The 57,671-nt window shown below is 24.8% G+C and carries 60 protein-coding genes and 1 tRNA gene (1 of these 61 running past the window's edge); 6 read left to right on the top strand and 55 right to left on the bottom strand.

Features of this window, described 5'->3' with window-relative positions:
• Positions 1-26: 26 nt before the first annotated feature.
• From trxA to AYC59_RS02250, 11 genes are all read right to left on the bottom strand, one after another.
• Positions 27-341 (bottom strand): thioredoxin, encoded by a 315-nt coding sequence (gene trxA, locus AYC59_RS02200; RefSeq protein WP_066894754.1) that lies wholly within the window; start codon positions 339-341, stop codon positions 27-29.
• A gap of 11 nt (positions 342-352) precedes the next feature.
• Positions 353-1,690: a H2O-forming NADH oxidase gene (gene nox, locus AYC59_RS02205; protein WP_211260002.1), complete on the bottom strand. Its 1,338-nt coding sequence runs from the start codon at positions 1,688-1,690 to the stop codon at positions 353-355.
• A gap of 68 nt (positions 1,691-1,758) precedes the next feature.
• On the bottom strand, positions 1,759-2,718 hold the full coding sequence (gene dusA / locus AYC59_RS02210; RefSeq protein ID WP_066894758.1) for a tRNA dihydrouridine(20/20a) synthase DusA: 960 nt from the start codon (positions 2,716-2,718) through the stop codon (positions 1,759-1,761).
• Positions 2,719-2,722: 4 nt separating this feature from the next.
• A complete protein-coding gene (locus AYC59_RS02215; RefSeq protein WP_066894760.1) occupies positions 2,723-3,181 on the bottom strand; it encodes a DMT family transporter in 459 nt (152 codons plus the stop codon).
• A 3-nt stretch (positions 3,182-3,184) separates the two neighbouring features.
• A complete protein-coding gene (locus tag AYC59_RS02220; RefSeq protein ID WP_066894762.1) occupies positions 3,185-4,369 on the bottom strand; it encodes a replication-associated recombination protein A in 1,185 nt (394 codons plus the stop codon).
• 2 nt (positions 4,370-4,371) lie between these two features.
• Entirely contained in the window at positions 4,372-5,838 is a 1,467-nt protein-coding gene (gene malQ / locus AYC59_RS02225) for a 4-alpha-glucanotransferase (RefSeq protein ID WP_066894765.1), read from the bottom strand.
• Positions 5,795-6,808 (bottom strand): DNA recombination protein RmuC, encoded by a 1,014-nt coding sequence (locus tag AYC59_RS02230; RefSeq protein WP_066894767.1) that lies wholly within the window; start codon positions 6,806-6,808, stop codon positions 5,795-5,797. Before AYC59_RS02230 ends, malQ begins: the two co-directional genes overlap by 44 nt.
• Positions 6,809-6,816: 8 nt before the next feature.
• Positions 6,817-8,037, bottom strand: a complete 1,221-nt coding sequence (locus tag AYC59_RS02235) for a YihY/virulence factor BrkB family protein (RefSeq protein ID WP_066894769.1) — start codon at positions 8,035-8,037, stop codon at positions 6,817-6,819.
• Between the two features lie 8 nt (positions 8,038-8,045).
• Positions 8,046-9,227, bottom strand: a complete 1,182-nt coding sequence (gene thiI / locus AYC59_RS02240) for a tRNA uracil 4-sulfurtransferase ThiI (protein ID WP_156445460.1) — start codon at positions 9,225-9,227, stop codon at positions 8,046-8,048.
• Position 9,228: 1 nt separating this feature from the next.
• Positions 9,229-10,386: a tRNA guanosine(34) transglycosylase Tgt gene (tgt, locus tag AYC59_RS02245; protein WP_066894773.1), complete on the bottom strand. Its 1,158-nt coding sequence runs from the start codon at positions 10,384-10,386 to the stop codon at positions 9,229-9,231.
• A gap of 10 nt (positions 10,387-10,396) precedes the next feature.
• On the bottom strand, positions 10,397-12,577 hold the full coding sequence (locus AYC59_RS02250) for a RelA/SpoT family protein (RefSeq protein WP_066894775.1): 2,181 nt from the start codon (positions 12,575-12,577) through the stop codon (positions 10,397-10,399).
• A gap of 169 nt (positions 12,578-12,746) precedes the next feature.
• Here AYC59_RS02250 and AYC59_RS02255 point away from each other — a divergent pair, with 169 nt between their 5' ends.
• On the top strand, positions 12,747-13,499 hold the full coding sequence (locus AYC59_RS02255; RefSeq protein WP_066894777.1) for an IclR family transcriptional regulator: 753 nt from the start codon (positions 12,747-12,749) through the stop codon (positions 13,497-13,499).
• A 49-nt stretch (positions 13,500-13,548) separates the two neighbouring features.
• On the opposite strand, the gene AYC59_RS02260 is transcribed toward AYC59_RS02255, so the two are convergent.
• The 24 genes from AYC59_RS02260 to AYC59_RS02370 all read right to left on the bottom strand — a co-directional run bounded on the left by AYC59_RS02260 (position 13,549) and on the right by AYC59_RS02370 (position 33,305).
• Positions 13,549-14,469 (bottom strand): nucleoside hydrolase, encoded by a 921-nt coding sequence (locus AYC59_RS02260; RefSeq protein WP_066894779.1) that lies wholly within the window; start codon positions 14,467-14,469, stop codon positions 13,549-13,551.
• Positions 14,469-15,779 carry a branched-chain amino acid transport system II carrier protein gene (brnQ, locus tag AYC59_RS02265; RefSeq protein ID WP_066894781.1) on the bottom strand — a complete coding sequence of 437 codons (1,311 nt, stop codon included), beginning with the start codon at positions 15,777-15,779 and terminating at the stop codon, positions 14,469-14,471. Before brnQ ends, AYC59_RS02260 begins: the two co-directional genes overlap by 1 nt.
• A 12-nt stretch (positions 15,780-15,791) precedes the next feature.
• Positions 15,792-16,568, bottom strand: a complete 777-nt coding sequence (gene pflA, locus AYC59_RS02270; protein ID WP_066894783.1) for a pyruvate formate-lyase-activating protein — start codon at positions 16,566-16,568, stop codon at positions 15,792-15,794.
• A 143-nt stretch (positions 16,569-16,711) separates the two neighbouring features.
• Entirely contained in the window at positions 16,712-18,730 is a 2,019-nt protein-coding gene (locus AYC59_RS02275) for an SIMPL domain-containing protein (protein WP_066894785.1), read from the bottom strand.
• A 92-nt stretch (positions 18,731-18,822) separates the two neighbouring features.
• Positions 18,823-19,818 (bottom strand): type II secretion system F family protein, encoded by a 996-nt coding sequence (locus tag AYC59_RS02280; RefSeq protein WP_066894787.1) that lies wholly within the window; start codon positions 19,816-19,818, stop codon positions 18,823-18,825.
• A gap of 1 nt (position 19,819) precedes the next feature.
• Complete coding sequence (locus AYC59_RS02285) at positions 19,820-20,803, bottom strand: type II secretion system protein GspD (protein WP_066894789.1); 984 nt, start codon at positions 20,801-20,803, stop codon at positions 19,820-19,822.
• Positions 20,800-21,297 (bottom strand): hypothetical protein, encoded by a 498-nt coding sequence (locus AYC59_RS02290; RefSeq protein WP_066894791.1) that lies wholly within the window; start codon positions 21,295-21,297, stop codon positions 20,800-20,802. Before AYC59_RS02290 ends, AYC59_RS02285 begins: the two co-directional genes overlap by 4 nt.
• Positions 21,269-22,249, bottom strand: coding sequence for a hypothetical protein (locus AYC59_RS02295; protein WP_066894793.1), 981 nt, complete (start codon positions 22,247-22,249; stop codon positions 21,269-21,271). The genes AYC59_RS02290 and AYC59_RS02295 overlap by 29 nt, the downstream gene beginning before the upstream one ends.
• Positions 22,242-22,778 (bottom strand): hypothetical protein, encoded by a 537-nt coding sequence (locus AYC59_RS02300; protein WP_066894794.1) that lies wholly within the window; start codon positions 22,776-22,778, stop codon positions 22,242-22,244. The genes AYC59_RS02295 and AYC59_RS02300 overlap by 8 nt, the downstream gene beginning before the upstream one ends.
• Positions 22,775-23,221, bottom strand: a complete 447-nt coding sequence (locus tag AYC59_RS02305) for a hypothetical protein (protein WP_066894796.1) — start codon at positions 23,219-23,221, stop codon at positions 22,775-22,777. The genes AYC59_RS02300 and AYC59_RS02305 overlap by 4 nt, the downstream gene beginning before the upstream one ends.
• The gene (locus tag AYC59_RS02310) at positions 23,205-23,555 is read right to left on the bottom strand and encodes a hypothetical protein (RefSeq protein WP_066894798.1); all 351 of its coding nucleotides are present in this window, start codon (positions 23,553-23,555) and stop codon (positions 23,205-23,207) included. The genes AYC59_RS02305 and AYC59_RS02310 overlap by 17 nt, the downstream gene beginning before the upstream one ends.
• Before the next feature lie 44 nt (positions 23,556-23,599).
• On the bottom strand, positions 23,600-24,019 hold the full coding sequence (locus AYC59_RS02315; RefSeq protein ID WP_066894801.1) for a prepilin peptidase: 420 nt from the start codon (positions 24,017-24,019) through the stop codon (positions 23,600-23,602).
• Entirely contained in the window at positions 24,006-24,398 is a 393-nt protein-coding gene (locus tag AYC59_RS02320; protein ID WP_082752641.1) for a prepilin-type N-terminal cleavage/methylation domain-containing protein, read from the bottom strand. The genes AYC59_RS02315 and AYC59_RS02320 overlap by 14 nt, the downstream gene beginning before the upstream one ends.
• 154 nt (positions 24,399-24,552) lie before the next feature.
• Entirely contained in the window at positions 24,553-24,726 is a 174-nt protein-coding gene (locus AYC59_RS07730) for a hypothetical protein (RefSeq protein WP_156445461.1), read from the bottom strand.
• 150 nt (positions 24,727-24,876) lie between these two features.
• The gene (locus tag AYC59_RS02325) at positions 24,877-25,659 is read right to left on the bottom strand and encodes an ABC transporter permease (RefSeq protein ID WP_066894805.1); all 783 of its coding nucleotides are present in this window, start codon (positions 25,657-25,659) and stop codon (positions 24,877-24,879) included.
• Complete coding sequence (locus AYC59_RS02330) at positions 25,659-26,522, bottom strand: ABC transporter permease (protein ID WP_066894807.1); 864 nt, start codon at positions 26,520-26,522, stop codon at positions 25,659-25,661. The genes AYC59_RS02325 and AYC59_RS02330 overlap by 1 nt, the downstream gene beginning before the upstream one ends.
• Entirely contained in the window at positions 26,522-27,622 is a 1,101-nt protein-coding gene (locus tag AYC59_RS02335; protein WP_066894809.1) for an ABC transporter ATP-binding protein, read from the bottom strand. Before AYC59_RS02335 ends, AYC59_RS02330 begins: the two co-directional genes overlap by 1 nt.
• 20 nt (positions 27,623-27,642) lie before the next feature.
• Entirely contained in the window at positions 27,643-28,962 is a 1,320-nt protein-coding gene (locus tag AYC59_RS08030) for a M18 family aminopeptidase (RefSeq protein ID WP_066894811.1), read from the bottom strand.
• Positions 28,963-30,474, bottom strand: coding sequence for a carboxypeptidase M32 (locus AYC59_RS08035; RefSeq protein WP_066894812.1), 1,512 nt, complete (start codon positions 30,472-30,474; stop codon positions 28,963-28,965).
• 59 nt (positions 30,475-30,533) lie between these two features.
• The gene (locus AYC59_RS02350; protein ID WP_066894814.1) at positions 30,534-30,770 is read right to left on the bottom strand and encodes a hypothetical protein; all 237 of its coding nucleotides are present in this window, start codon (positions 30,768-30,770) and stop codon (positions 30,534-30,536) included.
• Complete coding sequence (gene rnhB / locus AYC59_RS02355; protein WP_066894816.1) at positions 30,767-31,366, bottom strand: ribonuclease HII; 600 nt, start codon at positions 31,364-31,366, stop codon at positions 30,767-30,769. Before rnhB ends, AYC59_RS02350 begins: the two co-directional genes overlap by 4 nt.
• The gene (locus tag AYC59_RS02360; protein ID WP_066894818.1) at positions 31,356-32,255 is read right to left on the bottom strand and encodes an RluA family pseudouridine synthase; all 900 of its coding nucleotides are present in this window, start codon (positions 32,253-32,255) and stop codon (positions 31,356-31,358) included. The genes rnhB and AYC59_RS02360 overlap by 11 nt, the downstream gene beginning before the upstream one ends.
• The gene (locus AYC59_RS02365; protein WP_066894820.1) at positions 32,245-32,649 is read right to left on the bottom strand and encodes an HD domain-containing protein; all 405 of its coding nucleotides are present in this window, start codon (positions 32,647-32,649) and stop codon (positions 32,245-32,247) included. The genes AYC59_RS02360 and AYC59_RS02365 overlap by 11 nt, the downstream gene beginning before the upstream one ends.
• Entirely contained in the window at positions 32,646-33,305 is a 660-nt protein-coding gene (locus AYC59_RS02370; protein WP_066894821.1) for an HAD family hydrolase, read from the bottom strand. The genes AYC59_RS02365 and AYC59_RS02370 overlap by 4 nt, the downstream gene beginning before the upstream one ends.
• A 110-nt stretch (positions 33,306-33,415) precedes the next feature.
• Between AYC59_RS02370 and AYC59_RS02375 the strand changes: the two genes are divergently transcribed.
• Both AYC59_RS02375 and AYC59_RS02380 read left to right on the top strand, forming a co-directional pair.
• Entirely contained in the window at positions 33,416-33,730 is a 315-nt protein-coding gene (locus AYC59_RS02375; RefSeq protein WP_066894822.1) for a hypothetical protein, read from the top strand.
• 86 nt (positions 33,731-33,816) lie between these two features.
• Positions 33,817-33,892: transfer RNA gene (locus AYC59_RS02380), tRNA-Thr, on the top strand.
• Between the two features lie 25 nt (positions 33,893-33,917).
• Here the strand turns inward: AYC59_RS02380 and AYC59_RS02385 are convergent.
• The 20 genes from AYC59_RS02385 to rimP form a co-directional block, all read right to left on the bottom strand.
• Positions 33,918-34,988 (bottom strand): hypothetical protein, encoded by a 1,071-nt coding sequence (locus AYC59_RS02385; RefSeq protein ID WP_066894824.1) that lies wholly within the window; start codon positions 34,986-34,988, stop codon positions 33,918-33,920.
• A 2-nt stretch (positions 34,989-34,990) separates the two neighbouring features.
• Positions 34,991-36,391, bottom strand: coding sequence for a hypothetical protein (locus AYC59_RS02390; protein WP_066894826.1), 1,401 nt, complete (start codon positions 36,389-36,391; stop codon positions 34,991-34,993).
• Between the two features lie 9 nt (positions 36,392-36,400).
• A complete protein-coding gene (locus AYC59_RS02395) occupies positions 36,401-37,324 on the bottom strand; it encodes a phosphatidate cytidylyltransferase (RefSeq protein ID WP_066894828.1) in 924 nt (307 codons plus the stop codon).
• A gap of 11 nt (positions 37,325-37,335) precedes the next feature.
• Positions 37,336-38,043 carry a polyprenyl diphosphate synthase gene (gene uppS / locus AYC59_RS02400; protein WP_066894830.1) on the bottom strand — a complete coding sequence of 236 codons (708 nt, stop codon included), beginning with the start codon at positions 38,041-38,043 and terminating at the stop codon, positions 37,336-37,338.
• On the bottom strand, positions 38,012-38,731 hold the full coding sequence (locus tag AYC59_RS02405; protein WP_066894832.1) for a tRNA1(Val) (adenine(37)-N6)-methyltransferase: 720 nt from the start codon (positions 38,729-38,731) through the stop codon (positions 38,012-38,014). The genes uppS and AYC59_RS02405 overlap by 32 nt, the downstream gene beginning before the upstream one ends.
• Position 38,732: 1 nt before the next feature.
• The gene (locus tag AYC59_RS02410; RefSeq protein WP_066894834.1) at positions 38,733-39,488 is read right to left on the bottom strand and encodes a formate/nitrite transporter family protein; all 756 of its coding nucleotides are present in this window, start codon (positions 39,486-39,488) and stop codon (positions 38,733-38,735) included.
• Between the two features lie 24 nt (positions 39,489-39,512).
• Complete coding sequence (gene murJ, locus AYC59_RS02415) at positions 39,513-40,997, bottom strand: murein biosynthesis integral membrane protein MurJ (RefSeq protein WP_066894836.1); 1,485 nt, start codon at positions 40,995-40,997, stop codon at positions 39,513-39,515.
• Entirely contained in the window at positions 40,990-41,697 is a 708-nt protein-coding gene (locus tag AYC59_RS02420) for a segregation and condensation protein A (protein ID WP_066894839.1), read from the bottom strand. Before AYC59_RS02420 ends, murJ begins: the two co-directional genes overlap by 8 nt.
• The gene (ribF, locus tag AYC59_RS02425; protein WP_066894841.1) at positions 41,684-42,706 is read right to left on the bottom strand and encodes a riboflavin biosynthesis protein RibF; all 1,023 of its coding nucleotides are present in this window, start codon (positions 42,704-42,706) and stop codon (positions 41,684-41,686) included. The genes AYC59_RS02420 and ribF overlap by 14 nt, the downstream gene beginning before the upstream one ends.
• A gap of 102 nt (positions 42,707-42,808) precedes the next feature.
• Positions 42,809-43,219 carry a pyridoxamine 5'-phosphate oxidase family protein gene (locus AYC59_RS02430; protein ID WP_066894843.1) on the bottom strand — a complete coding sequence of 137 codons (411 nt, stop codon included), beginning with the start codon at positions 43,217-43,219 and terminating at the stop codon, positions 42,809-42,811.
• 83 nt (positions 43,220-43,302) lie between these two features.
• Entirely contained in the window at positions 43,303-45,624 is a 2,322-nt protein-coding gene (gene lon / locus AYC59_RS02435) for an endopeptidase La (RefSeq protein ID WP_066894845.1), read from the bottom strand.
• Positions 45,624-46,859, bottom strand: coding sequence for an ATP-dependent Clp protease ATP-binding subunit ClpX (gene clpX / locus AYC59_RS02440; protein WP_066894847.1), 1,236 nt, complete (start codon positions 46,857-46,859; stop codon positions 45,624-45,626). Before clpX ends, lon begins: the two co-directional genes overlap by 1 nt.
• Positions 46,859-47,440, bottom strand: a complete 582-nt coding sequence (clpP, locus tag AYC59_RS02445; RefSeq protein WP_066894849.1) for an ATP-dependent Clp endopeptidase proteolytic subunit ClpP — start codon at positions 47,438-47,440, stop codon at positions 46,859-46,861. Before clpP ends, clpX begins: the two co-directional genes overlap by 1 nt.
• Positions 47,441-47,496: 56 nt before the next feature.
• Positions 47,497-48,771 carry a trigger factor gene (gene tig, locus AYC59_RS02450; RefSeq protein WP_066894851.1) on the bottom strand — a complete coding sequence of 425 codons (1,275 nt, stop codon included), beginning with the start codon at positions 48,769-48,771 and terminating at the stop codon, positions 47,497-47,499.
• A gap of 9 nt (positions 48,772-48,780) precedes the next feature.
• Positions 48,781-50,448, bottom strand: coding sequence for a single-stranded-DNA-specific exonuclease RecJ (recJ, locus tag AYC59_RS02455; RefSeq protein ID WP_066894853.1), 1,668 nt, complete (start codon positions 50,446-50,448; stop codon positions 48,781-48,783).
• A gap of 4 nt (positions 50,449-50,452) precedes the next feature.
• Positions 50,453-50,821 carry a 30S ribosome-binding factor RbfA gene (gene rbfA, locus AYC59_RS02460; protein WP_066894856.1) on the bottom strand — a complete coding sequence of 123 codons (369 nt, stop codon included), beginning with the start codon at positions 50,819-50,821 and terminating at the stop codon, positions 50,453-50,455.
• A gap of 9 nt (positions 50,822-50,830) precedes the next feature.
• Positions 50,831-53,470, bottom strand: a complete 2,640-nt coding sequence (infB, locus tag AYC59_RS02465; RefSeq protein WP_066894858.1) for a translation initiation factor IF-2 — start codon at positions 53,468-53,470, stop codon at positions 50,831-50,833.
• A complete protein-coding gene (locus AYC59_RS02470) occupies positions 53,467-54,051 on the bottom strand; it encodes a YlxR family protein (protein ID WP_066894860.1) in 585 nt (194 codons plus the stop codon). The genes infB and AYC59_RS02470 overlap by 4 nt, the downstream gene beginning before the upstream one ends.
• Positions 54,014-55,111: a transcription termination factor NusA gene (gene nusA, locus AYC59_RS02475; protein ID WP_066894863.1), complete on the bottom strand. Its 1,098-nt coding sequence runs from the start codon at positions 55,109-55,111 to the stop codon at positions 54,014-54,016. Before nusA ends, AYC59_RS02470 begins: the two co-directional genes overlap by 38 nt.
• A 1-nt stretch (position 55,112) precedes the next feature.
• A complete protein-coding gene (rimP, locus tag AYC59_RS02480; protein WP_066894865.1) occupies positions 55,113-55,601 on the bottom strand; it encodes a ribosome maturation factor RimP in 489 nt (162 codons plus the stop codon).
• Between the two features lie 699 nt (positions 55,602-56,300).
• On the opposite strand from rimP, the gene AYC59_RS02485 reads away from it, so the two are divergent.
• From AYC59_RS02485 to AYC59_RS02495, 3 genes are all read left to right on the top strand, one after another.
• The gene (locus tag AYC59_RS02485; protein WP_066894867.1) at positions 56,301-56,483 is read left to right on the top strand and encodes a hypothetical protein; all 183 of its coding nucleotides are present in this window, start codon (positions 56,301-56,303) and stop codon (positions 56,481-56,483) included.
• A 144-nt stretch (positions 56,484-56,627) separates the two neighbouring features.
• Positions 56,628-57,263, top strand: a complete 636-nt coding sequence (locus AYC59_RS02490) for a hypothetical protein (protein ID WP_066894868.1) — start codon at positions 56,628-56,630, stop codon at positions 57,261-57,263.
• A gap of 260 nt (positions 57,264-57,523) precedes the next feature.
• Positions 57,524-57,671: the 5' portion of a hypothetical protein gene (locus AYC59_RS02495; protein ID WP_066894870.1), read on the top strand. Its footprint extends 425 nt past the window's final position; only the first 148 of its 573 coding nucleotides appear in the window; the start codon lies at positions 57,524-57,526; its stop codon lies beyond the right edge, outside the window.

The raw sequence follows: 57,671 nt of genomic DNA on the forward strand, positions 1-57,671 counted from the left end.
GTGAATTGCAACAGCCTCTAATATATTTATTTATTTGTATTAACTAAAGCTATTAACTCAGCTTTTGATTTGTATCCCATTTCAGTCATTTTTAATTCTCCATTATTGAATAATAATAAAGTTGGTATACTTCTAACTGAATATGTTGCTGCAATATCAGGGAATTGATCTACATCAACTTTAACTATTTTGTAATTTACTTCCTCACTTAATTCATCAAGTACTGGACCTAACATTTGACAAGGTCTGCACCATGTAGCAAAGAAATCAACTAAAACTAGCCCTTCATTTTTTAATCCATCAAAATCAACATTATTTTCTAAATGTAATACTTTACTCATTTTTTCCTCCTTTATTTTGCACTTAAGGCAGCCATTGTGTAGTAGTTATATGGTTTGTTAAAGTGCGGTAAGAAGAATATATCTAATAATTTAAATTTATCTATAGTAACTTTTTCTTGGATTGCAAGTGAGAACACATGTAATCCTAAAGATATATCTAATTTAGAAGCCATTTGTGCTCCTAATATTCTTCTTGTTTTTGCATCATAAACTATTTTTACTGTAACTTCTTCGTTTTCAGTTTTCATAAATTCAGGTTTTTGAACATCTGTAAATGAAGTTGATAATACTTCATATCCATATCTTTTAGCATTTTCTTCTGAAAGTCCAGTAGATACCATGTTTAATCCATAAATAGATATACCATTTGATCCTTGAACTCCTACTGTTTCTAAGTGAGTTCCACAAACATTATGTGCAGCTATAACTCCTGATCTAACAGCATTTGTTGCAAGTGCAATATAGTTAGTATTTTCTATAGCATTATCATATACTGTAGCACAATCACCTATAGCGTATACATCATCTCTACTTGTTTTTTGAGTTTTATCTACTAGGTATGCTCCATTTCTAAATGTTTCTAATTGACCTTTTAATAAGTCTGTATTAGGTCTAAATCCAACACATAATATTACCATATCAGTTTGATATTCAGATTTATCCGTAACAATTCCTGATACTTTACCATCTGTTCCTTTAATTTCTTTTAATAATTCACCAAATGATAATTCAATTCCATGTTCTTTTAAAGTTTCATTCATTTTTTCTCTAAATTCTTTATCATAATATGTTGATAAGCAATCAGTACTTGAATCTACTAGTCTTACTTCTCTTCCATTTCTCTTAAATGCTTCTGCAAGTTCTACTCCTATATAACCTGCACCAACAACTGTTACATGTTTAATTGTTGGATCTTTCATTTTTTCTATTACTTCTGCAGCATTTTGATAAAGTTTAACGAATTGAACATTATTTAATTCTCTTCCAGGTAAATTTAAATCTATAGGTAAAGAACCTGTTGATAAAATTACTTTATCATAACTTTCAGCATATTCAGTTCCATCGACTATATTTTTAGCATATACAACTTTTTTATCAAGATCTACTCCTGTAACTTCTGTTTGCATATAAACCTTAGCACCTGCTGATTCTAATTTTTCTTTATTAGAATAAAATAAACCTTCTGCACCATCAATTTGATTTCCAATCCATAATGCCATCCCACACCCTAAAAAACTAATGTTACTATTTTTATCAAAAACTGTAACTTCTGTTCCAGGATAATTTGATAAAATTGTGTTAATCGTTGCAGTTCCTGCGTGATTTGCTCCAACTACTACTACCTTCATACCTACCTCCATATGTATCTTTTAATTATATTTTTATTTTACCCTATAAGTTTTTAATTTTCAAGGGGTCATAGTGGTGACCCCTTATATAAATTTAAAAATTCTAATACATTTTCTTTTTTTACATGACTATTCCCTATATACTTCTTCCATATTTTACTATACCTAGTGTTATAAAATAATCCTAATGTATGTCTTAGAAAGTAATGTTCTTTTTCATTCATCGATTCCAAATAATGGAACATCTCTTCTAAAATTTCTTCATATTTTTTAATTTTAGTACCGTTAAGTTTATTTATTTCATTAGCTAACATAGGATTATCATATAAAGCTCTACCTATCATTACAGAATCTACATAACTATGATGTTTAATAATATCATCTATAGTTTTTATCCCTCCATTAATTTCGATATCTAAATTAGGTCTATCTTTTTTTAAATTATATACCATATTATAATCTAAAGGTGGTATTTCTCTATTTTCTTTAGGACTTAGTCCCTTTAATATAGCTATTCTTGAATGTACTATATATTTATCAGCTTTAATTATATCTACAAAGTCTAACAATTCTTCATATGAATCTATGATTCTATCATTTTCTAATACACCCTTACCATCTATACCTATTCTATGTTTAACACTAACTTTTTTGCCCGTATTTTCTTTTATAACATTTATCATATCTTTTACTAAATATGGCTCACTCATAAGATAAGCACCCATTTTATAATTTGAGACTCTATCCGAAGGACAACCTGCATTTATATTTATTTCATCATAATCAAAATCTTTAATATATTCACAAGCTCTTTTCAATTCTTCAAGACTAGAAGTTGCAATTTGTAAAACTATAGGATTTTCATTTTTATTTTTTTTCAATAATCTATTTACATCTCCATTAAGTATTGCAGGAGTTGTTATCATCTCTGTATAAAGAGTAATGTCTTTATTAATCATTCTTAAAAAATTTCTAAAATGAATATCAGTTCTATCAACCATAGGTGCAAGTGTTACATTGTATTTCATAATTCTACTTCTTATTTATCAAATATATTCCTACAGCCATTAAAGCAATTCCAATTAATCTATAAATATCAAAAGGTCTTACTTCATAACCAAATAATCCATAATGGTCAAATATCATAGCTGTACCAAGTTGTGAAAACATTAATAATACTGTTGCAGTACCTACACCTAATTGTGGTATACAAATTATTACAGATAAAACATAAATAGCTCCTAATATTCCTCCTAATAATTTCCACCAATTAACTGGATGTCCTAATTCTGATAAATTAGGTAATGTTTGTTTAGTAACTAAAGAATAAATAATTAAAAATATTCCTCCAACAACGAATGTTCCAACTGTAGCCCAGTATTGATTACCAAAAGACTTCCCTAATTCTACATTTACCGGTCCTTGAATAGTTACTATTATACCTGCAATTATTGTAAGTATAACAAAAAATAAATAATTTGTGTTTTGCATATTTTATTCCTTTCTTATTTTATCCCAAATATCACTCATCCTATTTTCAAACTTGTTATCTCCTGGAATATATAATTTTACTTTTTTATTAATATATTTTTGTTTAATATAGTTATTTTCATAATCATGTGGATAAATATATTTATCTGATCCTGCTTTTGTTAAATGATACGGTACCTCTTGTGCTCCGTTATTCGTAATTTCTTCAAAAGCTAAATTTACCGCCTTGTAAGCACTATTACTTTTAGGAGATAAAGCTAAGTATATAGCACACTCAGAAAGTATTATCCTTGATTCTGGCATACCTATTTCGCTTACTGCTTTTAAACAACTAGTCGCAATAACTATTGCATCAGGATTTGCAAGTCCTATATCTTCACTAGCAAGAATAACTAAACGCCTTGCAACATACATAGGATCTTCACCACCAAGTAATAATTTAGACATCCAATAAAGGGCAGCATCAGGATCTGAACCTCTTACTGATTTTATCATAGCTGAAATTGCATCATATCTATCAGCAAATACTTTTACATTAAGTAACTCAGATAATTCCTCAATACTTTTATCAAGAAAATCTGCTGTAATAATGGTTTCTAAATAATTTATTCCAACCCTTGCATCACCATCTGAAATAGTACTTAAAAATCTTAAAACTTCATCTTTTACAGTTATATTTTCTTCCTGTCTTATTTTTAACAGTAGTTCAAATATATTATCTTCAGATAATTTTTCAAAATTAAATACTATCATTCTTGAAAGTAATGCCTTATTTAAAGAATAGTAAGGATTTTCTGTAGTAGCTCCTATTAATATAACATTACCATTTTCTAAATCTTCTAAAAAAGTATCTTGTTGAAGTTTATTAAATCTATGTATTTCATCAAAAAATATCAGAGTTTTCTCTACATTATTTTCAACCTTTTCAAGTATTTCTTTAACTTCTGTTTTTGAAGACTTTATTGCATTTAAATATATATAGTTATATCCTAAACTTTCAGCAATAATTTTAGCAAGTGTCGTTTTACCCGTACCACTTGGTCCATAAAATATAGAACTTATCATTTTACCTTTTTCAAGAAATGGTTTTATTATTTTTTTTACCTTTTCTTGCCCAAGAAAATCATTTATACTACTTGGTCTATACTTATGTGACAAAGGAATTTTATCATAATTAAATATATTCATTTCTATCTACCATAAATTTTAGTAATATGTGCTATATTTTGAGATAATTCATCAGTTAACATTCCCTCTCCTAATCTCCATTGCCAATTTCCTGAAGCAAGTCCTGGTGTATTCATTCTTGAAAATTCTCCTAAATTTAAATAATCTTGCATAGGAATTATAGCTATTTCAGCAACTGATCTTAAAGCTAATCTTATTAAAGAATACACTATGTATGAATCATCATTTATATTTAAATAATCTCTAACTTCTCCCTTTTCTTCATCATTTAATTTAAAATACCAAGAGTTAGTTGTATCATTATCATGAGTTCCTGTATAAACAACAGTATTTTTATCATAATTATGAGGAAGGTAATCATTTTCTGGATCTTTATCAAATGCAAATTGTAATATTCTCATTCCTGGGAAACCTGATTCATTTCTTAAATCTATTACTTCGTCTGTTAAAGTTCCTAAATCCTCAGCAATTATATTTATATCACCTAATTTTTCTTTTATTTTATTAAACAATTCCATACCAGGTCCTTTTTCCCAAACACCATTAATTGCTGTTTCCTCACCATAATTTATAGCCCAATAAGATTCAAACCCTCTAAAATGATCTATTCTTATTATGTCGTATAAAGAAAGGTTAGCACGAACTCTGTCTATCCACCATGAATATTCAGTTTTTCTTAATGCTTCCCAATTAAATAATGGATTTCCCCATAATTGACCTGTTGCTGAGAAATAATCAGGTGGAACCCCTGCTACTTTCACAGGATTTCTATCTTTATCAAATAGGAATATTTCTGGATTTGACCAAGCATCAGCAGAATCCATAGATACAAATATAGGTATATCTCCTATTATTTCTATTCCATTTGCATTAGCATAATTCTTTAATTTACTCCATTGTTCATAAAACTTAAATTGTAAAAACTTTTGATAATTAATCTCATCTACTAGTTCTTTTTTGATATTATTGATAGCTTCTTCATCTCTATTTTTAAATTCAGTTGGCCATTCTTGCCATGAAATTCCACCAAAATGTGATTTCAAAGATGAAAATAAAGCATAATTATCAAGCCAGTATGAATTTTCACTAACAAATTTATTAAAATCTACATTATCAATATTAAATTTTGAAAATGCTCTTCTTAATAAAGGTAACTTATTTTCATATATTAATCCATATTCTATAGTTTCTTTATTTTCTCCAAAATATGTATTTAAAACTTCTTCATCTAAAAGTCCTTCATTTACTAAAGTTTCTAAATCAATAAGATATGGGTTTCCAGCAAAAGCTGAAAAACATTGATATGGTGAATCTCCATAACCAGTTGGTCCTAAAGGAAATATTTGCCATAATTTTTGATTTGATTTATTTAAAAATTCAACAAATCTATAGGCTTGACTCCCAAGAGTTCCTATACCTTCTCTACTAGTCAGAGAAGTTGGATGTAATAAAATCCCTGCTTTTCTCATATTCAATCTCCTTAATATTTAAATTTTTTATTTTCTCAAATTCTTTATTTATTTTATCACTTGTAATTGATAAATTTTCAAAATCTTTGCTTAACTTATTAAAATCTCTACTTAAATCATTCCATCTTTTTTCATATCTTACAAATTCATCTGAAAATTTAACTAACTCTTTTAAAATATACTCTGAATTTTCTCTTTTTATATTCTCTGTATTAACAAATTGTATGGTTGATATATATATCATTAGATTAGTTTGTGAACATATCCAAACTCTTTTTGAATAAGCATAATTCAATAATTCCTCATAATTTGTATATATATCATAAAATATTGTTTCACTAGGTATAAACATTATAGCTTGATTTATTGTTTCACCTTCTATTATGTATTTAGTCGCTATATCATCTATATGTTTTTTTACATTTTTTATAAATTCCCTTTTATATTCTGATTGTTTACTTTCTAAATATTTATTATAGTTTTCAAGAGGAAATTTAGAATCTATAGCAATCTTTTTTAAATTTTTATTTAGAAATACAACAGCATCTGCTATAGTTCCAGTACTAAATTTATACTGCCTTACATAAAGATTAGTATCTTGATATATATAATCAAGCACTTGCTCTAATCTTTGTTCACCAAATACACCTCTACTCTTTTTGTCCGATAATATTTTTTGTAAACTTAAAGTTTCATCAGTTAACTTCTCAATATTTTTTTGAGCTTCATCAATTTTAGCCATTTTTGACACAAAAGACTGTAATGTAACATTAATATGATTATTATATTTAAAATTATCATTTTTAATATCACTTTTAAATTCATTTATATCTTTAGTTAACTTTTCCTTATTATCAAAAAGAATATTTAAAATATCATTTTTATCATATTTAGCTGTTTTTAATAAAATAATTAAATACATTAGAATAAATATGATTAAAATCATTAAGATAATTAATAAATAAATCATATTATCACCTAAATGTCCTTAACCAGTTTTTTATTTTCAAATATAATCTCATTAATTATTCTATCATATTCTCCTTTTTTATCATCATTCATCAATGAATAAATCTCATTGTCATCAATTGAATAACCCTCTATCATATTATTTAAAGTTTCAACATTTAATACATCAGGATTCTTATTAATTTGATAATATGTAACATTTAATTTACTATCAAATACTTCATTTATTAAAACTAAACTCTGAAGAATCCTTATCCCTTCTCTTATTACAGATTTAGGAAGACTTGTCCTTATTTTTAAATCAGTTATTGTATAAGGATCTTCATCATTTTCAAATCTCTCTATTAATATATACATAAGATATAGTCCTAATCTTTTTTGAGATGATAGAGAAAGAGTATGTCTTTCTTCAACGAATTCTCTTGAAGTTTGTATACTATATGTAATTTGAGAACCTATTAAAATAACTGTCCAAACATACTTAATCCAAATCAAAAATATCGGAACAAAAGCTAATGATCCATAAATTAAATTATAATTACTAATGCTTATTTGTAATAACATATATAGGTTATATGTTATTATTAATCCTACATATGTTAATATACTTCCTATAAGCGCTGGTATAAATTGAACTCTTTTATTAGGTATTAACACAAACACTCCTAAAATAAATATTATACTTAATAGACCATTTAATATTTTAACTGTTATTTGCGCTATAAATGGTATATTCCCAAAATACTTCATTAATATATTAAGTATAAATGAACTTGATGCAATAATTAAAAATATAAATAAAGGCGCTATAAATACTATAGCTATATAGCTAATTAATTTATCCTTATAACTTCTCCTATCTTTAACATTCCATATATTATTAAAAGTATCTTCAAGTAAATTTAGCATACTAATTACTGAATAAACTAAAATTATTACTCCAAGTCCTGTAAGTATTCCACCCTTTGCTGTATTAATTATATTATTGGTAACATCTATAACATAGTTTAACATTGTTTCATTTTGATTTACTAAAGATGTGAGTTGTTTTAATATTATTTCATCTAATCCAAATCCCTTACTTATTCCTAAAACTATTGCAAAAAAAGGAAATATTGTAAGTAGCATCATATATGTTAAATTTGAAGCAAGTAGTGATAAATCAGATGAAAAATAGTTTTTTATGAAAATTTTTGATATCTTAACAATCTTATTAAAATATTTTTCCATATCCCCCCCTATTTAACTATTATTGTTTTCTTTTCTTTATATATTTCATCTAATATTTCATCATAGTTTTCTATTTTAGCCTCTTCTTCTAATACTTTTTCTATTGTAGGTTTAGTATTAGGATGACGAGGTGCAAACATACTACATGAATCTTCATGTGGTTCTATAGACTTTTCATAAGTCCCTATTTCACGAGCAAGTTCTATTATTTCTATTTTATCCATACCTATTAAAGGTCTAAATACAACCATATCTTTTACACATTCATTAGTACAATTCAATCCTTCTAATGTTTGAGATGCAACTTGACCTAAACTTTCCCCAGTTACAAGGGCAGATAGATTATTTTCTTTTGCAATTTTTTGTGCAAGTCTCATCATAGCACGTCTTGTAAGTATAGTAGCGTACGCTTTATTAGTTTCTTGATTAATTGCTTGCTGTATTTTTAAAATATTTAAAGTATAAAATTTAGATTTTAAATTATATTCCTTTAATATAGTAACTAATTCTTCAATTTTAATTAAAGCCTGTTCTGATGTAAAAGGAAAAGAATGGAAAGTTACAAAATCAAGTTTAAGTCCACGCTTTGCCATTAAAAATGATGCAACTGGAGAATCTATCCCTCCAGATATTAAAGAAAGTCCATTACCTGCAGATCCTAAAGGTAATCCTCCATAACTACTAATTTTTTCAGTATATATATATGTATTTTCTCTAATATCTAAACTTATTAAAACATCATAATCTTTCATAGATACTTTTGTAAATTCTGAATTAATTAATATATGTGCTCCTAATTCTTTTGCAAAATCCATAGAGTTCTTTTCAAATTTTTTATTACCTCTATTAACTTCAACTTTAAAAGTTCTACACCCTTTTAAGTATAAATCATTTGCTATTTCAAGAATTTTTTCTTTAATTTCTTTTTCATTAGTATTTACTCTAACAGAAAAATTCATATTATTAATACCAAAAACTTTTTTTAAATCACTTATTAATCCTTCAATGTTAGTATCATTAGTATAAACATAAAGTTTAGACATATCATTTATAAGATCTGCATCATAGTTTTTAATTTTATTCATTATTCTTTGCTTAATATTAGATTCAAAAACTCCTCTATTTTTACCCTTTAAAGCAAGTTCACCATAACCTAATCCTATCGCATTTATCTTATTTAACTCTATCATATTATTCACCTATCTTTTTAGCTTTAATCCAGTCTGAATTTTTACCTTGAGTATAATTAGCTATAAATTCTTCTTTAAATTCTTTAAATCTTCCTTGTATTATAGCTTCACGTGCCTCACGCATAAGATTTAATAAAAACCATAAATTATGATAAGTTGCAAGTCTTTGACCTAAAACTTCATCTGCTTTAAATAAATGTCTTATATATGCTCTTGTATAGTTTCTACAAACGTAATTATCCGCAACATCTAAAGGTCTATCATCATATTCATATTCCTTATTTTTTATTACAAGTCTTCCATATTTTGTAAATACCGTACCATGTCTCCCAATTCTTGAAGGATGAACACAATCCATCATATCAACACCATGTTCTATTGCTTCAAGCATATCAAGTGGTTCTCCTACTCCCATTAGATATCTCGGCTTATTTTCAGGTAATTTAGGTGTAGTATATGCTAATATTCTATACATATCTTCACGAGGCTCACCAACTGCAAGTCCTCCTATAGCATATCCTGAAAAATTATCATCCATTTCAAATAATTCAGTATATGATTTATCTCTTAAATCTTCATAAATTCCACCTTGAACTATAGCAAATAACCCTTGTTTTTCTGGATTTTTATTCGCCTCTATACATCTTTTAGCCCAACGTGTTGTTCTTTCTATAGAAGGTATTAGATATTCTCTACTTGAAAGTCCTGGTGGGCATTCATCTAATACCATCATAATATCTGAACCTAAATTATTTTGTATTTCTATTGATTTTTCAGGAGATATAAAGTGTTTAGACCCATCTAAGTGTGATCTAAAATATGCACCTTCTTCTTTTATCTTTCTTAAAGCTCCTAAAGAAAATATTTGAAATCCTCCACTGTCTGTAAGCATAGGCTTATTCCAATTCATAAATTTTTGTAAATGACCAAATTTAGCTATTAATTCATCTCCTGGTCTTAAGTATAAATGATATGTATTACCAAGTATAATTTCAGCTCCCATTTCATTTAATTCTTCAGGTGTCATAGTTTTAACTGTAGCCTGTGTTCCCACTGGCATAAATATAGGTGTATGTATTATACCGTGAGGTGTTTCTATAACACCTGCTCTTGCATTACCATCACTATATTGTTTTGTATATTTAATAGGTTTTTCCATTTTTTCCTCTCTACTTTCTAATGATACTTATTATTTCACGCATAGATGTTAAATGTTTTACTAATTTTTCAAAGTCTTCTTTTTTTCTTACTAAAATACTTAAAGTTAGCATCCCTACTTCTTTTCCGTCTTCTTTAGTATTTGTTGTGTTAACTCCTGTTAAGTCCATTTTATATTCCCCTAATATCCTCATTATATCCATTAAAAGACCCTGTCTACCATAAGTTTTAATAGTGAAATTAACTTGATATTTAACATTTGTTTCACTTATGACCTTTTCATCCCATAAAACTTCAATTCTACGTTCTGGTTCATTTTCTATTAATTTAATCATATTCTTACAATCTTTTCTATGTATAACTATACCTCTTCCACGAGTAACAAATCCGTCTATATCATCTCCTGGTAAGGGTGAACAACATTTAGCAAAGTTAAATAAAGTATTTTCACTTCCTGTAACTTTTATTCCTAAATTTTTCTTATTACTTAATTTTGCATTCCCTTTATCTGTTTCCTCTTGTATAGTTTCTTCTATACTCTGAACATCTTTTTGTTCAAACTTAGATATGAATGTATCAAGTGATAATTCAAAAGTTGCAAATTTATAATATAGTTGTGAAAGATTATTTAAATTATATTTTTTCATATATAATAAAACTCTTTCATCTTCTTCATATTCTTTAAATTTAAGTCCTATTTTAAGAAAAGCATCAGTTACAAGAACTTGACCTTCTTGAGACTTAGTTTCAAATTCTCTATCTTTAAACCATTTTTTTATTTTAGATTTAGAACTTGGATTAGTTACTATATTTATCCAATCACTTCCAGGTCCTTTAGCTGTTTTAGATGTTAAAATTTCTATTTTATCTCCATTTTCAACTACATAATCTAAAGTTACTATCCTATCATTTACTTTAGCTCCTATAGTTCTATAACCTATTTGAGTATGAACTTGGAAAGCAAAATCAAGAACTGTAGAACCTGCTTGTAATTCTACAACATCTCCTTTAGGAGTAAATACAAATATAGTTTTTTTAAGTATATTTACAGTTACTTCTTTAGCAAAATTATCATCTATTTCTGTCTGATTTGATTCTATAATTTTCTTTACTGCAGCATAATACTTCTCATTTTTATCTTTATTTTTCTTTTCCTTATATTTCCAATGAGCTGCTACCCCTTCTTCAGCTATCAGATGCATCTGCTCTGTTCTAATTTGTATTTCTATTATTTGACCTTCAGGACCCTTTACTGTTGTATGTATAGATTGATAACCATTAGATTTAGGAGCTGCAATATAGTCTTTAAATCTTCCTGAGACAGGTTCAAACATTGAATGTGCTATTCCAAGAACAGAATAACAATCTACTTCTCTTTCAGTTATAACTCTAATTGCAGTAAGATCCATAAGATCTGCAAATTTTTTATCTTTTTCCTTCATTTTTCTATAAATACTATATAAATGTTTAGGTCTTCCATTTACAACAACTTTAATATTATTATTCTTTAATTCTGTTTCTATCATAGAAATTATATCTGCTATATATCTTTGTCTTTCTTCTTGTTTAGTACTTACTAAATTTTTTATTTCTGAATATGCTTGATTATTTAAATAATAAAAGGCTAAATCTTCAAGTTCAGATTTAATCTTTCCCATACCTATCCTATGTGCTATAGGTGCAAAAACATCTTGTGTTTCTTTTGATTTTTCTATTTGCTTTTCAGGTGTTTGAAATTTTAAAGTTCTCATATTATGTAATCTATCAGCAAGTTTAATTATTACAACCCTAACATCTTCTGACATTGCAACAACCATTTTTCTAATATTTTCTATTTTTTTACCACTACTTTTGGGTAAATTTCTTAGTTTAGTAACTCCATAAATTAAATTTGACACATCACTTCCAAAACTATATTCTATATCTGATAAAGTAATCATAGTATCTTCTACAACATCATGAAGTATACCTGCAACTATAGTATCCGTATCCATTCTAAGATTAAGTAAAATATTGGCAACTTCTAGTGGATGAACTATATATTCTTCTCCACTTTTTCTAAGTTGTCCCATATGTGATTCTTTAGCCAAAGTATAGGCTTCCTCTATTTTTTTTATATCTAACTCTTTATGATTTAATAATATTTCTTCTTTCATCTTTTCAAAAATTTCATTACCTGTCATAAGTTCCATAATTCAAACCTCGCATTTCAGAATAAGTGATTAAATTTTAACATATTTACACTAAAATTTCCAGCTACTTCAATATATATTTCAATTTTTTATTTTACTTGTAATTGTATAGAATTTAAGATATAATTAAAGTATAATAGTATATAATTATATAAAAGGAGGTCATCTAATGCTAGTACAATCAATAGATAGAGCTATGAATATTCTTGAAATATTATCTCAAGGAAATAATTTATCCTTAGCAGAAGTATGCAAAAAAAGCAAATTACATAAAACAACTACTTTTCGTATACTTCATTCATTAAAGGAAAATGGTTATGTTAAACAAAATAAAAAAGGACAATATTCATTAACATATAAAATGTTTAGAGTTGGAAATAGAGTTGTTCAAAGTATAGATTTTGCTCAACCAGCTAAAAGTCATATAACTAAACTTGCAGTTGAAACGAATCAAACTATACATCTTGTTATACGTGACGGTAATCAAATACTTTATATAGATAAATTTTCACCAGAAAATACTTCAAACACTATGGAATGGTCAAAAATTGGTAGACGTGCACCTATGCACTGTACTGCTGCTGGTAAGGCTATACTTGCATATTGTAGTGAAGAAGATATACTTAATATATGGGATCAAACTGATATAATAAAATATACAGCTAGAACCATAATAAATGTAGATAGCTTATTTGATAATTTAAAATTAACAAGAAAAAATGGTTATTCTGTAGAATATGAAGAATATGAATTAGGTCTTTATTGTATAGGTACCCCTATATTTAATTCTAAAAAAGAAGTAGTTGGTGCTATTAGTATATCTATACCTCTTAATGATGATACACCTAGAAGTTTCTATATAGATAAAATAAAAGATGCTTCTAAAAAAATATCAAAAAAATTAGGATATGAAATAGATTAAATATTATATAAAAAGGAATTAGTCTTAATAAAACTAATTCCTTTTTGCTTTATTTACATATATTTTCTACTAACCATCTTTCAAATTCTTCTTCATTAACATCTACAGCATAATTAACATTTGGATTTTTATCTCCATTTCTAACAGTATAATAATCTGCAACAAAAGAACCTATTGCTGCTCCTTCAGTTGCAACATCTATATATTTTTTTTCAAATCTAAACATTTCAGGATTTAACAAGTATGCAATTGTAGTAGAATCATGCATAATTAATCCTTGTTCAAATCCTTCTCCTCTATAATATTTAAATATAGAGTAACACATATTAGACACCTTATTAAAAGTTTTTAACTTATCTAAACTTTTAGATCTAATTCTACATTTTCTAGTTACATCTAATCCAAATACTGTTATTTTTAATCCAGAATCAAAAACTATTTTAGTCGCGTGAGGATCTTTATATACATTAAATTCAGCTGCTGTATTAGTATTTCCTAAAGAAAGTGATCCTCCCATTATTACAACTTCCTCAATTTTTTCTTTTAAATATGGATATTGTATTAAAAGTAATGCTAAATTAGTTGATACTCCAAGAATTACTACAGTAACTTTATCTATAGATTTTTCTAAAACTTCTTTCATTGCTTCAACAGCATTTTTTTCCATAACTTTTCTTGTAGGTTCTGGTAATTCATACCCTCCTAAACCAGATTCACCATGAACATCTGAAGCATTCATTTTAGGATCAAAAAATATTGATCTAGGAGCTCCTTTTGCAACTGGTACATCACTATTCATAAACTCTAATATTTTAAGAGTATTTTTAGTTGTCTTTTCTAAATCAACATTCCCAAATACTGAAGTAAATAATTTTATGTCTAACTTATCGTTATTATTTAATGCAGCAATAATTGCAGCTGCATCATCAATTCCAGGATCTGTATCAATTATTATAGGTCTTCTATTCATTATATCCTCCTAATTTTAACATATATATTTGTAACAACAAATACCACAAAAGTTGGAATAACCCAAGCCATATCAACACTTGAAAACGGCATATACTTAATTATATTATTTATAACATAAATATTAATATTTAATATAGGCAATACAGATAATAAACTTATAAATATAACTGTATGAATTGTAGCATTATATATTAATCTATTACCATCAAAAAATTTATCTAATATACCTAAAATTATAAGTACAATAGCAATGGGATTAATCATATATAATATAGGTTTAGTAAATACTAATATAGAATCTAATCCATAATTTGCAAGTATTAATGACATAGTTATCCATATAAGTAACCATTGTTTATAACTTAAAAATTTATACTCTTCACTAAAATACTCACTAGTACATATCAAACTTGATATACATATAGATAAACATGCTATTAAGAATGTAAGAGAAAGTATTATTCTTCCAAATGGTCCAAAAATATAAAATACTGCTTCATTTAATATTTCTGCTCCATTAGTTGTATTAGCAAACATACCAGCAGTTGAAGCTCCTATAAATGCAAGCATCATATATAAAGAACTTATTAATAAAACTAAAATAAATCCTGCTTTTACAGTAGTTCTAAGCATATCTGATTTTTCTTCAAGACCTTTATATATTAAATTCATGGTTAAAACTATACCAAAATTTATAGAACTAACTGCATCAAGAGTGCTATAACCTTCTAAAAATCCCATTACAAAAGGAAATTTAGCATAGTTATTTTGAGCTTCTAATAAATTCCCAGCACCTTTAAAAAATAGTCCTAAAAACATGAATACTATTAATATAAATAATAGTGGTGATAGTATTTTCCCTAATTTATTAACCAACTTACTTGGATTAAGACAAAGAAAATAAACTATAACAAAAAATATAACTGTATATATAGTTCTAACTAAATATATATTAATATTAGGATCTAAATATGGCTCTAATATTATAGAAAAAGGTGTAGTTGCTGCACGCGGTATAACAACAGAAGGCCCTGTACTTATATATGTTATAGCTATAAACCAACTCGTAAATTTAGTAGATACTTTATCTGTAATATTAGAAAGCTTGTCATGCATCATAACAACTATAATTCCAAGTATAGGAAGCACAACACCCGATATACAAAATCCAATTATACTTAACGTTAGATTATTTCCACTAAATTTACCAAGCATAGGTGGAAAAAGTAAATTTCCTGCTCCAAATATCATACCAAAAAGCATAAAACATATTTGTATAAAATCTTTTTTATTTAAATTTTCCCTCATTATTCCCCACTTCTATTTATATCTATTTTTTAAATCCGTATTATCTCTATTAGTTAAATATACAGGTAATCCATAACTTTTAAATATATCCTCCGCTCTTATAATTTCTTCTTTTTCTGGAGTTCTTGTATCTCTTAACTTATATTCCTTTTTCATAGTATCCCATTTAGGCGTACCCATTTGATGGAAAGGTAATATATCTACCCTTTCTACATTCTTAAATTTAGAACAATATTGTGCCCATTTATGTAGATCTTCTACATCATCAGAATATCCAGGAACTAATACATATCTTAACCATACTGGTTTATTTATTTCTTCTAAATAATCTGCCATTTTTAATGTAGGCGCTAAATTAACTGATGTTAATACCTTATACTTATCTGGATCTATATGTTTAATATCTAACATTATTAAATCAGCAAGTTCAATAGCTTTTTTAGATTTCTCAGTAAATATATATCCAGATGTATCTATACATGTATGTATACCTTCTTTTTTACATAACTCGAATAATTCTACTATAAAATCTGATTGAACTAATGGTTCACCACCTGAAACGGTAACACCTCCTGATTTTATAAATCCTCTTACTTTTAGTATTTCTTTAAATACATCTTCTGCATTCATAAGTTTTTTATAATCTTTTCTATTCCAAGTATCAACATTATGACAATATAGACATCTTAAAGGACATCCTTGTAAAAATAGTACAAATCTTATACCTGGTCCATCTTTTGTTCCGAATGATTCAAAAGAATATATATATCCTTGTTTCTTCTCTTCCATGATAACCTCACTTATATATTTTCTAATATTTTAATTATATCCTTTTATTTAAAATAATGCAAGAATATAGAAATAAAATAAAAATATATACCTCATCATTAAGAAATATTGGTATATATTTGTATTTTACATTCTTCTTTAATCTATCTAATTTCTAAGTTAGCTTCAATTTTTAAATTTAGAGTATATGGTGGTATATATATATTTTCTATACTATCTTGTGCATCTTTAATTATATCACTATTACTCTTAGACATATTCAATTTATTATCATTATATCTATAATATAAATTAGTATATAACTTATGTTCTAATTTATTTTCTAGTTCAGATATATTTTTAATTTCACCTATTTTAATATCTTCTATTTGATCTAATCCTTTTTTCTTATCCATAATATCTTTATATACTTCTTCATATATAGCTTTTTCATACTTACTTATATCATCTAAACTATAAGTTAAAGAATTTAATTCAACTCCTAATTCTCTTAGTATAGATACAAGTAATGAAAGATTTTTTAAATCTTTAGTTTTTATTACCATATCATGGTTAACTTCAAATTCAGTTATATTTTTTTGAACTTCTTTTTTATTTTCTAATTTATTATTTTGATATTCAGAAAGCTTAATACTTATTCCAAGTTTATTAAGTTCTTTACTTATATTATTAAACACAACGTTAGCTTCATTATATGCTTCTTTTACACCTTTATTAGTTTTTCTAATATTTATGTATAAGTTTCCATCAGAATTTGTAAGCCCTAAATTATTTTTTTCAAGTATAGATATAAATTCTTTATAGTTAGTTGTATTTATATCGCCAATCTCAGCAACAATTAAAGCTTCATTTAATACTTCACCTTCTTGTTCTAATCTATATTCCTTTTTATCTTTCTTATTACTTTCATAGTTTAATGTTTCAAACTTAGTATATGATATATTTGCCTGTTTTAAAATTTCTCCTATCTTATTTACAAGTTTAGAATTTTCATTACTTGCATCTTTTAATGACTTATCAGAAACATTATTAATACTAAATGAAATTTGAGCTTCATCTGGAGTTACATTTCTTTTAACTACAGAATATACTTTAGTTTTTTTATCATTTTCTTTATTTTCTTTATTTTCTTTATTATCACTTGCTAAAAATTCTATTTCTAAATTATTTTCAAGTTCTATAGTAGGAACTTTTAAATTAGGCCCTTCTTCATCTTTACTAATATTTGCTGATTTAAAGCTTTTTACCTGTGGCATAGCTACTGCATACATAACCATTTCACTTGAAACATCTAATTCATCACTTTTAGCTGCAACATTTATTTTATTTGCTAAATTTTCTACTACATATCTATCTTCACTAATATTTTTTACATTCTTAATAACATATTCATTTGGTAATAAATACTTAGCACGTACTTTAGCTTTTTCATAAGAACTCTTATACATATCAAGATAAATCTTATTTAAATTAGAAACTGAATAAGAAATATTTCCATCTAAATCAATATTATTCTTTTGAGCTATAGCAACTAATAAATTTATTTTTTCAAGATTTCTTAATTTAATAGAAAAGTTAGTAGACACTTCATATTTATCTTCTCTATTTTCTTCTACAATTTCTATAGTTTCTATAAATTTAAAATTAAAATCTCTATTTAAGAGTTTTTTCAATTCATTTACTTTAGCATATATATCTTTAAGATTTGTGTCTTTACTATTACTTTCTTTACTAATAGTAAATTCTATCACATTTTTATTTATCTTATATGATATTTCACCTATTTTTTCTAAAGCTTCTATTACAATTGAAGCCTCATTTGGATTAACATTTAATGTAAAATTCATATTAGTTGTATACTTTAATTTTTTATTTTTAATTTCTATAGTCTCAGAAATTTTACTATATCTATAATTATCTGTACTTACACTATCAAAAACAATTCCATTTTCTTTTAATTCCTTAAAAAATGAGTCCATTGAATTACTATTTTGTTTTTGAGCATATTTCATGTCCTTATCTTTATTTTTAACTAAAAAATTTATTTTAGCAGTATCTGCTTTTATTTCTACAGTAGATTCTGCATTAGTTTTAATACTCATCTCATTTGCTAATAAGTTAATACCTCCTATTAAAGATAGCATTAAAAATATTTTTTTCATATATCTTCTCCAATTCTTTATTTAAATATACATTAATTATATTCTATATTTCTTTTTTTTTAATTTGAATTTTTTATAAACAATTCTTTGTGTCAAATTATATTATCTCCCATCTTAAATATGGGCAACATAATAGAAAAAATAATGATAGAAATAAAGAAGGCAATTAAAATAATAGATAAAGGTTCTATGATTTTAATAAACATTTTTGATTCTACTGTAATTTTTTCCATGTATATTTTTTTTAAATATTCGAAGTTTTTTTTAAGATTTCCTGTTCTTTCTCCTATCTCTATAAAAGAAACATATTCTTCATTAAATATAGGGCATGAATAGAAAGTTTTATGTATATTAACACCCTTACTTAGTTTTACACTTATTTTTTTATATTCTCTCCTTAAGTATGTATTATCAATATCAACATTATAATTTAGTGCTTCAACTAAATCTAAGCCCGATAAAAGTAATATGTATATATTTTGTGAAAATTCCAATAAATACTTATTTTTAAAATATGGTATGTATAAAACATATTTATCTATCTCTTCTTTAAATTTTTTCTTAATAAGTAATAATAAAAAAATAATAGAAATCAAGAAAAATATAATATAGATATATTCATTAAAAATTAGTTCACTTAAATATATTACTATTTTTGTTATTTTAGGTAATTCTGCATTCATTTCCTTATATATCTCAACAAATTGAGGTACTATAAATATTAGCATTACTAAAAGAATAATAACTGATAATAATAAAATCATAATAGGGTATATCAGTATATTTAAAGTTTCTTTTTTTAAATTATCCTCAAATTCATATTTTTCTTTTAATATTTTAAGAACTTCTTTTAAATTTCCACTTTTTTCTGCTATTTTCATAAACATTTTAAGTTCTTTATCTGTACTCAATTCAGAAAATGATCTAACCAAACTATTACCTGATTCTAATAATTTTTTTATTTTAATTATTTTCTGTTTTTCACTATCTTTAAATATATTTATGAGTATATTTAAGGCTTCTATTAATTCTACATCTGCACTTACTAAACTTTCTAATTTTATTATAAAATACTGTTTAAATTTCATATTATTCTATTATCCTTGATTCTATTTCTATATATAAACTTCTTTTTTCTTTACTATTATTTCTTTTCTTAAAAAAAGTCCCAAATATAGGAATCTCTGATAACCCTGTAACACCATTTTGATATATTTTGTATCCCTGGCTTTCAATTCCACCTATAAATATACTTTCATTATTCTTTACTATCATTTCTGTTTCCAGTATGTTTTGTGACTTGCCATTACTTGATTTAGTTCCTAACTTAAAATTACTTATTTCAGTATATATCTCCATTTGTATATACTCATTATATGACTTATATACTATTTTAGGTTTAACTTTAATAATAATACCTGCTTCATAACTTTTAATACCTTTATTTTCTTTATTACCAAAATTAATTATCATCTCATCAGTAATTTTAAGTTCTCCACTTGAGCCTTCTACAACTAAAATTGATGGTGTAGATTTCACACTTAATTCCCCTTTTTCTTTTAAAGCATCTATATTTATATCTAAAATATTACCTCCTATATTTAATAGACTACCTAAGGATAATTTATTATCTAAAAATTCTGCTATATATCCATTTTCCCCCTTAGCAGATCCCAATTTCCAGTTAAAACCTAATCTATCAAATAAGTTATAACTAGTATCTATAATATTTAACTTAATAAGTACTTGTCTTTTTTTTCTGTCTATCTTATGTAATATTTCTTTCAATTTCAATATATTTTCTTTATTACCAACCATAATTATAGAATTATCAAGTTCCCTTAACTCCAAATCAAATAAACCATTTAAATTTTTTATAGTATCTTTTGTATTTAAATTCTGTAATCTGTATTCTGAAATTATTTTATTATCTTTAGGTTTAGATTTATTTACATGTTTTTCTACCTTTTCTATACTTATACTTTTAGCTTTCTTCATATCCTCATCTTTAATATATTTATTTTTAGGAAATACAATACTTATAACCAATAAAAGTATAATTAACTTTTTCAAGTTTTTTCCTCCTTTAAATATCCTATACTAATTTCAAAATTATCTTCATATATATGTATGTCTGTATAAGTAGTATCAATATACAAACTTGTATTATATACATAGTACATAAACTCATAAAAAGATTTAAAATCTCCAACAAATCTAAAAGTTATATATTGAAGCGTAGTCTTATTGTCTTTTAATTTTTCTACAGGACTTGAACTATCAATTAATTTTAGTTTTGATTCATTTGAAAGTACATATATCATTTTAATAAATTCTTCCCCTACTATATATTTATCGTTAAAATCAATTTCATAATTTTCTTTTACATTAATTCTATTTTCTAATTTTTCATAATTATTATTAAGTTCTGATATTTCTAATAAAATACTATCATTTCTTTGTTTAAGTTCATTATAGCTTGAATATGTTCTATATGCATAATAAAATAAAATTAAGAGATTTATAATAATATATTTACTATACTTTTTTATTATTTCCAATTTCATAGGTAAACTCTATCTTATCATTATTATCTTTTATTTCTTTTATTAAGACTATATCGTATTCTTCTTTTAATTTATTTTCAAAAGAATATAGCATATCAATATTTTCTATATTACCTTTAACAGTCCATCTATCTTTGTTATACGCTATATCAGTATATTCTACTCCATATACTATACTTTTTAAAAATAGCTCTATATCTAAATATATAGGTTTCTTAAATATATTTTTTAAATCATTATTATAACTTTCTTTTTCTTCAACCATATTATTTAAACTTTCAATTTTATCTTTCATATCTGAACTTATTTGTGTATTTTTAATTATATATGTATTTAATAAATTCATATCATATTTACTATTTATAAATAAATAAAAAATAACATTAATTATAGCTAATATAAAAATAAATATATATATCCCTTTTATATCTAATCTATATTTCAAATAATTACTATGCACATACTTGACATCATAAGTTCTTAATTTATTCCACACCTCTTCTTCTGATATTATAAGGACATGGTCAGGAAAATCCTGACCCTGTTCTAAATCACTTTTAGCAAAATTTGTGGTTTCTATTTTTTCAAGTTTATGACTATATTTAATCATATATGAAATATCATCATATACTATAAAAATATTAGTATTATTATATTCAGATAAAAATAATTCTAAATAATGGCTTAAATATATTTTATTAAATTTTGATCTTTTTCTAAATTTACATAACTCATCTAAAATTTCTTTTTTTATACGTACTTTATTATTTTCTATATTAAAAAAACAAATATCAGCTATCAAGTATATGTTAATATCATTTGACAAATTTAATTCATTAAAAATATCTTCTAACTCAAAGTTAATATCCGAATAAGAATTAACATAATTATTACCATCAAATTCTAAATATATACTTTCCTTAGATATGTATACCAATAAATTCTTATCCAATAACATCACCATCAAAACCTAAATCCTTAACAACTATTTTATTATTATTTAGTAATTTTATTTTTTCCTTTTTTAATACTTCAAAATCACCTATTTTTTTATAAAGACCTATATCTAATATATTTTTGCTAGTTTGATCTATATACTTTATTCTATATCCTCCCAAACTTACTCCATTATTAAATATTAAATGTTCTAAAATATATCCTTTTTCTATTTTAGTAAGTCCTGTATCAAAATAACTATTATCATCTAAAATTTCTATATTTTTAATATCTGAAATACTTAGAAATAAGGTTGATAATTTTTTAGATAACTTATCAAAATCAAAAACAGATTTTGCAAGTATCTTTTCATTTCTATTTAAATCTTTTATAACCTCATTTTTAAAATCATAATTTCTAGATATATTATTAAATATTTTTATTTTAGACTGATTATATATAACTATAGAAGTAGAAATAGTCGTGAATATAAAGCTAATTATCAATATATATATTAAACTTAACCCACTATTTTTTTGTTTCATAGTTTTATCACCTTCTCAAATTTAACCCCCTTGTATTCTAAATCAACAATTAAAAGATCATTAACATTAGAAAATTTTACTTCATCACATTCAAGTATCTTAATATTTTTCCCATACTTACCATCTATTTTCTTAGAATTAGATATATATATACCATTATTTTTAAATTCATATTTTATATAACTTCCATGCTTTCTTACAATTATACTATTATCACTTATACTAATATCATTACTAGCTATATCACGTAACTTTATAGTTTTATATAGTTCTTCAAAAAAATCTATTTCTATTTTCAATTGATTATAGTCTTCATTAATATTAAATTTATTTTTAAATATATATACTGTATATCGATTTATAAAAAATATTATCAAAAGAAAAATAAATAGACTAACTATACCTTCAAGCAATAAATACCCCTTATTATTCTTTTGGAACATACATTCCTTCCTCATTATTAACCTCTATAGCATAACCTTTAAATTCATTTAGCATCCCACTATTCATATTATTAGGAGTTATACTTAAGTTGTATTTAGTATTAGTATTTTCAAATTTTATGGAAATGTCTAAATAAATCAAAAGATCTGATATATTTTTAAACTCTTTATTTTTGCACGAAAGCTTATTAATCTTTTCATTAGAAAACATCTTTATATGTTCTATAATATTTTTTTCTAATCTTCTATTTTCTATTTTTTTATTTATATTAATATTTAGTTTATATATACTAATAAATGTATTTGATAATGGTATCAAAAGTATGAGTAGCATAGAAATTGATATAACTAACTCAATTAAACTTTCCCCTTTATTTTTTATAACCCCATAAAAATCATTCCTAGTATAAGCATAGGTGCAAATGGTATATACTTATCTTTTTTACCTATAAGTTTTATTATTAGTATATATATAAGTGAAATAATACAAACTAAAGTAAAATATGTATATAGGTAGGAAACTGTAACCATTCCCTTATATAACCCTAATAATATAATTAATTTAATATCACCTAAACCTATAAGTTCTTTATCTAAATGTACTTCTAATAACCATATTAAAAATAATGGAAAACTATATATAGCCATTCCTACATACATGCTTTCTATACTTTTAAAATTAAAAATACATATTATTAAAAGTAACAAAAGTAATCTATCTGGTATTATCTTATATCTAAAATCATAATATGAAATAAGTATAAAAATTATGAAAAGAACTATTTTATAACTTACCATTTAAAGTATACTTAGTAGCTTGTGGTTCAGTTACATTAGCCACTACCTTTTCATTTTCTAAATTAAAAGTTCCTACAAATTTTCCAACTTTAAAACTAGAACTTCCAACTTGCATATTAACTCCAAGATTTTCAGATCCAACTTCTTTTATTATCTCACCAATTTCAAGTTTAGACTTATTTTCAGCTTGCATTAATATAGCTGTATTATTAAGTTCCGTAACAGCAGATATTATCTTGGTTTCATTAGCCTTGTCTATATACTTAGTAATTTGTGGAACTGCAAGTGTTGTTAAAATCCCTATTATTGAAATAACACATATCATTTCAAGCAGAGTAAAACCTCCAAATACAATTTTCTTTCGTCGTAGTCTTTTCATTTTTCCCCCTTCCTTAATTTATTTTATAATTTTTCTTCTAAAAAGTCAATTATTTTTTAAATTATTTTTAATTTATTTCAAATTAAGTATTATCATTCTTTATTATTTAAATTTCCATAAAATATAGAAAAAACAACAGTTCCTATAGTAGCTATTAAAGTTGCAACCCCCATTTAGAAATATCTATATTTATTTTACTAATATTTCCTTTAATCATTTCCTTATCATTCTTAATAAAATTCATTGGATATTTACTATATTTCTCTTTACCATTACCAAATATAATGATATCTTTAACACTACTTAATAATTTTTTTAAATATTTCATAACTTTACTCCCTTTCATTGTTTGAATTAGACTATCATAAAATATTAATTAAGTCAATTTATATCAACTTAAATGAACTTTGCCAAAAATAATAAAATTTTGTAATAAAAAAGGTTAGATTTAATAAATTTCTAAATCTAACCCATGTATCTAACTTAACATATATTTTTGTAATTTTCTTGAAGATAGAGCAAGTACTAATGTTCCTATAATTAATATAGTTGATAATGCATTAATAGTTGGACTAACTCCAAATTTTAACATTGAATATATTTGTATAGGTAAAGTATCTGAATTTGTACCTGTAACAAAACTTGTTATTACAAAGTCATCTAATGATAAAGTCATAGACATTAAGAATGCAGATACTATTCCTGGTGTCATAGTCGGTAATATAACCTTATTTAAAGTTTGAAATTCCGTTGCACCTAAATCACGACTAGCTTCAACTATAGAAAAATCAAACTCTGATAATCTAGACATTATAATAAACAATGAAAATGGAATATTAAATGTCGTATGTGCTATAAATATTGTTAACATCCCTAAAGGAACTTTTGCAAAATTCATATTAAAGAATAAAAGTAAAGAAACTCCTATTATTAAATCTGGTATTATAAGAGGGATATAGTTTAATACTTTTACATATCCTTTTAATTTAAAATTATACCATTTTATACCTATAGCCCCAAATAAGGCAATAATAACAGATATAATAGAAGATGTAATAGCTATTATTAAACTTCTACCAAATGCTTGCCAAAGTCTTGGAGATCTAAAAAATAATTCTATATACCATCTAAGTGAAAATGACTTAAACTCATATGCCTTAGTTGAATTAAATGATAAAACCATTAACATTATTATTGGTAAATAAAAGAATAACATAACTAGTATAAAAAATAACAGTGAAATTCTTCTTTTTTCATTCATTATTCATCACCATCCTTATCTGCTTTCATACCTATCCATACAAATATAGATGTTACTAATATAAATAATGTAGATATAGCTGATGCAGAAGGCCAGTCTCTTAAACTAAACATCTTAGATGCTATAACATTACCAAGCATTAATCCATCAGTTCCTCCTACTAAATCAGGAACAGCATATGAACCTATTGCAGGAACAAATGTTAAAACTAATGCAGTCATAATTCCATTTTTTATACCCGGTATAAATATTTTCAAATGAGCTTTAAAGTTACTAGCTCCTAAATCTCTTGCTGCCTCTATTAATGAAAAATCAAATTTTTCTATAGCTGTATATAAAGGTAATATTGCATAAGGTAAGAATATATATACACTTATAATTATTACTGCTGCTTTATTATACAATAGTTCAAGAGGTCTATCTAAAAAGAATATTTTCATTAAAAGCTTATTTATTATCCCGTTATTACCTATAAGAGCGATTATAGAAAATACTCTTACTAAAAAGTTAGTCCAAAAAGGTATGATAACTAATAATAAATATAAATTTTTCCTTTTAGATCTTGATATAAAATAAGATGTTGGTAGTGCCAGTATTATTGTAATTAAAGTAATAATAACTGATAAATTTAAAGTCTTAATTACTATATTAAATATATCTGGTGATGAAAATATATTAATATAAGATTTTAAAGTAAAACTTGTATAATTATTTATTCCACCATAAGCACTTTTTTTCAAAAAACTAAAATATACTATAATTGCAGTTGGTATTGCAAAGAAAACACTCATCCATATAGTTATAGGAAGAAAATATAAATATCTTAGCTTAGAATTTTCTTGTAAAACATTCTTCTTAGCCATTATAGTACCTCCACTAGATAAGCATCTTCATAATTCCAGTAAAAATACACCTTTTCTTTCCAAACGAATAGTTCTTCTTCTTCTAAAAATTCTCTATGTTGATCAAATGCTCTAATAATTCTATTTGAACCATCAACTTTAATAAATAATTTAGATTGGAATCCTGAATATATAACTTCATCTACTATTCCAGTTAAAACCTTATACTTAGGATTTTCACGTGGTGGTTTAATATCAACCTTAATTTTTTCAGGTCTTAAAGTTAATTTAACCTTATCTCCTACTTTTACAGGCTTATCAAGTTCAACCTTAAATTCACCTATTTCATCTGAAATTGCTACTGCATGTTTTTCATGTACCTCAGTTATTTCTCCAGTTAAGAAATTAGTTTCACCTATGAAATCTGCTATAAATTCATCATTAGGTTTTTCATAAATTTCATTAGGAGTTCCTACTTGTAGTATATCTCCTTTATTCATTACTGCAATTCTATCTGATACAGATAATGCCTCTTCTTGATCATGAGTTACAAACACAAATGTTATTCCAACTTCATCATGTATAGTATCTAATTCTATTAATAATTTTTGTCTAAGTTTAGCATCAAGCGCAGATAAAGGTTCATCTAATAATAAAACATCTGGTTTACCTATTAATGCACGTGCTATAGAAACTCTTTGTTTTTGTCCTCCTGATAAATTTTCAGGGAATTTATTTCTATGTTCTGTTAAACCTACTAAATCTAAATATTTTAAGACTTGTGTTTCAATTTCTGATTTAGCTACTCCTTTTAATTTTAAAGGGAATGCAACATTATCAAATACACTCATTGTTGGAAATAAAGCATAATTTTGAAATACTGTATTTACATTTCTTTTTTCTGGAGGTAATTTATCTATTCTTACCCCATTTACTGATATTTCACCAGTATCTGGATATATAAATCCAGCAATCATTCTTAAAAGTGTTGTTTTACCACAACCACTTGGTCCTAATATTGAGAAAAATTCACCTTTTTTGATAGTTAAACTAACATCTTTTAAAATTTTATCTCCACCAAAACTCTTTGATACATTCTTAATAATTAAATCTTTTTCCAATTATCATTCTCCTTTCAAAATTAGTTTTTAGCAAAAAATTCTTTTGCTAATTCTTTTAAATAATATACATCTTTTATTCCACAAAGTTCTCTAACTGAATGCATAGCAAGCATAGGTATACCTAAATCAATTGCTTCAACATCTAAGTGAGTTGAAGATATAGGTCCTATTGTAGATCCTCCTATTTCATTTGATTGATTTACAAAATATTGTATTTTAATATCTGTATTATCTATAACTTGTTTTATAACTCCTATAGAGTATGCATCTGAAGTGTATCTTTGATTAGCACTCATTTTAATTGATACTCCTTCATTCATTTTACCACAATTTGTAGGATCAGTTTTCACCATATGAGCTGGATGTGCAGCATGCGCACCATCTGCTGATAACATAAATGAAGATGAAAGCATAGTTAAGAAATCATTTCTAGTATATCCTAAACCATAAATTATTCTTTCAAGTATATTTATTAAATAATTTGAATCAGCACCCTGTTTAGTAGCTGAACCTATTTCTTCATTATCAAATCCTACAAAAACATTAATTTTATTATCAATATTTTCATTTTCTATCATACCTATAAGTCCGGCATAAACTGAAACTAAGTTATCTAATTTAGGAGCACTGATTAATTCCTTATTAATACCTACTAAGTCACCTTTTTCAGTGGCATATAGATATAAGTCGAAATCAAGTATATCTTCATAATTAATTTCAGATTTACTTGCTATAAATTTAAGTAGGTAGTTTTCTTTTTCAAAACTTTCATTTATTAAAGATATAATAGGTAATGTATCATTTTGTCTATCTATTTTAACTCCATTATTAACTTCTCTATTTTGATGTATAGCTAGATTAGGAATAGTAAGTATTTTATCTTCTATAGAAATAATTTTAACTTCTGGTCTAAATGTCTTTTTAGACTTGATTATTAATCTACCTGCTATAGATAAAGGTCTATCAAACCAAGTATTTAATATTGGTCCCCCATATACCTCAGTATTTAATCTAACTACTCCGTTAGTTATCATTTCTGGATTCGGTTTTATTCTAAATCCAGGTGAATCTGTATGTGATCCAAATATTCTAAAACCATTTGATAAATCAAGTTTTTTACCTATGGTAAAAGAAAGTATAGTAGAATCTGATTTTTTAACAAAATATTTTCCACCTTCTTTTAATTCCCATTTTTCATTAATATTTAATTCTTCAAATTTGTTCTCTAATAAAAGATCAACACTGTTATTTATAACATGATATGCACTTGGACTTTCATCAATAAATTCAATTAAATCTTTAGCATATGTTTTTACTGATAGTTCTTTAATTTTTTTCAATTATTTCACCTCTATTTCATAAATTTTAGCATATTTATTTTTTAAATAATTTATATAATGTGTAGGATCAAAGTCTTTACCTGTTGCATTAATTAAAATATCTTTTGGATCAAGATAAGAACCATATTGATGTATTTTATCTTTAAGCCAATCATTTATCTTAGTAAAATCTGGGTTAATTAATTCATCATCAATATTAATATCCTTAGACATAGCATCATATATTTGTGCACTATATGCTGAACCTAATGCATAAGATGGGAAATATCCAAAAAGCCCTTGTGACCAATGTACATCTTGTAATACTCCATTTGAATAATTATCAGATTTAATACCTAAATATTGTTCATATTTATCATTCCATTTTTTAGAAATTTCAAAGGCATCAACTTCCTTATCTAAATTTTCAAAAATTTCTTTTTCTAATTCATATCTAATCAATATGTGTAATGGATAAGTTAATTCATCTGATTCAGTTCTTATTAAATTTAAACTAACTTCATTTACTAATAACTCAAACTCTTCTAAAGTTATATCCATACCAAAATATTTATCCATAAGTTCATATAATTTTTTTAAAAATCCTTTATTTTTACTAAACATATTTTCATATATTCTTGATTGAGATTCATGTATACCCATAGAAACTCCACCACCTAAGAAATTATCTTGGTAAACATCTGAAATATGTTGTTCATAAAGGGCATGTCCTGTTTCATGTATTGTAGAGTAAATAGCTGAAAGAGGATCATTTTCATAATAGTGTGTTGTAATTCTAACATCTCTATTACTTGTATTAGTTGTAAATGGATGTTCACTTTCTTTAATTACTCCTCTATTATAGTCAAATTTTAATATTTCACTAATTTCTTTAGATAATTTTTTTTGTTTTTCTATATCATAACTTTTTGATTTAAACTTCTTCTTTATATTTTCTAATTTTTCATTTCTTTTACTAGTTAATTTTTTTATAAAAGGAACTAGTTCTACTTTTAATTTTTCAAAAAACGTATCTACATCTTCAACTGTTAATCCATTTTCATAATCACTTAAAAGTAAAGAATATGGATGACCTTCATACCCTCTTAATTTAATAAATTCTTTGTTATATCTAATAATATCTTCAAGATATTTAGCATATATACTTAAATCATCTTTTTGTTTTGCTTCTTGCCATTTTTGAGTTGATAATGTTCTTAACTCTGAATATTTTGAATACATATCAACTGGTATTTTACTCATTATTTCAAATACATCTTTTTTAGTTTTTTCTATTAATTTTTTATCTATATCATTTAAATTTAAATTATTATCTGAATAAATTAAATTTTTAAATTCATCGTTGACTAAATTCAAATAACTTAATTCAGATAAATATCCTAAAGTTTTAGATATACTTTCAATAGCTTCAACAGGAGCTTCTGTTTCTAAATCCCAAGAAAGTATAACTGCTGCTTGATTAAGCGCTCTATTCTTAGTTAAAACTTCTTTTATTTTAGTCATTCTTTCCATATATACCACCTCTTTTTATAACTTATATTATACATTTTTTTTGTATTTTTTTCAATTAATCATTCATTTTTTACTGCTTTAATCTTATCCTCTTCATCTTTACAGACTACTGCTGCACTATATATTTCAACTTTACCACATTCAAGACATATTTTTAAATAAAACAGTTCATTTTTTATTGGTAATAAATCTAATAATCTTAATGAAAGATTTTGTGATTCAATATCTTTTACAGCTAAATATATATTTTTTAAAGCAAATTTTTCACTTCCACAATTATTACATTTTTTTATCATTTTAACACCTTCTTTAGAAATGTTCTTCTATGATTTACAGATATACCAAGTTCATCAATTTTTTGATAATGTAATTTAGTTCCATATCCTTTATGTTTATCAAAGTTATAACCTGGTGTATCTTCTTCAAGTCTTTCCATAATAATATCCCTTGTAACCTTGGCTATAACTGATGCTGCAGCTATAGACATAGATTTAGAATCACCTTTTATAACTGGAATTTGTTCATAGTTATATTCTCTAATTTTGTGATTTCCATCAACTAATAATAAATAATCATCCAAATTCAAATTAATATTTTCTAAGGCTTTACGCATAGCTAAAAATGTTGCATTCAATATATTAATATCATCTATTACATTAGCTTCCACTATACCTACGCCATAAACTATATCATTTGAATTTATTAACTCATTATATAACTTTCTTCTTTTTTTATCTGTTAGTTTTTTAGAATCATTTAATTCTAAAAATGATTCAGAAATCTTTTTAATATATACAGCTGCTGCTACAACAGGTCCAGCAAGAGGTCCACGTCCAGCCTCATCAACTCCAATTATATCCCTTCCAAATTCCTTATCAAAATTAATATCCATCTATATCTATCCTTAGTTTTGTTTTATTTAATGATTCTATAAAGTCATTATGTAATCTAGATGTTATATACATATCTTTTTTAGTAATAGGGTGCCTAAATTTCAAACTATATGCATGTAACATTTGTCTATTAAATTCATCTTTTCTCCCATAAACACTATCACCTATAATAGGTGCAAAAAAATGCGACATATGTACTCTAATTTGATGTGTTCTTCCTGTCTCAAGATTAATCTTTAAAAGAGAATATTTTGCATTATGGTCAATTCTTTCAAAATTAGTTATTGCAAACTTCCCCTCAGAATTTACACTCATTTTTTTTCTATCCTTTTTATCTCTTCCTATATATGTTTCAATTCTTCCACTTTCTTTTTTTAAATCCATTTTAATTATTGCATAATAAATCTTTTCTATTTCTTTATTCTTAAACATATCAGTTAAAAGTTGATGTGTTTTATCATCTTTTGCAACTATGATTAATCCTGATGTATCCTTATCTAATCTATGTACTATTCCTGGTCTTAATGTACCATTTATACCAGATAAATCTTTTATGTTGTATAAAAGTGCATTAACCAAGGTTCCATCAACATGTCCTTTAGCTGGATGAACTATCATTCCAGCTGGTTTATTTACTACTAATAAATATTTATCCTCATAAACTATATCCAGTTTAATATTCTGTGGTTTAATATCTAGTTCTTTTAATTCAGGTATATTAACTGTAAGTTCATCCCCCTTTACTAACTTATATGATCCTTTTGTTTTTAACCCGTTAACTAAAATATTACCACTTTTAATTAAATCTTGTATTCTAGTTCTTGATTCATCAAGTATACTTGATAGATAAACATCTAATCTACTTTCTATATTTTCTTCAATTAACATCATCTACTCCTTGAAAAATCTTCATATTATCGTCAACATCTTTATTGTGATGTATTAATATTAAATTTGCCACTTCTAAATCAATATCTTTAACAAGATTATATCCATTTAAAGCATGATTTCTAAGTCTTGTTTTAAAACCTATTTTATGTAAAACACGAATTATGAAGCCTGCTTTTTCTTTACCTATATCATGTAATAAGGCAAGTTTTAGATATTTTTTATCTAAATTTGTTTTACTTATTCCCTTATAAACATTTATACTATGTAACTTATCATACTTATTCATCAAATTAAATAACTTTAACTCTTCTTCATTTAAAATTTTAGTATAATCATTAACTTCTTCATAATTTAATCTTGCTATAAAATATTCATAAACTTTCTTTATCATAAATATCTTTTTATTATTTCTTCTATAGTATTAAATTTTAAATTATCAGGTATACCTTCTTCATTTTTAAGAGATCCAAACCCCCAATTACAATATGCAAAATCCACTCCTGCATTCATAGCTGTGTTATAGTCAACTATCATATCTCCAACAAATAAAGTTTTTTCTTTAGTTGTATTATACTTTTCTATTAATCTTAAAACATTTATTGGATTTGGTTTTTTTTCATCTAACTTATTATTATCCACACCTATAACATCTGAAAAATTAAATCTTTCAAGATCTTTTACAAGTACTGATTTTTTAGCTAAATCATCTACTTTATTTGTAACTACTGCATATTTTATATTATTTCCATCTAAATAACTTAAAAGTTTATCTATACCTTTATATGCAAAAAGTTCATAATCGTACTCTTTTTCATAAAATTCTATAAGTTTATCCAATATTTCATCTATCGAATTACTATATCCTTCTTTTTCAATTATTTTTTCCACTAAAGTTCTTAAACCCTTACCTATAAAATAAATATATTCTTTATAATCATATGTTTTTAATCCATAAAAACTAAGTGCTTTATTAGTTGAATTTGCAATAGCTTTTAATGAATCAAGTAATGTTCCATCTAAATCAAAAATCAATAATTCTTTTTTCATTTTATCCCTCTTTCTTATTTATATATATTATATCATAAATAATTAAATTTGTGGTATTTATTTACTTTTATTTTACCTATTTTTATGTTAAAATTTATGTAGGTGATGTTATGAAAAATAAAAATTATATAGTCGAATGTATATTAGCTTATTATTTAATAGATAATAAAGTTAAAGAAGAATTAGTTTCTTGGGAAAAAATTGAAAATAATGCAAACATTAAAGATTACACTCCTGCAGTATGTAATTTTATAGAAATTGAAGATAATGAAATTGGATATGCAGTATGTTATTATGAAATTTATGATGAAAATGATGAAATTATTTCTTCAAATCTTGATCAAATTGATATTGAAGAAATAAAGAAAAATGTAAAAAAAATGAATACTCAATCAAAAGTATTTGAATATATTTACTGTAAATAAACTAAAAGGATTGACTTTTAAATCAATCCTTTTACACATATCATATTGACAACAGTATTTTATTTCTGATATAATAAATTCGTTGTGCCGCTTTAGCTCACTAGGTAGAGCAGCTGACTTGTAATCAGCAGGTAACTGGTTCGAATCCGGTAAGCGGCACCACTTTTAGAGCCTAGCTCTTTTTTTATTATTTTATTTTTCTAAATATACCATTTTCTATATTATAGTTCACCTTTAAATATTCTAAAAATTGTCTTCCATAAAAATCTACATTTTTATCATACACAACATCAACTATTTTTTTATCAGTTATATTAAATGCAATTATATCCTTTATTTTATCAACATTTTCTTTATTAATACCATTTATAGTAAAAACTCTAGTTTCTCTATTATTAATATTTTTAGAAAGTATAGAATGTATTTTACTATTATTAATATTAAATAGTTTTTCTGTTATCTCTAATTGATTTTTAGCATATACATATATATCTAATATATTTCTATATTCTATTATATCTAATAAATGCTTATCTTCAAATATATTATTTTTTATATCATTTAAAATATTATCATCAACAATATCACAGTAAATCTTAATATTATATATATTTTTATTATTTTCTATTTTATTTAATACATAACTTGATATAGCTTCATCTTCTAAAGAAATACTATCAATAACTTCTTTTACATCCACACTATCATTTACTTTATAATCTACTATAAAATATGAATATCTATCATCATCTAAAGAAAAAGGAATATAGTTATATGGTTTCCCATATTCTTTTAATCTTGTTAATATATTTCTTCTTGATAAATAGAAATAAGGGACACTATTATCAAAATAGAATTTAATATAGTAATAAGCTTTATTTTTATTTACTTCATCAAGTTTTTTTGATAAATCATATATATTATCTCTTAATTCTATACTTTCAAAAGAATTAAAATTAGATTTTAAATAATTTTTATATACTTCTTCTAAATTTATTAAACTATTATATATATCATATTTAAATTCAAAATACTGTTCTGAATATCTTTCTATATATATTAAAACTTTCTTTATTATAGATAAAAAGTCTATATCAACAACATTACCTATAAAAAAAGTGTCATTTTCTATTTCATTTATAAGTTTAGTTAAATAGGCAAAATCTTCCTCTTTAGGTATCTGTATTTCAAGTAATATGTTTTGTATTTCCTTTATTTTTTCAAGTCCTTTTTTTATAAATAATTTTTTCTTGTCCATAATCACCCCTTAAAGAATTTGATTATATTCTTAACGTTTAATATCTTAGCTCTTTTTATAGACTTAAGTAAACATTCACCTATAAATATTTGAGAATCTTCTTTTTTCTGGAAATATATATCCTCTTCAAATATATTTGAAGCATTTATATCAATAATAGTAAATCTATTACCACTTTTAATTAGCAAGCCACATCTATTATTATCATCAAATTTTTCTATAGGCAAACTAATATATCCTATATTTTTATTTTCATATTTATAGTATTGTAACCCATTTAAATTAATTATATTTTCTGAATTAAATTCAAAAATATCTTCAACTAAATCTTTATTTATTACATAAGTACTTTTACCTTCATTAAATACTAATCCTTTAACAAATATTATATCCATAGGTATTTTAGTTATAATTTTTGTATAAAGACCTTGCTTATTTTCCAGTTCTATACTACCTTTAAGATCATTTATTATGTTCTTATATTTAATATAGCTTATTAATCTTTCTTTTTCATCTAATTCATCACTAGAATTTATATAATTCTTATTAAAAATACTTTTTAATATTTCTGTTTCAGAATATTCATAATTAGGCTTTAAAATATTTGTATTAATGGCATTTTCAAATACTTTGTTTATATTTATACTTTTACCTTCACCAATAATATATATAGATAATTTATCAAGTTCTTGTTTAAATTCTATCTTTAGTACAAATTTATTATCTTTATTTTCTAAATCATAGAATTCTAAAATTTCTGCATAGAGTATATCTATTAAAGATTCTCTAAATCTATTAAAAATAATCTTATCAATCTTTATATCATTATGCTTAATTTCAAGATCTATATCAATTCCTAATATATTTATATATTCCTTTAAAACTCTGTAAATATTCTCTATTTCTTTTTCTATATTAACTATTCTAAGTTGGAATATATTTCTTTTAAGGTTATATTTAAGTTCAGAAAGTTCTTTTAATAAACTTGTATATTCATGTCTCTTATCTTCAACAATAGATGTAGTAAATTTAGACAGTTTTTTTCTAATATAGAAAATATTGTCTACATCATCAACAATTTCAGGTATCTTATCTACAGATATTGTAATATTAGATGCTCTTTCACTAACTTTATTAGTATAAGAGGTCAAATTAACATTTTTTATATATTCAAATTTTTCTAATTTTTCTTTCAAAATTAATGGATTTATATTAAAAGTATATCTTATATATGAATTAAGAGTAAATGGATTATATACTTCTAGACTAACTTTATCATAAAAAATATATTCTCTATTTACATATTCAAGATCATTTTGAATAAAATTTTCTAATTCTGATATATTAATATCTTCGATATTTTCATTAAAATAAATATCTAGTTGATATATCTTATTATCCATTTTCACCTCCTAAAATATGATATATTTTACAAAATAATAAACTACTGGTAAGACAAATAAGGCACTATCAAATCTATCTAAAAAACCTCCATGTCCCAGTAATATATTTCCACTATCTTTAACTCCAAATTCTCTTTTTATCTTAGATTCAAACAAATCACCTATAACTGAAAATATTGCAATTAATACTGAAAGTAATAATAATTTAAATATATTTTCAGCAATAAATGGTTCACTAATCCATGTAATTTCCTTTACTACTCCAAAAAATTTAAATACATTCATAATACCTAAATACATATATTTAAAATAGTATCCAACTATAAATACTCCTACTATTCCTCCTATAAATCCTTCTATAGATTTTTTAGGACTAATTTTTTCAGATAGTCTTCTATGGAAAATTTTACCACCTATAGCTATACCAAATATATATGCAAAACTATCACATACCCATATACTTATAAATGTATATAAAAGTAATATTTTACCACTAGGTATTCCTTCTCTTATTAATATCATATATGAAAATAATAAAGAAATATATACTATTCCAAATAATGTATTTAATAATTCCATAGTAGAGTTTTGAATACGTGATTCAAAAATTTGATATATAGCTATAGTAAACATACAAAATACTATAAATCCACCCATATCAAAAACTACATGCTGATTATTAAATATTCTCAAATATTTAAAAAAGAAACTAATATCATTTCTATAATATAATAAAACAGGGAGAGATAATCCTAAGGCTATACCAATTTTATCATAAACAATATTCCCTTTGTTTTTTAAAATTCTATAAAATTCATACATAGCAACACCTATAACTACTATATTAAATGTTAAAAAAGTAAATTCTCCTGAAATTAAAACATATAATAATACAGGTACTGCAAGTACTATAACTAAAATCCTACTTAACATCTTCCCTCCTTCTACTTAACATTACCAAATCTTCTATCTCTATTTATATAAGATAATATTGCTTTTTCAAAATCATCTTCATTAAAATCTGGCCACAAAATATCTGTAACATAAATTTCAGAATAAGCTATTTGCCAAAGAAGAAAATTACTTAATCTAAATTCCCCACCAGTCCTAATCAATAAATCTGGTTCTGGTATAAAAGAATTATATAAATATTTAGATATATTTTCTTCATTAATTTCAATCTTATCTTCTATTAATTTTTTTATACCATCTACTATTTCAGTTCTTGCACCATAATTAAAACATATATTTAAAACTATCTTTTTACAATCTTTTAAGTAATCTTCTATTTCATTTATTTGCTTAAGTAAAGATTTTGAAAGATTTTCTCTATTACCACTTATAACAAGTCTAATATCATTATTTTTAAATTCTTCTTTCTTTTTTTCTAAATACTTAGAAAATAGCTTCATTATGGCATCAACTTCAAGTTTTGGCCTTTTCCAATTTTCAGTTGAAAATGCATAAACACTCAAATATTCTATTCCTAAACTTCTTGCTTTTTTTAATATATTTTCTAAAGTTTCTGCCCCTTTTTCATGCCCCCTTGTTCTTATCATGGATTTGTTTTTAGCCCATCTACCATTACCATCCATAATTATTGCTATATGTTTAGGAAATTTATCCTTTGTATAATTTTTCAATATACTCATTTCTAGTTTTACCATCCTTTTCATATATGTATATAGGTTTTTCTAAAATCAATCCATTCTTTGCATCCTTAACAATTTCTACCATAGAAATAATAGCCTTTTCATCTTCAAACTTAGTGTAAATAGGTTTTAATCTTTTTATAACTAAATTTGTATTATTTAAATATGATATAATTTCTAATAATCTTTCAGTTCTAAATATTAAATAAAGAGAAGCTCTATTTTTAAGTAAATATTTTGAAATATCTATTATATCCTTTATAGACAAAGTTTGTTCAAATCTAGCATTATTTAAATCTTCATTTTTCTTTTTATTATCCACATTAGATTCTTTAAAATATGGAGGATTTGACACTATAATATCAATACTTTGTTCTTTAAACATTTCTTTATAGTTTTTAATATCATTATTTATAAATGATAAATTTTCTAAATTATTTCTTTTTTTATTTTCTAAGGAGGCATCATATGCCTCCTTATTTATTTCTATTCCTATAACACTTGCCTTTGAACGTCTAGCAAGTATCATTGATATTATTCCAAATCCAGATCCTATATCAATTATTTGCTTACTTTTTGAATTAATCTTAACAAAATCTGATATTAAAACTGAATCTAAAGTCGTAGACTGTAGCCCTTTAATTTGCATCAAATTAAAACCAGCTATATCAATATAGTATTTTCCCATTCTAGTCCTTATTTACATACCAGTATGAAAGTCCTATAACTATTCCTCCTCCTATAAAGTTACCTATAGTTACAAAGAAAAAGTTATATATTATACCAAGTAAAGTTACACCTTCTGCACCATGCATTAAAGCTAGAGGAAGATATAACATATTAGCAACAACGTGATCATATCCTAAAACAATAAATAGCATTATAGGGAACCATATACCTAACATTTTAGATATACCATCTTTAGAAATATATCCTAATAAACTTGCTCCACAAACTAAAACATTACATAAAATTCCTTTTAATATTAAATCATATGCTGATGTGTGTATTTTATGTGCTGCCATACTAGATAATAATTCTATTCCTGGTTCACTTAAAGTTTGTGTTTGATATGTAATATACGCTAATATTACAGAACCTACTAAATTAAATATCCATACAGTAAATAAAATTTTCAACATCTTAGTTATAGATATTTTCTTTTCTGCTATACTAACTGTCATTAAACAATTACTTGTAAATAATTCAAATCCAAGTAAAACTATTAAAATTAAACCTACCGGGAAAACACTTGCACCTAATAATTTTGCAAGTCCAGCATTTTCCTTAATTAGATTTGCTGAAACTAATATATTTCCAACTGATCCAAATGCTATAGACATTCCTGCAAGTATAGCATATATACTAAGTTGTAAAAAACTTCTCTTTTCTCTTTTTTCTGTTGCATGCATAATGTAATCTAGTAATTCTTTTGGGGTTTTCATGATATTTTCCTTTCATTCTATAATTTATTTATCTAATATTTGTTTACCATCTTTAATATATTTTATTCCATAAATTGCAAAGTATATTATTACAAAACATATTAACTTAACTATTAACTCAATTTTTTCATTTGATAAATGTATATTTTCAATTATAACTATACATATTATTGAATCTATTAATGAAAATAGTATGAATTTTAAGTATTTCATAACATTTATGTCTATATACCTTTTCTTAAGTGAAACAAATAATATTAAATAATTTACCATTGCCGCAAATGATGTTGCAAAAGTAAGACCTTGATGAGTAAACTTTTTATATAATAAAAAATCTAAAATAATATTTGTACCTATACCTATAAAAGAAGATATTACTGGTAATTTTCTATCTTTAAAAGCATAATGTGACCTAGTTAATAAATGTATTGTAGAGAAAAATATTAATCCTAAAGCATAAAATCTTAATATTTCTCCTGTTATTATTACACTTTCATCATTAAATTTACCGTGTTTAAATAATAAACTGATAATTTCATCTGCATACATTATTAACCCAACACTTGATGGTATTATTAACATAGCTAATAAATTTAATCCACGTTCTAAAGTATGCTTAAATAATTCTTTGTCCCCTTTTACCGCTGATTTAGATAGACTAGGGAATATAACTACAGATAAAGATATTGCAAAAACTCCTATGGGTAATAAATATAATCTTGAAGCATAATTTATAGCACTTATAGTTCCTATTTTTAAACTTCCTGCAAATCTTGTATCTACTAATTCATTTATTTGATATCCAAATATACCTATTAATGTAGGAACCATTAAGAAAAGAAAATTCCTTACATTAGGATCTTTATAATTAAATATAAGCTTATAACCACCCAATATTTTTATAAATGATGGTAGCTGTATTAAAACTTGAAATAAACCAGATAGTAAAAATGATATTCCAAGTCCATATATACCTAAAGTATTTTTAGTAAGCATAGTACCTGTAATTATAGTTATATTAAACACTACACCAACTAAAGTTGATATATAGAATTTATTATAATTATTAAGTACTGATGAAATCAAACCTGATATAGAAATAAATAAAAGATAAAACGACATTATCTTAAGTAAATTTGAAGCAGTACTTAATCTTTCTACATCCTTAAATCCTAAAATATGTTCTAATATAAAGTTCGAACATAGTATCATTATAATTGAAATTGTAAATGATGCTGATATCAAAAGATTTGTTACATTATACACAAAATCTTTAGCATTCATTTCTCCTTTTTCTTCTCTTATTTCATTATATAATGGTATAAAAGCTGTACCTAAAGACCCTTCACCAAGTAAAGTAGTAAAAAAATTAGAAATTCTTGATGCAGCAAAATAGGCATCAGTATAACCTGTTGTCCCAAAATATGTGGCTATAACTATTTCTCTAACAAGACCTAAAATACGACTTAACATGTTTATAACCATTACAACTAAACTTGATCTAAACATTTTTTTCCTTTCTTATATAAAAGTCATCATCAATGCTGTATATATCTATTTCACCATTTTTAAATAAATCTAAAACAGCAAGAAAAAAACTGACTATTCTATTTTTTGAAAAATTACCTTTAAATAAGCTAGAAAATCTAACTTCTTTTTCATTTTTAAATTTAGTTTCTATTTCAAACATGGCTTTTTCTGTATTAAAATCATCCAATATTTCTATTTTCATAGTCTCAACTTTTTTCTTATTCTCTTTCATTAACTCATTAAATACTTTACTTATAGTTTCAAGTTTTAAATCATCTAATGTATAAAAAACATTCTCAAAGGTTTTACTATTATTTCCACTGATTCTGTATGAAAAATTAAACTCAATTTCTCTTTCAGAAAATTTTTGTGCTAAATCTTTTATTATTTTATACTCTAAAATTCTCTGTTCTAAATTCTGTTCTTTTTCTTCTTTTTTATCAACACTTAATATAGAATATGCTTTTATTTCCAATATTTCTGAAGCCATTGCTAAAAATTCAACTTTTATTTTTAAGTTTTGACTTGTTTCATTTTCAATAATCTTCAAATAATCATCTATTATTTCAGATATGACTATATTAGAAATATCAATTTTTTTATTATCTATTAAATGAAGAAATAGATCAAGTGGACCTTCAAAGTCCTCAGTTTTTATACTAAAATCAATATCTTTCATTTATAATATATCTCCATTTTTCTTTATCTTTTGATATTTGTTCTTTTAATTCATTAATATCTTTCATTTTTCTTTCAAGTCTAATATTATGTAATAATTCTACTTCTATTATATTTCCATATATAAAATCAGAAAAATCAAAAATATGTGTTTCTATATGTATACCTTCATTTTCTACAGTAGGATTTTTACCTATATTCATAACACCAAAGAATTCTTTATCATATCCCTTTATTCTAACCTTAACTCCATATACTCCAAATATTGGATATATCCTATTTGAAGAACAAATATTTGCTGTAGGGAACCCTAGAGTTCTTGCAAGTTTTTTCCCTTCTACAACTTTTCCTATTAAAGTATAGTTATGCCCAAGTAAAGTGTTAACTTGTTCCATATTACCTGTTTCTATAAGTGTTTTAATAAAAGTACTTGATATTATATGATATCCTTTATCTAAATAAGTTTTTAAATTAGTTTTATCTACTATTTTAATAGTTTCTGTTTTAAAATCATATAATACAGGGTCTATAATATTTAAATCTAATTTATCTCTATAATTTTCTATTAAATAATCAACATCACCCTTTTTTTCTTTACCAAAACTATAATTGAATCCACAAAAAATACTATTTGCATTCAATTTATTTATAAGTATATCTTCACAAAACTTACTCGGATCTAAATCTTTAACATTTTCAAATTCATCTAAATATAGATAATCTATTCCTTTTATAGAATCTAATATATATATTTTTTCAGATAAACTAGTTATAATAGTATCCTTTTTCTTTGGATATTCAATAAAAGTATATAAAATTACTTTTAAATTATTTTCTTTTGCTTTTTTTATTGCACGATTTATAATTTCCATATGTCCTAAATGTACACCATCAAAATTACCTAGTATAACAACTGTTTTTAAATCAAATTTAATATTTTCAACCATTTCAATATCTAAATAATTCATAAAATTATCAATCTTATTTCTATCTCTAATTATTATTTTCATTGTTAGCCTTTCAATATATTAACCATTATATTATACTATATTTAAATATGTAATAGCAATAAAAAACATCAAAAAATAACTAGTATTTCCTGATGTTTTCAACTATTTTGTTAAACTTCCTATATCCATTATTATTGTAATATCTTTTATATCAATTTCATAAACAATAAAAACTTCTTCTCCAAAAGTTTTAATCACACTTTTATAAATAGGTACTTTTTTAGCTATCTTATTTGAAAATACTTTAATACTCATATCGCTTTTTTTTGCAATACCTTTACCTCTAACATGAGTAACTCCTTCTTTAGGAATAGTTAAAAATGATACCTTATTATTATTTTCTAATTCAAATACTTTATCGTTATCACTAAATGTAGCAAAGTATATAAGCTCAGTATCTACACTATAATAAAAATTAACAAATCTTGAATTTGGATCATTTTCATAAGATGTAGATAATGCTATAATTTCATGTTCTCTCATAATTTTTTTAAATGACTCTTTTTTTTTCATAAATTTCTCCCTCAGTAATAGGATACCTTGAAAATCAAAAATGTCAATATCATTTAAAAAAAAGAATACCAATTAAGGTATTCCTAATTAAAAACTATTTTTTCAACTTCTGAATATGTTTTAACATAGTGAATTGTTATACTATTTAAAATTTCTTCTGGTAATTCTAAAGTATCAGAACTATTATCATAAGGTAATATTATTTCTCTTATACCTATTCTATGAGCTCCTATTACTTTTTCTTTAATTCCACCAACTGGTAGTACATCACCAGTTATAGTAATTTCACCTGTCATTGCAATATTTTGTCTAACTTTTCTATTTGATAAAACTGAAACTATAGCTGTTGTTATAGTTATTCCAGCTGATGGTCCATCTTTAGGAGTTGCACCTTCTGGAAAATGTAAATGAACATCATTTTCTTGGTAGAAATTAGGATTATCTATCCCAAGTTTTTTAAAGTTTGCTCTTACATAAGTATAGGCAACTTGAGCCGATTCTTTCATAACATCTCCTAATTTACCTGTAAATGTCAATAAACCTTTACCATTCATCTTAACAGCTTCAACATCTAATGTAGTTCCTCCAACTGCAGTCCAAGCAAGTCCTTTAACTACTCCTAATTTTGAATTTTTTTCAGCCATTTTATCTTTTTTATATTTTTCAGGTCCTAAATAATCTGAAAGATTTTTAACTGTTACTGTATATTTATTTTCTGGATTAGATAGCTTCAATTTAGCTATTTTCCTAAATATCTTAACTATTTCTCTTTTCAAATTACGAACTCCCGCTTCACTTGTATATTTATTAATAATTTCAAGTAAAACAGCATCTGATAATTTAACACTTTGACTAGTTTCTTGTTTAGCTTGTTTAACTAAATATTTTTTAGAAATTTCTAATTTTTCATTTATAGTATATGAATCTAAACTTATAACTTCCATTCTATCAAGAAGGGGAGCTGGTATTCCTGAGTAATCATTAGCTGTACATATAAAGAAAGTATCAGATAAATCATATTCAAAATCAACATAGTTATCTTTAAATGTTTTATTTTGTGCTGGATCTAAAACTTCTAATAATGCAGATGCTGGATCTCCTCTAAAATTAGAAGATAATTTATCTATTTCATCTAAAAGTATAACTGGATTACTTACCTTTACTTTTTTAATAGCTTCTATTATTCTTCCAGGCATAGCACCTATATATGTTCTTCTATGTCCTCTTATCTCTGACTCATCATGTACACCACCTAGTGCTATTCTTTCAAATTTTCTACCCATTGCATTTGCTATAGATAGTCCTAGAGATGTTTTACCTACTCCAGGTGGTCCTATTAAACATAAAATTGTAGGCATTTTTTTATTATTATCTTTATTTAATTGATTTACTGCAAGATACTCAAGTATAGTATCTTTAACTTGCTTCAATCCAAAATGTTCTTCATCTAATATAGTTTCTGCTTTATTTATATCTATATCAATATTTTCTGATTTTTCCCAAGGTATTTCTAATACACCTTCTATATATGATCTTATAACCCCTGCTTCTGCAGAAAAATCATTCATCTTTTTAAGTCTTAAATGTTCTTTTCTTAATTTATTCTTTAATTCAATAGGAAGATCTCTTTTTTCAATTTCTTCTAATAAACCATTTAATTCATCTTCACCATTATCTTCATCTAATTCAGAATAAAGACCTTTTATTTTCTCTCTTATATAGTATTGTCTTTGGTTAGTTTCCATATTTTTTCTAACTCTATTTTCAACATTTCTATCAATCTCTTCTAATTGTCTTTTTAACTTTAAAGCATTAGATAAGTTTTCAAAAATCTCTAAAACTGTATTAGAATTTAATATTTTAACCTTATCCTCACTTGGCACATCAAGACTAGTCGCAAGTGTATACATCATACTATCTACAGGTTTTATTTCAAATATACTATTTAATAAATCTTCTCCTAAAGGATTAACAGACATATCATTTATTTCTCTTGATGTTTGTATTAAATACTTTTCATAAGTTTCTGGTAACATTAATACATTATCTTCTAAAGGATATGATTCATATTTAGCCTTGAAATATCCTTGCTCATCATATTCAACTTCTTTTAATTTTATCCTATCTAATCCTTCAATTAAAACTCTTAAATTTCCATCTTGCATTTTAATAACTTGAATTATTTTAGCAGTTACCCCTATTTCTTGTACATCGTCTATATCAGTTATATCCTCATTAACTGAGTTCTTTTGAACTGATAATACTATGTTACCTTCAAATTTTTCCACAGATGTATCTATAGCTTCTTTACTAAATTCTCTTCCAATTATTAAAGGCATCACTGCTTGTGGAAAAAATACTATTTCTCTTGTAGGAATAAATGGGAGAAATTTATTTTTTTTCATTATTTTCCTCTTCTCTCACTTTTAATAAATAACTCATTTTTTTCTAATATCATTTCTTTAGTTACTCTTACTTCCTTAATATCTTTTTCTGATGGAATTTCATACATTAAATCCATCATAGTATTTTCTATTATACTTCTTAATCCTCTAGCTCCTATCTTTCTCTTTAATGCTAGTTCTGCAATTTCATCTATAGCTTCATTTTCAAATATTAGGTCTACACCTTCCATTTCAAAGTATTTCTTATATTGCTTAGTTATTGCATTTTTAGGTTCTGTTAATATAGATTTTAAGGCATCTTTATTTAATTCAGAAAGTGCAGTAATTACAGGTAATCTACCTATTAATTCTGGTATTATACCAAATTTTCTAATATCTTCAGGTAATACATGTTCAAATATACTTTCATCTTGAACTTCCATCTTATCACTTTCAAGACCAAATCCTATTTGTTTTTTATTCAATCTTGATTTTATTTTACCTTCTAATCCTGCAAAAGCTCCACCAACTATAAATAAGATATTAGTTGTATCTATCTCTATCATTTCTTGATTAGGATGTTTTCTTCCACCTTGAGGAGGAACACTTGCAACTGTTCCTTCAATTATTTTTAATAAGGCTTGTTGAACTCCTTCTCCTGATACATCACGAGTTATTGATGTATTTTCAGATTTTCTTGCAATTTTATCTATTTCATCTATATATATTATTCCTCTTTCTGCAAGCTCAATATCATAATCTGCAGCTTTAATTAATTTTAATAATACATTTTCAACGTCATCTCCAACATATCCAGCTTCTGTTACAGTTGTTGCATCCGCTATAGCTAAAGGTACATTTAATATCTTAGCTAATGTTTGAGCAAGTAATGTTTTACCAGAACCTGTTGGTCCGATTAATAATATATTAGATTTTTGCATTTCTACATCATTTTTTTCATTATTTAATAATTTTATTCTTTTAAAATGGTTATATACTGAAACAGATAATACTTTTTTTGCATTTTCTTGCCCTATAATATATTCATCAAGTTTAGCTTTGATTTCTTTAGGTTTTAGTAATTCAACTTCATCCATTTCAAATTCATATTTTGACTCTTCTTCAAAGCTTTCTTCTCTTGCTTCAATACATTCATTACAAATAAAAGCGTTCATATCTTCATTAGCAAATAGCATATCTACTTCAGATTCTTTTTTTCCACAAAAAGAACAAGTTAATTCTTTTTCATATATCATTATTTTTTCTCCAATACTTGATCTACTATTCCATAATCTTTAGCTTCTTGAGCAGAAAGGTAATTATCTCTTTCTGTATCAGCTAAAACTTTATTAACATCTTGACCTGTATTTTCTGCTAAAATACTTGCAAGCTTATTTTTAATCTTTATAATATTTTCTGCAACTATTTGTATATCTGTTGCTTGACCTCTTGCTCCTCCTAAAGGTTGATGTATCATTACTTCAGAATTAGGTAGAGCAAATCTTTTCCCCTTAGTTCCTGATGATAATAAGAAAGCACCCATACTTGCTGCCATTCCTATACACACTGTAGCTACATCACAACTTATATGATTCATAGTATCATAAATACCAAGTCCTGCAGTTACTGAGCCACCAGGTGAATTTATATACATAGTTATATCTTTTTCTTTATCTTGTGCATTTAAAAATAAAAGTTGGGCTATAATGGCATTTGCCATTTCTGTATTTATTTCACCACTTAAAAATATTATTCTATCTTTTAAAAGTCTTGAATAAATATCATAAGTTCTTTCTCCCATACCTTCATTTTCTATAACATAAGGTACTAATGCCATATTTTCCTCCTACTTTAATGAAAACTAGACATAAGCCTAGTTCTCATATATATATTCTAGTTATTGTTTAATAAAAATTCATTCATTTTAGCAAAGAATAATTGTGAAGTTATTTGTTCTCTAAATCTATCTAATCCATTTGCTTTTTCTAATTCTTCTTCTAATCCTTGTACTGTCATTCCATACATGCTTGCAACATGTCCTAATTCGTGGTTGAATTCTTCATCAGTAACAGTTATACCTTCAACATCAGCAATTTTTGAGAATACAAATCCAGATTTAACACTCTTAGTAGCATTTTCTCTTAAAGATTCTCTCATTTTTTCTAAAGTATTTCCTGACATTGATAAGAATTGTTCAAAAGTCATACCTTGCATTTTTAATTGATTAGCAAATCCTCCTAAATAATTATCTATATCTTTTTCTACTAATATACTAGGAACTTCTACTTCTGTTGCATTAACTACTTGTTCTACAACTTTATCAAGTTTAGCTTCTTTAGCTTTACTTTCTTTACTTGATAAAACATTTCCTTTTACTGAATCTTTTAATTCTTGAACAGATGTATATCCCATTCCTTTTGCAAATTCTTCGTCAAGTTCTGGTAATTTTGGTACTTCTAATGCATTTAATTTAATTTTAAATACTGCTGGTTTACCTTTTAACTCTTCTGAATGATATGCTTCAGGGAAGTTTACATTTACATCAAATTCTTCACCAATTTTGTGTCCTACTATTTGTTCTTCAAAGTTGTCTATAAATGTTTTAGACCCTAACTCTAATCTGTGTCCTTCAGCTTTTCCACCATCAAATGCTACACCATCAACAAATCCTTCAAAGTCAATTATTGCAACATCTCCAAGTTCAGCAACTTCTCTTTCTGCTTTAACAAATGTTTTTGCTCTTTCTAACATTTTTTTAATTTCTTCATTTACTTCTTCATCAGTAACTGAAACTTCTTCTAATTCTACATTTAATCCTTTATATTGAGGTAATTCAAATTCAGGGAAAATTGCAACTTTAGCTTCAACTTTTAATTCATCTTTATTGTATACAAGATTTGTAATTTGTAATTCAGAAACTGGTCTATATTCTTTTGATTCTAAGAATTTAGTGTAATCTTCTCTTAAAACTTCATCTATTATTTCATTTCTTATATCATCTGCAAAAGTTTTTTCAATAACATCTGCTGGTACATGTCCTTTTCTAAATCCATCTACTTTAACATTTTTAAATTTAGCTAAAACTGTATTTCTTAATTCTTCGTATTCTTTTCCATTTCTTCCGAATTCTAATGATAATTCTGAATTTGCTAATTTTTCTATTTTCATTTTATCCTCCTATTGTATGTCTTTTAATTTTAATCTTATTGTTTTTTTATTAATTAACTCTGGCGTATATATTATTTTATACAATTTATTATATTTTTTCAAGTTTAATTTAGAGCTCAAATTATATCCTAATACTTGTATTTCTTCACCGCCTATGTATATGCTTGCCTTAAAGTGACTATTGTCAACTCCAAATATTAATATGTTACTAAACTTAATATCACTATCATAGAAATTTGGTTCATTATTTGAAAGACCAAATGGACCCAATTTACTAATTTCATTTATATTTTTGAAATTTAATGATTTAACTGATAACTTCATATCTATTGTTATTTCATCTTCAAAGTTTGATTCAAAATTCAATGAATATAGGGCTGATTTAAGTTTATTTCTAATCTTTAATAAATTAGAATTTGATATTAAAAAACCAGCTGCCAAATCATGTCCTCCAAAATTAATAAAATAATCTGAAAAATTACTTATTGCATTATATATATTAGCATTGTATAGGCTTCTACAAGATCCTTTACAATATTTACCAACTCTTGATACCATTATTACAGGAACTTTAAATTCAAGAGCAAGTCTTGAAGTTATAGATCCTAGTACTGCAAGATTTATATCATTAATTTCATAATATATATATTTTATATTCTTATACTTTTTTCTAATATATCCAGATATATTATTAAAAAGTTGATTTTCATAAATTTTTCTTTCATTATTGTATTCATACATTTCATTAATTATGGTTCTATTTTCTACTTCTGATTCAGATTGTAGAAATTTTATTATTTTTATAGGGTCATCCAACTTACCTATAGCATTAATTAAAGGTGCTATCCTATAACTTATATCATTAATAGTAATATACTCTGGATTTATTTTAAAATTCTCTATTATCATTTTAAAGGCTAATATTTTTGTTTTAGAAAAATTTTTTAACCCTCTTTTTATTAAAAATCTATTTTCATCCACACATTCCATAACATCTGCTATAGTTGCAAGAGATATTAACTCACAATATTCATATATTTCACCCATAGGTTTTTTCAAAGTTAAGTAAAGAGCTTGTACTAGTTTAAATACAACTCCACTACCAGATAATTCTTTAAAAGGATATTCTTTAGATTTTTTAGGATTAATTTCTAAAATTTGCATATCAACATTATTATTATTAAAATGATGATCTGTTATAATCAAATCTATTCCTAAATTCATTATTTGCTTAATGTCTTCTACTTCTCCAAAAGAATTATCAACAGATATTATTAAATCTATATTATCCTTACTTAAATCTTCAAAAAAACTTTCAGGTAAAGAATATTTAAAAATAGTCCTAGTTGGTATATATATGCTATTTTTAATATTAAGTTTATCAAATATTTTTGATAAATATACGGCACCTGATATACCATCTATATCATAATCTCCAAATATCAATACATTTTTATCTGTATCTATATATTGAACTAATTTTTCAACTATTTTCCCCATATTATCTAATAAAAATGGATCATGTAACTGTTTATAACTAGAATTTAAAAATTTATTCGCATCTTCACTAGTATAAATTTTTCTATTTAAAAGTAAAGTTGTAATTAATTTATCTTTCTCAAAAAGTTTCATCTTATCATTTAAATATTCTTCATCATAAACCATACTTTTCCACATGATATTACTCCTCTGTTATATTTTTAGGAGCTGCATCTCTTAGTAATTTAGATATTTTAACACTATATTCAATAGTATCATCTAAATGTACTCTTAATTCTGGAGTAAATCTTATTTCAAGATTTTCTCCAACTTTTTTTCTAAAGAAACCTTTTAGTTTATTTAAGTCTTCTAGCATTTTTTCTTTATTTATATTTTCTTTATAATCTAATATTGAAAATATGATATCAGCATAACGTCCATCTGGCGATAAATTAACATTTTTAACTGTTACAAGATTTTTAACTTTCTCATTTTTAACATCAAGTAATATAGCCGTACCTATAATTCTTGATATTTCTTTTTCAAGACCTCTTCTTCTTCTCTCGTTCATATCCCTCTCCTATTTAACCTGTTCAACAGTATATGCTTCAACTATATCTCCAACTTTTATATCATTAAAGTCTTTAATTCCTATTCCACAATCTTGTCCTAGATTAACTTCCTTAACATCATCTTTATATCTCTTAAGAGAAGTTATTTCTCCTTCATAAACTATAATTCCTTCACGTAATAATCTTACTCTAGAATTTCTATTTATCTTACCATCTACAACTAAAGATCCTGCTATCATACCAACATTAGAAACTTTAAATACTTGTACAACTTCTAATCTACCATTGTATATTTCTTTAAATTCAGGATCAAGCATACCTTTTATAGCTTTTTCTAAATCTTCTGTAACATGATATATTACATTATAGTTTCTAATTTCTACTCCTGTTTTTTCTGATTCAGATCTTGCTGAATTTGTTGGTCTTACATTAAATGCAATAATTATAGCATTAGATGCTGCTGCAAGCATAACGTCTCCTTCAGTGACAGCTCCAGCACTTGATTGAATTATATTTATATTAACTTTATCTGTTGATAGTTTATTAATAGATTCTCTTAAAGCCTCAGCACTACCCTTAGAATCTGCTCTAATTATACATTTTAACTCTTTTAATTGTTGATCTTCTAATTCCTTAGATAAACTTTCAAGTGAAATATGTTTTTTCTTATTAATTTCATCTTTTTGTTTATTTTTATAATCTTCAACTATCTTTTTAGCTTGTTTATCGTTGTTTACACAATAGAATATTGATCCAGCTTCTGGTATTTCACTAAATCCAGTAATTTCAACTGGTTGTGAAGGTCCTGCTTTAACAATCTTATTTCCTCTATCATCAACCATACTACGAACTCTACCATATGAAGATCCTGAAACAAATATATCTCCTATTTTAAGTTCTCCTTCTTGAATTAAAATATCAGCAACTGGTCCCATTTGTAAATCAAGTCTAGATTCTACAACTACAGCTTTCGCACGTTTTTTAGGATTTGCCTTTAATTCCATTATTTCAGAAGTTAATAAAATAGTTTCAAGTAAATTATCAAGATTTAATTTTTGTTTAGCTGAAATTTCAACCATTTCAGTATTTCCTCCCCATTCAGGAGATATTAAACCATATTCTAATAATTCTTGTTTAACTTTCATAGGGTTTGCACCTGGTTTATCTATTTTGTTTATTGCAACAATTATAGGTACATTTGCTTCTTTTGCATGTGATATAGCTTCTACAGTTTGTGGTTTAACTCCATCATCTGCTGCAACTATTAATATAGAAATATCTGTAATATTTGCCCCTCTTACACGCATTTCAGTAAATGCTTCGTGACCTGGTGTATCAACGAATGTTATTTTTTGTCCATTCCATTCTACTTGATATGCCCCTATTTTTTGAGTTATACCTCCAGCTTCACCTTCAATAACATTAGTGTGACGAAGTGCATCAAGAAGTGATGTTTTACCATGATCTACATGTCCCATTATAGTTATAACAGGAGCTCTTAACTCTAAGTCATCTTCTTTATCTTCTATTTCAAGATTATATTCTTCTCCATAAGATAATTCTACTACTTCTTCTTTTTCAACTATTACGTTATACTCTAGTGCAACTTCTTCAGCTTCTTCTATAGTTAAAATTGCATTAGCTGTTAAAATCTTACCTTCCATAAAGAACTTTTTAATTATATCTGATGTATTTATTCCTAATTTTTCAGCTAAGTCTTTAATAGATATTTCTTGTGGAAGTACTACCATTCCAACTCCACCAACTTCATCACGAATTACTTCAGATTTAATTACTTTTTCTTTTTTCTTAACTTTTTTCTTATCTTCTTTTCTAAAGTCTTGTCTAAGTTCTTTTAATTTTCTTTCTTCTTCTTTAGCTTTTCTTTCATTTTCATATTTTTTCTTATCAAATTTTGATTTACCTTTACCATTAGTCTTACCTTTTACTTCTGATTCCATTGTAGGTATTTCAAGATTTGCTTCTTTATTTTCTTTTACAAAAGGTTTTCTTCTATCGTCATTACCGAATTTTTTATCTTTATTAAATGGTTTTCTTTCAAAGTTACCTTTATCATCTCTATTATCTTTATTAAACGGTTTTCTTTCAAAATTACCTTTATTATCCTTATTAAACGGTTTTCTTTCAAAATTTGAACCTTCTGAATTTTCTCTATTAAATGGTTTTCTTTCGAAATTACCTCTTTCTCTTCTTTCCCCTCTATCTTGGTTATTTTTAAAATCCCCATTATTTCTAAAGTTATTTTTTCTTTCACCAAAGTTATTATGACTTCTATCTGAATTATTTTCTCTGTTTTCTTTATTAAATTTATTATTTTTATCAAAAGATCTCTTAGCATTATTATTGTTATTATGTTTAGACTTATTATTAAAAGTCATTTTCTCACTAATTACCTCTTCATTTTTATCATTTTGTTTAGAAACTACAGAGTTATTTTTATTAACTTCAACTTTTTTTTCTTCAGTTACTTTTGGTCTTTTTTCTTCGTTAATTCTTCTTTTAATATCTCCAATTTCATCATCAGATAAAGTAGATTGAACTTTTTTATCATATCCATATGTCTTTATTTTCTCTATAAATTCCTTTGACGTTAGTTCTAATGTTTTAGCAAATTCATATACTCTCATTTCTCCACCTCCAGTTTATTTAAAATTCCATTTACTACTTTTTTAGTTGTTATTCCTATTGTCTTTACCTCACTTAAAAATATCTTTTTCAAAGAATATTGTTTTTCTATAAATATTACTTTTACTTCTGCAGCCTTAGCTACTTTTTTCATTCTATTTATTTGTTTAGAATTTACATCACTTGGAATTATTAATAGTTTAACTCTATTATTCTTAACGGCCTCAATATTCTCATCTACTCCATAAATTAAATATTCTGAGTTTTTAAGACTTTCTAATATATTTAAAACTATTTCATCATTACTTTTCTTAAAACTAGTTTTTTTAATGTATTCCAATGCTTTATTTGCACTTTCTAAATTAATCTTATACTTATTAAATAATTTTTGAAAAACATCCAAATCATTTTTAATATATATACCTCTATGTTGAATTTTTTGTTCTTTATCAAAAACATATTCCCCATTAGGCATTTCAACAAATCTTAAAAGATTTTCCTTTTTATCATTAGCTCTTGTAATTACACAAGTTCTAATAATTAAATCATTCTTGTTCTTCTCTCTTTTCTTCTTCTCCATCATTTTCTTCACCATACGCTTCTAAGTTTACTCTTAATTTACATAACTTTCCAGCTAGTTTTGTATTAACCCCTTTTTTACCTATAGCAAGAGTTAATTGACTAGGTTCAACTTCAACTTTAGCAATTATCTCCTCGTTATTTCTAACTATTTCTATAGATACAAGTTCTGCAGGTGATAAGGCATTTTTAACAAAAAGACGAAGATCTGGATTCCACTCAATTAACTCTACTTTTTCACCTTTTAACTCATTTAAAATAGCATTTATTCTTACCCCATCTCTACCTATACATGATCCTATTAAGTCCACATTTGGATCTTCAGTATAAATAGCTACTTTAGTTTTTACACCAGCTTCTCTAGCTACATTTTTTATTTCTATTAATCCTGATTGTATTTCAGGTATTTCTCTTTCTAATAATTTAGATACTAATCTATCATCTGTTCTTGTTAAATCAACTTTAGGGAATTTCCCTGTTAAATTTACACTTCTAATATATCCAACAAATCTATCTCCAACTTCAAAATTATCAACTTCTGTTAATTCTTTTTTTAGTATAGTAAGATCTAGACCATTCATATCTAAATATAGATTTCCATTTGGTTCTATTCTTTTAACAGTTAAATTAACAAGTTTACCTTCAACTTGACTTAACTTATTATTAATAGCTTCTTTTTCTTTTTCTCTAACATATTGAACTATTATAGACTTTGTTCTTTGAATAGCATTTCTTCTGAATTCATCAGCATTTAATTCTATTCTTATTACATCTCCTACTTTAATTCTTTTCTTGTATTCTTTTGCCTTACTTAAAGGAATTTCTATAGTTGGATCATAGAATTTAACCATATCTTCTATTATATTCTTTTCTGCAAACATTTTAACATCTCCTGTTACCATGTCTATGTCTACACTAATATTTTCTTGATCGTTAAAATCTTTCTTGTATGCTGCAAGTAATCCTGATTTTAATCTTTCAATTAATTCTAATCTATCTATTCCTTTTTCTTTTTCTAATTCTTCTAATGCATCTAAAAACGTTGCTTTATCTTTAGATTTCATCCTATTCCACTCCCTCTCCAAATGATTTATCAGATAAGTTAAATATTAATTTCGCACTCTTAATTTTTTCAACCGGTATTTCTATAATTTTTTCAATAACTTTGTCATTTAAGTATACAGTACCATCTTTAAAATCTTCTAATATTCCTTCAAAACTTTTAGTATTTTCAATATTATTTCTAGTTTTAACAGAAATTTTACGACCTTTGAATCTTATAAAGTCTCTTTCTCTTTTTAATTTTCTTTCAAGTCCTGGAGTTGATACTTCTAAATAGAATTTATCATCAATTAAACTATCTACAACACTGTCAATATTAGTACTTAAAAGTACACAATCATCTAAAGTTGTCGTTCTATTTAAATGTTCTACATATATTCTTAAAAAATTATAACCACCTTCTCTGACATATTCAATATCAGCTAATTCTAACTCCAATTCATCTAAATAAGTTTGAATTTTTTCTTCAATTAAAAGTAATTTATCTTCCATTTTCTCCCCTTATCTATTAAATTTAAAGAGTGGGAACCTCCCACTCTTTACCTGTATATTAATTTTAACATATTTAACAATATTTTACAAGCAATATTAAGAAAAAATACTATATATTGTTTAATGTATATATTTAAATAACTATTTTTTTCAAACAAAAAGACCTCAATCGAGGTCTTTTATATCGTTCTAGTATTTATTTTAATCTAATTACCATGCGTAGACTATCAACATTTTTAAAAATGGCTATTTTATATACATTATAACAAATTCAAGTATCTTCTTTGTAACTTATTACAAAATAAATTCTTTAAATTTTCAATAGTTATTAATTAAAAATTATTTTCAAAAAAAGTTCTTGCATTTTTTAAATATATATGGTATACTATATATGTAGAAAGGAGGAATGTTATAATGGATAAGAAAACCCAAAAAGAAAAAGAAACTTTAAAGGAATTTGAACTTGAAATACAAATATTCACATTAAAGTTTCGCATAAAAAAAGTTTTCAAATAAGGTTAGGTGCGACGCACCTTCCTTAAATCCATTATAGCATAATAAATTATGAAAATCAAAATAAGAAAAAAATTTAAAAACAATAAAGAAAAAATTGTTGAAAAATATTATCCGATAGAATTTATAATTTTAGGAATAATATTATTAATTTGTTTAAAAATATATTTATTTTAAGGAGAAACAATGGCAGTCACAGAAGCACAAAAAAGAGCGCAAAAAAAATATGATGCTAAAAATAGAGAAAAAGTAAATCTACAAATTGCTTTTAGAAGTGCAAAAAGTTTTGTAAAAAAAAGTGAAGATTTAGATAAATTAGAAGATTTAAAATCTATGATTGAAGAAAAAATAAAAATTTTGAAAAAATAATTCAAAAAACACTTGACTTTTAATATCGTATACGGTATAATATCAATGTAATAAGAAATATATGAAAGAGAGTTGAATGTACTAATAAAATTAGGGGTTAATTGAGAAAATAAAACAAAACATGACAATCAAAGGAGCACACACATGAACTCACAAAAATTAGAAAGCATTAAAAACAGTATTAAAAAAGGTTACTTTTTTGAAGGAGATTATTCAACAAGCTATTATATTTTGAATGATGATAATCAAAAAAAATTAAGAATTGATGAAGATTCAATTTGCGAATTTAATGAAAATCAAAAATATGTTTTGAGTGAAGATTTAAAACTTTGTGAAGAATTAATAGAACTTTGTGAAGAATATGATTTTATGAGAGTTAGAAGAGAAAATGCAGAAGAATTTGAAAAAATTAAAGATTTAAAAACTTATATCGATGAGTTTGATTTAATGTTTAAAACAACGATTAAAAAAGAGTATAATAAAGATTTTTATCTAATTTCTATCGATGATAACGGAATTGACATTTTGTTTGAGGGATATATATCAAAAGATGATTTTAAAAAATTAAGCGAAATCTCTTTAAAAATAGATGAAATTGTTGAATTATCAAAATTTGAATACAAAGATAATAAAAAATATATAAGTGTTTTTGAAATTCTAGATCTAGAAGATCATGAGATTGAACCAGTTGATGATTTTTGTATGAATCCATACGATGTTGAAGATTTAAAAGATTATTTGAGAGATGTTGAATACAACAAAAACTTCTATGAAGATTAAATAAAAAACTAAAATACGAAATTGAAAGTCTATATAGATTTTTATACTCAACTCGAGGTAGTTATAAAACTACCTTTTTTTTATATCAAAAAAAAAGAGGAACACTAAGTTCTTCTAATAACATGACACTCAAACTAAAACAATATACATTGTCTGAGTAATAATATTATACTCTTTTTATATTTTTTGTCAATAAAACTTTGATTTTTTTGAAAAATAAGGTATTATTTAGTAAATAATGTTAAATAGGAGTAATAAATATGATGTTAAAAACTTGCAATCAATTAAAAAGAGATATTCAAGATTTTGCCTTTACAAATGAATTAGAATTAATAGGGAAAAATAATGTGTATAATACAATAGCTTTAAATCTTAATATACCAAATCAAGACTTAATGGAAATTTTGA

Origin of the sequence: Pseudostreptobacillus hongkongensis (assembly GCF_001559795.1) — a bacterium.
Lineage (GTDB): Bacteria > Fusobacteriota > Fusobacteriia > Fusobacteriales > Leptotrichiaceae > Pseudostreptobacillus > Pseudostreptobacillus hongkongensis.

Excerpts from the sequence above, each read along its gene's own strand:
- trxA (WP_066894754.1), bottom strand. The coding sequence starts at position 341 with ATGAGTAAAGTATTACATTTAGAAAATAATGTTGATTTTGATGGATTA.
- nox (WP_211260002.1), bottom strand. The coding sequence starts at position 1,690 with ATGAAGGTAGTAGTAGTTGGAGCAAATCACGCAGGAACTGCAACGATT.
- dusA (WP_066894758.1), bottom strand. The coding sequence starts at position 2,718 with ATGAAATACAATGTAACACTTGCACCTATGGTTGATAGAACTGATATT.
- AYC59_RS02215 (WP_066894760.1), bottom strand. The coding sequence starts at position 3,181 with ATGCAAAACACAAATTATTTATTTTTTGTTATACTTACAATAATTGCA.
- AYC59_RS02220 (WP_066894762.1), bottom strand. The coding sequence starts at position 4,369 with ATGAATATATTTAATTATGATAAAATTCCTTTGTCACATAAGTATAGA.
- malQ (WP_066894765.1), bottom strand. The coding sequence starts at position 5,838 with ATGAGAAAAGCAGGGATTTTATTACATCCAACTTCTCTGACTAGTAGA.
- AYC59_RS02230 (WP_066894767.1), bottom strand. The coding sequence starts at position 6,808 with ATGATTTATTTATTAATTATCTTAATGATTTTAATCATATTTATTCTA.
- AYC59_RS02235 (WP_066894769.1), bottom strand. The coding sequence starts at position 8,037 with ATGGAAAAATATTTTAATAAGATTGTTAAGATATCAAAAATTTTCATA.
- thiI (WP_156445460.1), bottom strand. The coding sequence starts at position 9,227 with ATGATAGAGTTAAATAAGATAAATGCGATAGGATTAGGTTATGGTGAA.
- tgt (WP_066894773.1), bottom strand. The coding sequence starts at position 10,386 with ATGGAAAAACCTATTAAATATACAAAACAATATAGTGATGGTAATGCA.
- AYC59_RS02250 (WP_066894775.1), bottom strand. The coding sequence starts at position 12,577 with ATGGAACTTATGACAGGTAATGAAATTTTTGAAAAGATGAAAGAAGAA.
- AYC59_RS02255 (WP_066894777.1), top strand. The coding sequence starts at position 12,747 with ATGCTAGTACAATCAATAGATAGAGCTATGAATATTCTTGAAATATTA.
- AYC59_RS02260 (WP_066894779.1), bottom strand. The coding sequence starts at position 14,469 with ATGAATAGAAGACCTATAATAATTGATACAGATCCTGGAATTGATGAT.
- brnQ (WP_066894781.1), bottom strand. The coding sequence starts at position 15,779 with ATGAGGGAAAATTTAAATAAAAAAGATTTTATACAAATATGTTTTATG.
- pflA (WP_066894783.1), bottom strand. The coding sequence starts at position 16,568 with ATGGAAGAGAAGAAACAAGGATATATATATTCTTTTGAATCATTCGGA.
- AYC59_RS02275 (WP_066894785.1), bottom strand. The coding sequence starts at position 18,730 with ATGAAAAAAATATTTTTAATGCTATCTTTAATAGGAGGTATTAACTTA.
- AYC59_RS02280 (WP_066894787.1), bottom strand. The coding sequence starts at position 19,818 with ATGAAATTTAAACAGTATTTTATAATAAAATTAGAAAGTTTAGTAAGT.
- AYC59_RS02290 (WP_066894791.1), bottom strand. The coding sequence starts at position 21,297 with ATGAAATTGGAAATAATAAAAAAGTATAGTAAATATATTATTATAAAT.
- AYC59_RS02300 (WP_066894794.1), bottom strand. The coding sequence starts at position 22,778 with ATGAAACAAAAAAATAGTGGGTTAAGTTTAATATATATATTGATAATT.
- AYC59_RS02305 (WP_066894796.1), bottom strand. The coding sequence starts at position 23,221 with ATGTTCCAAAAGAATAATAAGGGGTATTTATTGCTTGAAGGTATAGTT.
- AYC59_RS02310 (WP_066894798.1), bottom strand. The coding sequence starts at position 23,555 with ATGCTACTCATACTTTTGATACCATTATCAAATACATTTATTAGTATA.
- AYC59_RS02315 (WP_066894801.1), bottom strand. The coding sequence starts at position 24,019 with ATGGTAAGTTATAAAATAGTTCTTTTCATAATTTTTATACTTATTTCA.
- AYC59_RS02320 (WP_082752641.1), bottom strand. The coding sequence starts at position 24,398 with ATGAAAAGACTACGACGAAAGAAAATTGTATTTGGAGGTTTTACTCTG.
- AYC59_RS07730 (WP_156445461.1), bottom strand. The coding sequence starts at position 24,726 with ATGAAATATTTAAAAAAATTATTAAGTAGTGTTAAAGATATCATTATA.
- AYC59_RS02325 (WP_066894805.1), bottom strand. The coding sequence starts at position 25,659 with ATGAATGAAAAAAGAAGAATTTCACTGTTATTTTTTATACTAGTTATG.
- AYC59_RS02330 (WP_066894807.1), bottom strand. The coding sequence starts at position 26,522 with ATGGCTAAGAAGAATGTTTTACAAGAAAATTCTAAGCTAAGATATTTA.
- AYC59_RS08035 (WP_066894812.1), bottom strand. The coding sequence starts at position 30,474 with ATGGAAAGAATGACTAAAATAAAAGAAGTTTTAACTAAGAATAGAGCG.
- AYC59_RS02350 (WP_066894814.1), bottom strand. The coding sequence starts at position 30,770 with ATGATAAAAAAATGTAATAATTGTGGAAGTGAAAAATTTGCTTTAAAA.
- rnhB (WP_066894816.1), bottom strand. The coding sequence starts at position 31,366 with ATGGATATTAATTTTGATAAGGAATTTGGAAGGGATATAATTGGAGTT.
- AYC59_RS02360 (WP_066894818.1), bottom strand. The coding sequence starts at position 32,255 with ATGTTAATTGAAGAAAATATAGAAAGTAGATTAGATGTTTATCTATCA.
- AYC59_RS02365 (WP_066894820.1), bottom strand. The coding sequence starts at position 32,649 with ATGATAAAGAAAGTTTATGAATATTTTATAGCAAGATTAAATTATGAA.
- AYC59_RS02370 (WP_066894821.1), bottom strand. The coding sequence starts at position 33,305 with ATGAAAAAAGAATTATTGATTTTTGATTTAGATGGAACATTACTTGAT.
- AYC59_RS02375 (WP_066894822.1), top strand. The coding sequence starts at position 33,416 with ATGAAAAATAAAAATTATATAGTCGAATGTATATTAGCTTATTATTTA.
- AYC59_RS02385 (WP_066894824.1), bottom strand. The coding sequence starts at position 34,988 with ATGGACAAGAAAAAATTATTTATAAAAAAAGGACTTGAAAAAATAAAG.
- AYC59_RS02390 (WP_066894826.1), bottom strand. The coding sequence starts at position 36,391 with ATGGATAATAAGATATATCAACTAGATATTTATTTTAATGAAAATATC.
- AYC59_RS02395 (WP_066894828.1), bottom strand. The coding sequence starts at position 37,324 with ATGTTAAGTAGGATTTTAGTTATAGTACTTGCAGTACCTGTATTATTA.
- uppS (WP_066894830.1), bottom strand. The coding sequence starts at position 38,043 with ATGAGTATATTGAAAAATTATACAAAGGATAAATTTCCTAAACATATA.
- AYC59_RS02405 (WP_066894832.1), bottom strand. The coding sequence starts at position 38,731 with ATGGGAAAATACTATATTGATATAGCTGGTTTTAATTTGATGCAAATT.
- AYC59_RS02410 (WP_066894834.1), bottom strand. The coding sequence starts at position 39,488 with ATGAAAACCCCAAAAGAATTACTAGATTACATTATGCATGCAACAGAA.
- murJ (WP_066894836.1), bottom strand. The coding sequence starts at position 40,997 with ATGTTTAGATCAAGTTTAGTTGTAATGGTTATAAACATGTTAAGTCGT.
- AYC59_RS02420 (WP_066894839.1), bottom strand. The coding sequence starts at position 41,697 with ATGAAAGATATTGATTTTAGTATAAAAACTGAGGACTTTGAAGGTCCA.
- ribF (WP_066894841.1), bottom strand. The coding sequence starts at position 42,706 with ATGAAAATAATAATTAGAGATAGAAATAAGATTGATAATTTTATGAAT.
- AYC59_RS02430 (WP_066894843.1), bottom strand. The coding sequence starts at position 43,219 with ATGAAAAAAAAAGAGTCATTTAAAAAAATTATGAGAGAACATGAAATT.
- lon (WP_066894845.1), bottom strand. The coding sequence starts at position 45,624 with ATGAAAAAAAATAAATTTCTCCCATTTATTCCTACAAGAGAAATAGTA.
- clpX (WP_066894847.1), bottom strand. The coding sequence starts at position 46,859 with ATGATATATGAAAAAGAATTAACTTGTTCTTTTTGTGGAAAAAAAGAA.
- clpP (WP_066894849.1), bottom strand. The coding sequence starts at position 47,440 with ATGGCATTAGTACCTTATGTTATAGAAAATGAAGGTATGGGAGAAAGA.
- tig (WP_066894851.1), bottom strand. The coding sequence starts at position 48,771 with ATGAAAATAGAAAAATTAGCAAATTCAGAATTATCATTAGAATTCGGA.
- recJ (WP_066894853.1), bottom strand. The coding sequence starts at position 50,448 with ATGTGGAAAAGTATGGTTTATGATGAAGAATATTTAAATGATAAGATG.
- rbfA (WP_066894856.1), bottom strand. The coding sequence starts at position 50,821 with ATGAACGAGAGAAGAAGAAGAGGTCTTGAAAAAGAAATATCAAGAATT.
- infB (WP_066894858.1), bottom strand. The coding sequence starts at position 53,470 with ATGAGAGTATATGAATTTGCTAAAACATTAGAACTAACGTCAAAGGAA.
- AYC59_RS02470 (WP_066894860.1), bottom strand. The coding sequence starts at position 54,051 with ATGATGGAGAAGAAGAAAAGAGAGAAGAACAAGAATGATTTAATTATT.
- nusA (WP_066894863.1), bottom strand. The coding sequence starts at position 55,111 with ATGAAATCTAAAGATAAAGCAACGTTTTTAGATGCATTAGAAGAATTA.
- rimP (WP_066894865.1), bottom strand. The coding sequence starts at position 55,601 with ATGGAAGATAAATTACTTTTAATTGAAGAAAAAATTCAAACTTATTTA.
- AYC59_RS02485 (WP_066894867.1), top strand. The coding sequence starts at position 56,301 with ATGGCAGTCACAGAAGCACAAAAAAGAGCGCAAAAAAAATATGATGCT.
- AYC59_RS02490 (WP_066894868.1), top strand. The coding sequence starts at position 56,628 with ATGAACTCACAAAAATTAGAAAGCATTAAAAACAGTATTAAAAAAGGT.